Here is a 55,399-nt window from a genome sequence, read left to right as displayed (position 1 = left end):
CACCGCCGAGAAAGCGACGGCGACTGGTGTCTACAGGGTGATCGTCGTCAGGGGCGGGGGTGTTGCCGGGGTCTTTGTCGTCGTTCATGCCGAATTCCTTTTTGCCCAGATTGTTGCAATATGTTTCGGCGGGACGCTAGCAGCGGGATGTGACAGAAGGGTTACGGCCCTGAATATGAGCGAATTGCAAATGTGGGAGCGAGCCTGCTCGCGATGGCGTCGTTACAGTCAATATTGATTTCGACTGGAACATCGCTATCGCGAGCAGGCTCGCTCCCACAGTTGTTTTGCGGTGCTCTTGAAACGGTTAAGGCATCACCGGTGCCGTGTACGCCAGTGTCGTCCCCAGCGCCCACAGCAGGAACAGCACCAGCGGCGTGTGCACCAGCAACTGCACAAACGAGAAGCCGATCAAGTCTCGCGCCTTCAACCCGAGCACGCCCAGCAGCGGCAGCATGTAGAACGGGTTGATCAGGTTCGGCAGGGCTTCGGCGGCGTTGTAGATCTGTACGGCCCAGCCCAGGTGATAGTTCAGGTCAGTGGCCACTTGCATGACGTACGGCGCTTCGATGATCCACTTGCCACCGCCGGACGGGATGAAGAAACCAAGAATCGCGGAGTACACGCCCATCAGCAACGCATAGGTGTCGTGGGACGCGATGCTGACGAAGAACGTCGAGATGTGGTGGGCCAGGGTCTGTGCGTCGGTGCCTTTGACGGTGGTCATCAGCGCGGCGATCGAGCCATACAGTGGAAACTGGATCAGCACGCCGGTGGTGGTCGGCACCGCGCGGGCCACCGCATCGAGGAAGCTGCGCGGGCGCCAGTGCAGCAACGCGCCGAGCATGATGAACAGGAAGTTGTAAGTGTTCAGGCCCGAGATCGCGCTGATCGCAGGTTTGGTCGAAAACTCGTGGAACAACCATCCTGCCGCCAGCAGCACCAGCACAATAATCAGCAGCGGGCTGTGTTCCAGCCATTCGCCGGGGCGGGTGCGTGATTGCAGCGGTGGCAGGTTGAAACTCGGGTCGATGCCGCAGGCTTGTGCGTCACGGGCGGTGTTGGGGCCCGGTGCGGTGGCATAGGCAATGATCAGCGAGACCACGATCAGCACCAGCAACATCGCGCCGGACTGCCAGAGAAAGATCGTTTGGGTGAAGGGAATGACGCCGGTGATCGACAGAATCGATGGCGGCAGGCTGGCCGGGTTGGCCTGCAATTGCGCCGCGGAGGACGACAACCCCAAGGCCCACACGGCGCCAAGCCCCAGATAGGCTGCGGCTCCGGCGGCGCGGTAATCCATTTTCAGGTCGACACGGCGGGCGAGGGCACGTACCAGCAGACCGCCAAACACCAAGGACAACCCCCAGTTCAGCAAGGACGCGACCATGGAAATCAGCGCGACCCAGGCCACAGCCGAGCGGCCGTTTTTCGGGATGCGCGCCAAGCGGTCAATGAGTTTCACCGCGGGCGGCGAGCTGGCGACTACATAACCCCCGATCACCACGAACGCCATCTGCATGGTGAACGGGATCAGGCTCCAGAAACCGTCACCGAAAGCCATCGCCGCATCCGTGGGTTTGGCGCCCATGATCATCGTTGCCACGGCGACAATGATTACCGCCAGGGCCGCAAATACCCAGGAGTCGGGGAACCAGCGTTCGGCAAAACTTGAACAGCGCAGGGCAAAGCGGGCGGAGCGGGTATCTTCGATATCAGCGGCCACGGGACTACCTCTAATTTTTATGTTTGTTGTGGTCCGCGGGGGCTTTGAAGACACTTCAAAGGCCCGTCTGGACAGGTGCCAACAGTAAATCAATCAGTCATTTTTTGTGACGAAGTTTAGCCAGTCTGAGACTTTGGTCTAACGGGTTGTCCGTGGGCGCATTTGCGTAGACCATGAGCGCCTTGGTTTTTGCCTGTGCCAGAGTTCTTTTCATGACTGCCAACACCGATGCGCGCCCGGCGCCGTTTTCCCGCTCGGACTACAAGACCCTCGGCCTTGCGGCTCTTGGCGGCGCGCTGGAAATCTATGACTTCATCATTTTCGTGTTTTTCGCGCTGACTCTCAGCCAGCTGTTTTTCCCGCCGCAAATGCCTGAGTGGCTGCGTTTGCTGCAAAGCTTCGGCATCTTCGTCACCGGCTATCTGGCGCGTCCGTTGGGTGGAATCCTGATGGCGCATTTCGCCGACCGATTGGGGCGCAAGAAGGTGTTCAGCCTGAGCATCCTGATGATGGCGCTGCCGTGCCTGCTGATCGGGATCATGCCGACCTACGCCCAGATCGGCTATTTCGCACCGTTGCTGCTGTTGGTCTTGCGGGTTCTGCAAGGCGCGGCGGTGGGTGGTGAAGTGCCGAGCGCCTGGGTGTTCGTTGCCGAGCATGCACCTGCCGGGCATCGCGGATACGCCTTGGGCTTTCTGCAGGCCGGGCTGACCTTCGGCTACTTGATCGGCGCCCTGACGGCGACCTTTCTGGCGCAGGCCTTCACTCCGGCGGAAATCCTTGATTACGCCTGGCGTTACCCGTTCCTGTTGGGCGGCGTGTTTGGTGTGATTGGTGTCTGGCTGCGTCGCTGGCTCAGTGAAACCCCGGTATTCATGGCCATGCAGGCCCAGCGCGATGCCGCGGTCGAACTGCCGCTGCGCACGGTCTTGCGTGAACATCGCCTGGCGATGTTGCCGGCGATGATCCTCACTTGCGTACTGACGTCGGCGGTGGTGGTGTTCGTGGTCATTACCCCGACCATGATGCAGAAAACCTTCGGCATGACCGCCAGCCACACCTTCGCCTTGAGTGCCTTGGGCATTGTTTTCCTGAACATCGGCTGCGTCCTCGCCGGGCTGCTGGTCGATCGCATCGGCGCCTGGCGCACCGTCATGCTCTATAGCTTGCTTCTGCCGCTGGGCATTGGTGTGCTCTATACGTGCCTGATCATCGGTGGCAACTGGATCGGCCTGGCGTACGCGATTGCCGGGCTTGGTTGCGGGGTTGTCGGGGCGGTGCCGTCGGTGATGGTCAGCCTGTTTCCGGCGCGGATCCGCGTGTCGGGAATTTCCTTCACCTACAACATTGCCTACGCGGCGTGGGCGAGTATCACACCGCTGTTGCTGATCGGTCTGATGCCATGGAGCCCGTGGATCTGCGTGATCTTCTGTGCCGTGATGGGTGCGGTGGGCGTGAGCAGTGCGGCGTATTTCGGCGCACGGATGCCACGAGTCGAGCGCTGTCCGGCCGCTGGCGCGATATGAACGAAGGGGTGGGTATCGATACCGGAACTATTTTTGTAGGACAAGACTGAAACACTCTTCAGAAAATACCCGTAAGGCCGATGGCTAGGCTGCATATCGCTTTCTATCTCTGTCCATCGGTACTTTCCCATGTTCAACAAACGCTTAAAGCAGGAGCTGTCGGCTCTTCGCGAGGAACTCTCCAGCCTTCAGCAAGTGAGGGACAGTCTGGAAAGCGAGATGCTGGTTTTGACCCTTGACCCTGATGGGCGGATTCAATCGGTCAACCAGAACTTCATCGACGAGATGCTCTACAAGAGCAGCGACCTGATCGGCCGGGACATCGAAGAAATTGTTCCGGTTCATGTGAAGTCGGACGAATTTCACCACCGCTTCAAGTTGGCGCTGACCCGCGGCGAGCACTTTGCCGGCGCCGTGCGTTTGCTGCGGGGTAATGGCCAGGAGGCGTGGCTGCGTTCGATTGCGCAACCCGTGCGGTCTTCGAACGGCAAGATCAAGCATTTCTCGATTTACGCCAGCGACCTTACCCGTACCATCGAGGCGTCCCGCGAGCATGAGAACCTGATCGGCGCGCTGGTGCGTTCCACAGCGGTGATCGAGTTCGACCTTAATGGCAACGTGCTGACGGCCAACGAGCGGTTCCTCAGCGGCATGGGTTACAGCCTGGCGCAGATCAAAGGCAAACATCACCGCATGTTCTGCGAGCCTGAGGACTACAACAGTGCTGAGTATCAGAATTTCTGGCGCCGCCTGAACGCGGGCGAGTTCGTTGCTGAACGCTTCAAGCGTGTGGACAGCCACGGTCGTGTGGTCTGGCTGGAGGCGTCCTACAACCCGGTGCTGGACGCCAACAACAAGCTCTACAAAGTGGTGAAGTTCGCCACTGTGATAACCGATCAGGTCAATCAGGAGCAGGCGGTCGCAGAGGCCGCCAACATCGCCTACAGCACCTCCCAGCAAACCGACCAAAGCGCCCAGCGCGGCACGGCGGTGGTGACGCAGGCGGTGAATGTGATGCGCGACCTGGCCAAACACATGCAAACCGCCGGTGAAGGCATCGAAGCACTGAACGAGCAATCGCTGGTCATCGGCACCATCGTAAAAACCATCAGCGGCATTGCCGAACAGACCAACCTGCTGGCGCTCAACGCTGCCATCGAAGCCGCGCGTGCCGGTGAACAGGGACGGGGATTTGCCGTGGTCGCTGACGAAGTCCGGCAACTGGCTTCGCGCACCAGCCAGGCCACCGATGAGATCGTCGGCGTGGTGCGCCAGAACCAGGACATGGCGCGCAACGCCGTGGCCCTGATGACCGACGGCCAACTGCAGGCCGAACAGGGTCTGGCGCTGGCGGCGGAGGCGGGCACGGTGATCGTCGAGATTCAGGACGGTGCGCAGAAAGTGGTGAACGCGGTCGGACAGTTTGCCAATCAACTGGCGACTTGATGCCTGCCCTCCTGGTGGAAATCGCTACAATCGGCGTTTTCCCCAGGAGCAGCCTTCATGAGCGTTTCTCACCGCCGTCCGGTTCCCTTGTCCAAGGCCTATCGCCTGCTCAATCACGGGCCGACCGTACTGGTCAGCGCGGCGCATGATGGCCAGCGCAATATCATGGCCGCCGCCTGGGCCATGCCACTGGATTTCGAACCGCCCAAAATTGCCGTGGTGCTGGATAAATCCACCTGGACCCGGCAGCTGCTGGAAGCCTCGGGAACGTTCGTGTTGAACGTTCCCTGCGCTGCTCAGGCCGATATCGTGCAGACCGTTGGCTCGACATCGGGCCTGGAACTGAGCCAAAGCCAGGGCCAGGACAAGTTCCAGACCTATGGCCTGCAGACGTTCAACGGTGAGCTGATCGACGCCCCACTGCTTGAAGGCTGTGTCGCCTGGCTGGAATGCCGACTGCTGCCGGAGCCGGACAACCATCAGCAGTACGATCTGTTCCTGGCCGAGGTGATTGCCGCCCAAGCCGATGAGCGTGTGTTCAGCGAGGGGCATTGGAACTTCGAAGGGCACGATGCCTTGCGCACCTTGCACCACGTGGCGGGCGGGCATTTCTTGACGATCGGCGATCCGGTGGACGGCAAGACGTTGCAGGCCTAAGGGGCGGGGCCTTACAAACGAATGTGATTTTTCGGATGGCTGCGCGTCGGGCGGGTCATCAGAAAATCGTGCAACAACGACACCGATGCCGAGAACACCAGGGTCATGGCGCAATACAGGGCCGTAGTCAGCCAATGGTTCAGCGAGATCGGTGCCTCGTCCATGAACGGAGCGATCATCAGAAACCCGACGATCGCCCCAAGTCCCGTGCGCAGGAGTGTCAGGAAACTGGTGCCGACTTCCGCCGTTACCTTGTAGATCGTCTCGAACCGGTCGCGCATACGGTCGCTTTTCAATCGATGGATTTTCTTGTGGATGCACACCGCGATATAGATCGTGAGCAGGCATCCACCATGGTTAAGGATAGGGGCGCTGGCCAGTAATGACTGGAGAATGGCTTGCAGTTCGGCCTGGTTGGTCGAGTTGATCAACAGCGGCACCGCGCCAAGAATGAAGCCCACGATCAACTCGGTTTTAAAGCGTCTCAAAAACACACCAGAATCTTTGCGCGAATTGCTCTTCCAACGGTTGCTCATCAAATGTAACGCCTTGGTGGTTGTGAAAAAGTGGAGGGCGCGCAGAGGCCTTTGGCAGTGAGACCGATGGGTCAAACTGTGACGTCTGCGCTCTGTGAAACACTTTAAAACAACCGCTGAAACACTTATGTATGAAGCGTCCGAGTGTGTTGGAAGGCATTTCCTACCGTGCTGTGGTCTGCGGGTTTCACACCCATACATCGTTCTGAGCGGTGCGTTCGCCACCTTCGCGGCCGGTGTTCAACACGCCTTTAGGCTCGATCAACAGCAACTTTACTTCCTGTGTGGCAGAGGGTTTGTGCTCGACTCCCTTTGGCACCACATACATTTCGCCTGCGTTCACCAGAACGTGGCCATCGCGAAAATCGATGCGCAATTGCCCATCGAGAACGATGAAGGTTTCGTCGGTATCCAGGTGATCGTGCCAGATGAAATCCCCCAGCAGTTTCACCACTTTGAACTGGTAGTCGTTCATTTCGGCGATGACTCGCGGCGACCAGTGCGCGTCGATCCGGGTGATTTTTTCAGCGAAGTTCAGGCTGTGGTAAGCGTTCATGAAGCAGGCCTCGTGGTTGATCGTGAGCCCACGTTAACCAGCCCGTCGGCGAGCTTCTTGTACGATTGTGCGTGGCTCGTGCGAGTGGTTCAGCGGCGATGCATTTTCATCCAGCGTGCGGGCGACAGGCCGTATGTCTTGCTGAATTGTCGGGTCATGTGGCTCTGATCGGTGAAGCCGGCGATCAGCGCGGCGCTGACCAGTGACTGGCCCTGGACCAGCAGCGAGCGGACCAGGTCCAGGCGACGCATGGTCAGATATCGATAAGGGCTGGTGCCGAACAACAGGCGAAAATCGCGCGACAGGCTCCAGCGGTCACGACCGCTGTGTTGTGCCAGTTCATCCAGGGTTACGGTGCGATCCAGGGCGCTGTGGATGAACGCCCGCGCGCGCTCCGCCGCCACGTAGTCGAAGCTCTGGCGCTGGGAGGAGGTCACTCCCGAAACGCTGTTCAAGGCCTGCGCCAGATCGAACAACGCGTCTTGTTCCTCCAGGGGATCGAGCGGGCAATCGAGGCTGCGCAGCAATACGTCAGTGGCGGCGAACAGGCGCGGGTCGGTCGACAAGCCGGTCTTGATAAAGGGCAGCGGCTTGCCGCCGAGGATCTGCTGAATCAGCGCTGGTTCGATGTACATCATCCGGTATTTGAACCCGGCCTCGGTGCCCGCCTCGCCATCGTGGGCTTCGTCCGGGTGCAGCACCAACGTCCCGCCCGGCAGGCTGTGGCGCCAGGCGCCGCGGTACTGGAAGCTTTGCACGCCGGCCAGGGTGCGGCCGATCACATAGGTGTCGTGGCGGTGAAGGTCGTAACCGTGGCCCGCAAAAAACGCCTCGAAACGCTGAACCCCGCCAACGTCGGGCGCGCGGTGGAACCAATCGATGGGCGGGGTGTGCCGGGTCATGGGAGTGATGTCTTGAACTCAGTTGAGAACACGGTAACCCAGTGGACCGTTGCCTGTCTGGGCGCTCGGGTTAAAGTTGTTCACCGCGCATCGGTGGCCAATGGCAGAGTGCGTATTTAACAATAACTCATCGAAACGGCACGAATTTTCAGCCTTTAACTCAGCCGCCCGGCCGTGTTATGAAACAGCACATTCACAAAGGGAGCCAGGCAATGAGCAAGCTGCGGGTAGGAGTTATTTTTGGTGGTCGTTCGGCTGAGCATGAAGTGTCGCTGCAATCGGCGAAAAACATTGTCGATGCGCTAGACCGTTCGCGCTTCGAACCGGTGCTGATCGGTATCGACAAACAAGGCCACTGGCACCTCAACGACCCTTCGAACTTCCTGCTCAACCAGGAAAATCCGGCCCTGATCGCCCTTAATCAATCCAACCGCGAACTGGCTGTGGTGCCGGGCAAGGCCAGTCAACAGTTGGTGGAAACTTCCGGTCAGGAACTGCTGGGCCACGTCGATGTGATCTTCCCGATCGTGCACGGCACGCTGGGGGAAGACGGTTGCCTGCAAGGCTTGCTGCGAATGGCCGATCTGCCGTTTGTCGGCTCCGATGTGCTGGGCTCTGCCGTTTGTATGGACAAGGACATCAGCAAGCGCCTGCTGCGAGACGCTGGCTTGGCGGTTACACCGTTCGTGACCCTGACCCGCGCCAGTGCGGCGCGCACCAGCTTCGCCGAGGTCCAGGGCAAGCTTGGCCTGCCGCTGTTCGTCAAACCGGCGAACCAGGGATCTTCCGTGGGTGTCAGCAAGGTCAACGACGAAGCCGAGTACACGGCCGCCGTGGAACTGGCGTTGGGTTTCGATGAAAAAGTGTTGATCGAGTCCGCCGTCAGTGGCCGCGAGATTGAATGCGCAGTGCTCGGCAACGAAGACGCCATCGCCAGTGGTTGCGGCGAGATCGTAGTGCGCAGTGGCTTCTATTCCTACGACAGCAAATACATCGACGCTCAAGCGGCACAAGTGGTGGTGCCGGCGGATATCAGCAACGAGGCCAGTGAGCGCATCCGTGCCTTGGCCTTGGAAGCGTTTCACGTGCTGGGCTGTTCCGGGCTGGCGCGGGTCGACGTATTCCTGACCGATAGTGGCGAAGTGTTGATCAACGAGATCAACTCACTGCCTGGCTTCACCCGCATCAGCATGTACCCCAAGCTGTGGCAGGCCACCGGCATGACGTACAGCGAACTGGTGAGTCGCCTGATCGATCTGGCGCTGGAGAAGCACAAGGCGCGGCAGGCGTTGAAGATCACTCGTTGAGCGGCGCGCACAGTCGACTCAATATAAAAAGGCTTACCCTCCGGTAAGCCTTTTCTGCGTAGGACTCAATCCCCCAGCGCCTCCCCCTCGCGCCGAGGATCGGCCCCGCCCGCCAGCGAAGCCTTTCCCTGCGCATCCTTGACCCGAACAATCGCCTGGGTGCCGCTGGTCATGTCGATCTCGCTCACGCTGTGCCCTTTGTCCTTCAACGACTGAATCAAGCCGGCGCTGAATTGCCCTTCTTCCAGCTCCGTCGGGCCATTGCGGCTGCCGAAGTTGGGCAGGTTGATCGCCGTTTGCGGGTCGAGGTTCCAGTCGAGCAGGCCGACGGCGGATTTGGCCACGTATTCGATGATCTGCGAGCCGCCAGGGGAGCCGAGTGTGGCGAGGAATTCGCCGCTCTGGCGGTCGAAGATCAGCGTGGGTGCCATCGATGAGCGTGGGCGTTTGCCGGGCTCGACGCGGTTGGCGACCTTCTGGCCGTTCTCTTCGGGGATGAACGAAAAGTCGGTCATCTGGTTGTTGAGCATGAAGCCCTGAACCATCAGGTGCGAGCCGAATGCGGACTCCACGGTGGTGGTCATGGACACCGCACCGCCTTCGTCATCGACAGCGACAACTTGCGAGGTGGAGATGCGCAGTGGCGAACGGTCCGGCGCGTAGGCGACCTGAATGCCCGGTGGCGTGCCGGGTTTGGCCGTGCCCATGCTGCGATCGCCGATCAAGGCTGCGCGGCTGGCCAGGTACGTCGGGTCTATCAAGCCTTTGACGGGAACCGGTACAAAGTCGCTGTCGGCCACATAGAGCGCGCGGTCGGCGTAGGCCAGACGTTCGGCTTCGGAAATCAGGTGCACGGCTTCGGGCGCAGGTTCGATGCCCGCAGGCCGGGTGGTCTTGAGCGGTTTAAGCGGCGCGAGGGCGAACTTGTGGTCGCGGGTTTCCAGCGCCTGGAGCGTGCCGAGGATCTGCGCCACGGCAATGCCGCCCGACGACGGTGGTGGCATGCCGCAAACCTGCCAGCGTTTGTAGTCGGTACACAGCGGCGCGCGCTCCTTGGCCTTGTAGCCCTGGAGATCGTTCAGCGACAGGCTGCCGGGGTTGGTGTGGCCTTGAACCTTGGCGACGATCTCCTGGGCGACCGGTCCTTTATAGAACGCATTCGGTCCCTCTTGGGCGATGCGTTTCAACACCGCGGCCAATGCCGGGTTTTTCAGTGGCGTGCCGACGGCTTTCGGGCTGCCGTCGGCATTCATGAAGTACGCCATCATGTCTGGTGAACGTCGAATCGATGTGTCTGAGGCGATCAGCTGATGCAGGCGCGGCGAAATGGCGAAACCTTGCTCCGCCAGTTTGATGGCCGGTTCGAACAGCGTTGCCCAAGGCAGGCGCCCGTGTTTTTGATGGGCCAACTCAAGCGCGCGCAACACGCCGGGTGTCCCCACCGAACGGCCACCGATCTGCGCCTGGGTGAACGGCATCGGCGTGCCGTCTGCTTGCAGGAACAGTTTCTCGGTAGCGCCGGCCGGTGCCGTTTCGCGACCGTCGTACGTGCGTACGTTTTTGCCATCCCACAACACAATCAGCGCGCCGCCACCGATCCCCGACGATTGGGGTTCCACCAGCGTCAGCACCGCTTGCATCGCAATCGCGGCATCGATCGCCGAACCACCCTGACGCAGCATCGCTCGCCCGGCTTCGGCCGCCAGCGGATTGGCCGCAGCCGCCATGTGTTTCGAGGCATGGCGGGTTTGCAGGTCGGTGCGGTAACCGGAGGCGACTTCCGGCGCGAGCGGCAAAGTCGAGGGGGAGGTCGAGGCACCGTTGCACGCGGCAAGGGTCAGTGCGGTGGCGATCAGCGAAAGGGCTGACAGCCGAAAGCGGCTCAAGTGAAAGGCTGAGAACACGTTGGGCACTCCGTCCGTGGGAAAAGATCAGAGGACTGTATCGGCCGGCAGGACGAGGTGCAAACCACGGACTACGGCAAAGACGCTTTTGTCCTTCATGAACTGATGGATTTTCTGTAGGGTCGAGGGCAACAGACTGGCCAGAAAATCAACAAGAGGCAGACATGCAGACCGAGTTTCCCACCCAGCCGAGTTACCGCACCCAACGTGAACAATTCCTCGCGGCAGCCACTGCGGCCGGCGCAACATTGACCGAATATCCGCATCCGCTCAAAGGGCCTTTTGGCGAGCCTCTGAGCACCGACGTCGCGGTATTGGGCGATCCCGGCGCCAAGCGACTGCTGATCGCCCTGAGCGGCACCCATGGCGTCGAAGGCTTCTATGGCTCGGGATGTCAGATCAAGTGGATGCAGGAGCTGGGCAAGCGTTCATTGCCCGCGGATGTCGCGGTGGTGATGATCCATCTGATCAACCCCTGGGGCACCGCGTGGCTACGCCGGGTCAACGAAGACAACATCGACCTCAACCGCAATCACCTGAACTTTACCCGACCACTGCCGGACAATCAGGCTTACTCAGCACTGCATGAAATCTATGCCGTCACTGAGCTGCGAGGCCCCGAGCGGGACCGCGCCGACGCCTTGCTCGATGAGCAGATTCGCCAACACGGCTGGCCGGCGGTGATGTCGATTGTCGAGGGCGGCCAGCACAGTCATCCCGATGGTCTGTTTTATGGCGGGCTGGCGCCGAGCTGGTCGAACCGCACGTTGCACCAAATCATGCAAAAACACATTGCCCATGCCGAGGCCGCGATGTGTTTCGACCTGCACACCGGTGCGGGCGAATACGGTCATCCAATGTTGCTGACAATCACCGAGGCGGCTTATCCAGCGCTGCCCGATGCGCAGGCCATTTACGGCCCATGGCTCTACACATTGCTGACTGGCGCTGACACCTTGAGCGAAACAGGTGTGGCGGCTACGGCGACGGGCTACACCTCGCAGGCATTGATCGATGCGTTGCCTCAGGTGCGGTTGATGCCCTTTGTGATCGAGTGCGGGACGTATCCTGGGGCAGAGGTTCATCGTCATTTGCGCGACGACCATTGGCTGCACTTGCACGGTAACCCAAGCGATGCCGTGGGGCGTGAGATCAAACTGAATCTGCTGGAGCAGTTCTATCCCGCCGATACCGACTGGCAGGCGATGGTCTGGCTGCGCACCTGGCAGATCTGGGAGAGGGCGCTATTGGCGTTGCCGGGGATTACCACCTGATGCAGTGGGGCACTTTTCTCGAGGCATAAAAAAACGGCCTACCTTTCGGTAAGCCGTTTTTAGTACTTGGTGGCTACACAGGGACTTGAACCCCGGACCCCAGCATTATGAATGCTATGCTCTAACCAACTGAGCTATGTAGCCAAGTGGCGCGCATTATTCACCGGTAATGCAGATGCGTCAAGTGTAAATCTAAAATATTTCTCTACGCTTTCAACCGCTTATCCACCTGAGCCGAAAAATCGGGTCAGGGGAGGGCGTCAACTGAGCTGAAATCTCCCGGTATTGGCACTCAAGGCCTTGCTGCCCTGGCTCAAGGTGTCGGCCGCCAGGTTCACCGCCCGCGCGCCTTCAAGCAACCGGACTGCCGCTTGATCGACCTGTTGAATGTTGCCGCTGACTTCGTCGGCGGTACTGGCTTGCTCTTCCACCGCCGTGGCGATCTGCGCCAGGGTGTCGGTAACGCCTTGCACGGCGAGAGCAATTTCCCCGAGGCGTTCGCCCAGGCCCGTCACCGATTTGGCATCGCTTTGCGCCTGAGTGCACGCCGCTTCCATCAAGCTCACCGCCTCATTCACAGTGTTACGCAGGCTGTCGACGGTGCCGGCGATTTGCGCGGTGGAAGACTGGGTTCGTTGCGACAGGCTGCGCACCTCGTCGGCCACCACGGCGAACCCACGACCTTGTTCACCCGCACGGGCCGCTTCGATGGCCGCATTGAGCGCCAACAGGTTGGTTTGCTCGGCGACACCGCGAATGGTGTCGACCACCAACTGAATCTGCTGGCCTTGTTCGCTGACCCGACCCAACGCGGCGGCCGTGTCGTTCAACCGCTGGTTGAGCTGCTGAATACTCGCGGTGGTGCGCTGGCTGTCGCGACTGCTGTCGGCGGCGATGCGCTGCGTGTGTTGCGCGCTGCCGGACGCCTGTTCACAACTCTGCGCGACCCCTTGTGAGGTAGCCGCCAATTGCGTGGCCGCGGCGGCGATCTGGCTGATCTGCAGTTGCTGCGCTTCCACTTCGCCAAGGGCGCCGCTGGAGTGATGGTTGAGGGTGCGCACCGCGTTGCTGACCTGCAAGGTTTCGTGATCGACCCCCAGCAAGCTGTTGCGCAGCTGCACCACGGCGACATTCAGGGCGGTGCTGATGGCCGCCAGCTCGTCACGTCCTTGCACCTGCACTTGCAGACTCAAGTTGCCATCGCGCAATGCTTCGGCCAACAGCGTGATGCCGCTGGCGCTGCGTCGGATTGAGGCCTGCAAGCAGATGAACAAGTACAACGCCGCCAGCAGCAGGCAACCAAAAATCGTCGCCACCAGAATGAACTGGCTGATCGCCGAGCCATGGTAGTAATCCAGACGTTGATCCAGCGATACCAGCGACTGCTGGCGCAGCGAAGCGAGGTCGGAGAGCAGGGCGTCGAGGTTGTGTTCGAAGTCGTCGGGCTTGAGGGTGATGCTGCCGCCGAAGACGCCGTCATCGAGGACTTTGAGGCTTGCGTCCAGATGCTTGAGGCTGTCGTGGTATTGCCCGGCCCAACTTTGCAAAGCGCCGGGCAGACGGGCTTCCAGGAGGCTGGCGGTTTTCACCAGCTGCTCGCGGGCATCGCCAATGCGGCTGCGCAAATCACGCAATTGCAAGCGGCTTTGCAGGGTGAACTGCCCGGAGACGACCGACGCCTGCCCGACGCTCGCCAGGCGACCGACCCGTTCGATCAGGTCCGGCGCGTGCTGCGTCGAAATTTGTGTCAGCAGGTAGGTTTCCAGCCACGGTGCCAGTGTCAGACGATTGTCCATGGCAATCTGCTCGCGCAACGCTTGCAGCGCAGTCAGGGCATTGGTGAAGCGATCGTAGCCATCGGGCCACCAACCGACGCTGCTCAGGCTTTTCGAGTCCAGGCCATTGAGAGCGTCTTGCAGTGCTTGGTAACGGGCCAAAGTTTCGCTCTCGGCACCTTCGGTTTTCAGTGCGTTACCGAGGTCCGTGGTGGCTTGGGCGACAGCGGGTTGAACAGCCTCAAATGCGGCCATCGCCGCCAGGGTTGCCGGTGTCGGCTGGCGATTGGTTTCGGTCGCACGCCAACGGGCAGCGCGATCACGCTGGGCGGCGAGCAGGTTGTCGAGCGCATCGAGGGCGAGCAGTTGATGAACCCCGGCGCGTTCGCCAGAGATCAGGTTCAGTTTGGCGCGATAGTCCTGGCCAATCATCAACAGGCTGCCCGCCAGCGGCAGAATAAACAGCAGGAACAACAGCTGAAATTTGCGTGCGAAGCCAAAACGCCCCAGTAACGCGATCCCCGGTGATAAAAAAGACATGCCCCATGACTCCTCTGAACACCACGCACCAATGGCGTGCGTCGAGGTCTTTGCGACCGCGACGTGTGCCCTTTTTAAAGGCCTCGAAAGTTCACCCTTGTCAGCTCTGTAGGCCGATTCTGTGGCGAAACTTCCCATTCTCGGTCCCCTTTGTAAGGGGCCGCGTTGAAGCGGATTAACAAGGCAAGATTCAGACCATGGCGTTGCGCTATCATTTTTTTTGCGATGGACGCCCAGGTCGTTAGCAGGCTAAGGGGATGGCGCTGCTGCACTGAAAAATGGCACATTGACGCACCTGCCCCTGTGCACCCATCCGCTGTACGGAAATTCTCATGGCTATCAGTAACGCAACGACCGGCGCGACGTCGGCATCCGCGACTCCTCAAAGCAGCCCGTTGGTCATGCGCATCATCGGCGCGGTGGCGCTGGCGCACTTGATCAACGACCTGATCCAGTCGGTGCTGCCGTCGATTTATCCAATGCTCAAGGCCAACTACGGCCTGACATTCACTCAGGTCGGCTTGATTACGCTGACCTTCCAGCTGACGGCTTCGCTGCTGCAACCCTGGGTCGGTTACCACACCGATCGCCATCCAAAACCATGGCTGCTTCCGGCCGGGACCGTTTGCACATTGATCGGGATCTTGATGATGTCGGTGGTTGGCAGCTTCCCGATGATTCTGTTGGCGGCGGGCCTGATCGGTATCGGCTCGTCGACGTTCCATCCGGAAGCCTCTCGTGTGGCACGGCTGGCGTCGGGCGGGCGATTCGGGCTGGCGCAGTCGACCTTTCAGGTCGGTGGCAATGCCGGCTCAGCCTTTGGCCCGTTGTTGGCGGCGGCGATCATCATTCCTTTCGGTCAGGGCCATGTGGCCTGGTTTGGATTGTTCGCCGTGTTTGCGCTGTTCGTGCTTTATCGGATCAGCCGCTGGTACGCCAACCACTTGAGCCTGTTCAAGCTCAAGCAAGGTCAGGCGGCGACCCACGGCTTGTCGAAGGGCAGGGTGATCAGCGCGCTGGTGGTGCTCGGGCTGCTGGTGTTCTCCAAGTATTTCTACATGGCGAGTTTCACCAGTTACTTCACGTTCTACCTGATCGAGAAGTTTGACCTGTCGGTGGCCAGTTCCCAGATGCATCTGTTCCTGTTCCTGGGCGCAGTGGCCGCGGGGACCTTCTTCGGTGGGCCGATCGGCGACAAGATCGGGCGTAAAGCGGTGATCTGGTTCTCGATCCTCGGCGTGGCGCCGTTCACATTGATCCTGCCTCACGTCGATCTGTTCTGGACCAGCATTCTCAGTGTGGTGATTGGCTTCATCCTCGCCTCGGCGTTTTCGGCGATCGTTGTGTATGCGCAGGAACTGGTGCCGGGCAATGTCGGGATGATTGCTGGCGTGTTCTTCGGGCTGATGTTCGGTTTCGGCGGGATTGGCGCGGCGCTGCTTGGGCATTTGGCAGATCTGCGCGGCATCGAATACGTGTACTACCTGTGCTCGTTCTTGCCGTTGTTTGGCGTACTGGCGATCTTCCTGCCAAGAACCAAAAAGCCCTGAACATTCACACCGTCCCCCTGTAGGAGTGAGCCTGCTCGCGATGGCGGTCTAACCTTCAGCGAAGGTGGTGACTGAGACACCGCTATCGCGAGCAGGCTCGCTCCCACAGGTGTTCGGTGGTGTGGCGGATAAATATTTCAGGCACAAAAAAGCCGCGTATAAACGCGGCTTTTTCGTGTGCGGCTGCTTCGTTCTGAAAACTTAGACGTTGAAACGGAAGTGCATCACGTCGCCGTCTTTAACGATGTAGTCCTTGCCTTCCAGGCGCCATTTACCGGCTTCTTTGGCACCGGCTTCGCCCTTGTACTGGATGAAGTCGTCGTAGGCGATGACTTCGGCGCGGATGAAGCCTTTTTCGAAGTCGGTGTGGATCACGCCAGCGGCTTGTGGCGCGGTGGCACCGACGCGGACGGTCCAGGCGCGGACTTCTTCGACACCGGCAGTGAAATAGGTCTGCAAGTGCAGCATTTCGTAGCCGGCGCGGATCACGCGGTTCAGGCCAGGTTCTTCCAGGCCCAGGGCCTCGAGGAACATGTCTTTCTCTTCACCGTCTTCGAGTTCGGCGATTTCGGCTTCGATCTTGTTGCAGACCGGAACCACCATCGCGCCTTCTTCTTCGGCGATGGCCTTGACGATGTCCAGCAGTGGGTTGTTCTCGAAACCGTCTTCAGCGACGTTGGCGATGTACATGACCGGCTTGGTGGTCAGCAGGTGGAAGCCGCGAATCACCGCCTTGTCGTCGGCACCCATGTTCTTCATCAGCGTGCGCGCTGGTTTGCCGAGGGTGAAGTGAGCGATCAATTGCTCCAGCAGGCCTTTTTGGACTACGGCGTCCTTGTCACCACCCTTGGCATTTCGGGCGACTTTCTGCAGTTGCTTCTCGCAGCTGTCGAGGTCGGCGAAGATCAGTTCCAGGTCGATGATCTCGATGTCGCGTTTCGGGTCGACGCTGTTGGAGACGTGAATCACGTTCTCGTCTTCGAAGCAGCGGACCACGTGGGCGATGGCATCGGTTTCACGGATGTTGGCGAGGAACTTGTTGCCCAGGCCTTCACCTTTCGAGGCGCCAGCTACCAGGCCCGCGATGTCGACGAACTCCATGGTGGTCGGCAGGATGCGCTTTGGATTGACGATAGCAGCCAGGGCTTCCAGGCGCGGATCCGGCATCGGCACGATACCGGTGTTCGGCTCGATGGTGCAGAAGGGGAAGTTCTCGGCCGCGATCCCGGATTTGGTCAGGGCGTTGAACAGGGTGGACTTGCCGACGTTAGGCAGGCCGACGATGCCGCAATTGAATCCCATGGTATTTCCCCGATGAGTAAGAGTCAGGCCTTCTGGCTGTGCAGGTTTTTCATCGCGCGGTTCCATTCCCCGGCGAGGATATCCGGCAGCACGCCGAGGGCAAAGTCGATGCTGGCATCGAGTTTTTCCTGTTCGGCGCGTGGCGCACGACCCAGGACGAAATTTGAAACCATACTGGCTACGCCCGGGTGGCCAATGCCAAGCCGCAAGCGGTAGAAGGTATTCTGATTGCCCAGTTGCGCAATGATGTCGCGCAACCCGTTGTGACCGCCATGTCCGCCGCCCTGTTTGAGTTTGGCAACGCCGGGAGGCAGGTCGAGTTCATCGTGCGCCACGAGGATTTCTTCAGGCTTGATGCGAAAGAAGCCTGCAAGTGCCGCGACGGACTGGCCGCTGCGGTTCATGTACGTGGTGGGAATCAACAGACGAACATCCTGACCCTGATGCGAAAAGCGTCCGGTCAGGCCGAAATATTTGCGATCGGCCACAAGGTTGACACCTTGTGCGTTCGCGATGCGCTCAACAAAAAGGGCCCCTGCGTTATGCCGGGTCTGTTCGTATTCAGCGCCTGGATTTCCCAGGCCAACGATCAGTTTGATGGCAGTCACGATAGGGGCCCTTTCCTGGAGTGGTGGATAACATTGCCGCGATCAGTGTGCGGCGAAAGTGGACGACAAGTGCTCATTTACCATTATGTAAACTTCGCGTTCTCGCCCGCTTTCTCGCTACGCTCTAGTCCGCGATGTTTCCGGTCACTCCGGCGAACAGAGTGAAATTACTCTGCTGCGCCTTCTTCGGTAGCTTCTTCTGGAGCAACACGTGGAGCGTGGACGTTGGCAACAGCCTTGTCATCACCGTGTGCCAGAGCAACAAACTCAACGCCTTTAGGGGCTTTGAGGTCGGACAAGTGAATGATCGAACCGATTTCGGCGTTAGCCAGGTCGACTTCGATGAATTCAGGCAGGTCTTTCGGCAGGCAGGTCACTTCGATTTCCGAAACAACGTGCGAAACTTCGCCGCCTTTCTTGATCGGAGCTTCTTCGCCAACGAAGTGTACAGGCACGATAGCGGTCAGTTTCTGGCCAGCTACAACGCGTACGAAGTCAGCGTGCAACACGTGGCCTTTGGCCGGGTGACGCTGCAGAGCCTTGATGATTACGTTTTGCTTGGTGCCACCAACGTTCAGCTCGATGATGTGGCTGTAAGCCGCTTCGTTTTCGAGCAGTTTGGCAACTTCTTTAGCCAGCATGCTGATGGATTCAGGGGCTTTTTCGCCACCGTAAACTACAGCTGGAACCAGGCTTGCGAGACGACGCAGGCGGCGGCTCGCACCTTTCCCCAGGTCGGAACGCACTTCAGCATTCAGAGTAAATTCGTTCATGTTGTATCTCCAAAATAACCACATTCGCCCCAGCGTTTGCGACCAGCGCTAAAGGCGATATGGGCAAAAAAGCCCCGCCCCGACAGGAATGCCGGGGCGGGGCGCTTTTCGTCAACGAGATGGTCGAGAAGGGCAGGGCCCTTAACGGAACATCGCGCTGATCGATTCTTCATTGCTGATGCGGCGAACCGCTTCGGCAACTACCGGCGCGATATCCAGTTGACGGATACGCGAGCAGGCTTGTGCAGCTGCGGACAACGGGATGGTGTTAGTCACCACCAGTTCATCCAGCATGGAATTTTCGATGTTTTCGATCGCCCGACCGGACAGCACAGGGTGTGTACAGTAGGCGAAAACCTTGGCAGCGCCATGCTCTTTCAAAGCCTTTGCCGCATGGCACAGGGTGCCGGCGGTATCGACCATGTCATCGACCAGAATACAGGTACGCCCTTCGACATCACCGATGATATGCATCACTTCAGAGTGATTGGCTTTCTCACGGCGTTTGTCGATGATCCCGAGATCCACGCCCAGGGATTTGGCAACAGCACGTGCACGCACGACGCCACCAATGTCCGGGGACACGATCATCAGGTTTTCGAAGCGCTGATCTTCAATGTCATCCACCAGAACCGGGGAGCCGTAGATGTTATCTACCGGAATATCGAAGAAACCCTGGATTTGGTCAGCATGCAGATCAACCGTGAGAACACGGTCGATGCCGACTACGGTAAGCATGTCAGCAACGACTTTCGCGCTGATAGCCACACGTGCGGAACGCGGACGGCGATCCTGACGGGCATAACCAAAGTAAGGAATAACAGCAGTGATACGAGTAGCCGAGGAGCGGCGGAAGGCATCAGCCATCACTACCAGTTCCATCAGGTTATCGTTGGTCGGAGCGCAAGTCGGCTGAATAATGAAAACATCTTTACCGCGGACGTTTTCATTGATCTCGGCTGTAATTTCGCCGTCGGAAAATTTTCCAACAGAGATGTCACCGAGAGGGATATGCAGCTGACGTACAACACGCCGAGCCAGATCGGGGTTAGCGTTCCCCGTAAAGACCATCATCTTGGACACGCGCAGTACCTGAAGGCTGAGGGTAACCTGGATGAGTATAGGAAAATGGCAGGGGCGGCTGGATTCGAACCAACGCATGGCAGGATCAAAACCTGCTGCCTTACCGCTTGGCGACGCCCCTGTATCTGTTGCAACGATTACCCAGTAATCGATTCCTTTAGAGCAGATTTTGCAGCTTGCGATGCAACATCGAAATGTTGCTTCCCTTTGCTACAAACCCTGTAAGGGTCTCTGTAAGAAGGGCCGAGACTTTATCAGCTTCAGCTTTGCTTGGGAAGCCCCCAAACACACAACTTCCAGTTCCGGTGAGTTTTGCTTCGGTAAATTTACCTAACAAATTCAAAGCGTTACGTACATCTGGATAACGCCTTGCTACCACCGGTAAGCAGTCATTTCGACTGTTTCCCTTGGGAACGGGGCGCACTTTAATGGGAGAAGAGTTACGTGTCAACAACGGATCTGAAAAAATTTCTGCTGTACTTACAGAGACTTGCGGCACAAGCACGAGATACCACGGTTCTTCGGGGTCCACAGGGGTCAGTTTCTCCCCCACGCCCTCGGCGAAAGCCGCGTGTCCACGCACGAAAACCGGGACGTCCGCGCCCAGCGTCAGGCCCAAGGCGGCCAGCCGATCCTCATCCCAACCCAGTTGCCAGAGATGGTTGAGGCCCAGCAAAGTTGTCGCGGCATTTGAACTGCCGCCACCGATGCCACCGCCCATGGGTAATATTTTTTCGATCCAGATGTCGATCCCGAGCGAACAACCGGATTGCTCCTGAAGTTTTTTTGCGGCTCGGACAATCAGGTTGCTGTCGTGAGGAACGCCATCGAATTCAGTGTGCAATCGAATCACGCCGTCATCGCGAACGGCAAAGGTGATTTCATCGCCGTAATCGAGAAACTGAAAAATCGTCTGCAGTTCGTGATAACCGTCTGCGCGGCGACCGAGGATGTGCAGCATCAGATTGAGTTTGGCCGGGGAGGGCAGGGTCAAGCGAGGAGCTGTCATGTTCACTGCCCCAGTTTGCGTGGTTGCCATTCCTTGATCACCAGCGTGACATCAAGGTCGGTGCCGTGCAGTTTGATCCGCTCGGGCAGCCAATAGCCGTTTTGTTCGGCGTAACTGAGGTACTCCACCTGCCAGCCATCTTGCTGGAGATTGGCCAGGCGGCTGTCGGCATCCAGTGTCAGCTGACTTTTGCTGTCCGGGGCCGGGAGCCCGCGAACCCACCAGGCCAGATTGGACACCGGCAGTTTCCAGCCGAGCTGTTCCTCGACCAGCGCTTCGGGTGTCGTCGCGTCATAGCGACCCTGATTGGCCACTTCCAGCGACACTTTGCCGGGGCGACCGGTCAAGCGAGCTGCGCCTCGACCCAGCGGGCCGGAAAGGCGGATGTCGTAGTAATCCTGTCGCTGCAACCAGTACAGGGTGCCGCTGCCCGAGTCCTTGGGCGCACGGATGCCGATTTTGCCGTTGATCTGCCAGCCATCGAGGCTGGTCAATTGCTGTTTGTATTGGCGCCATTGGGCCGGGTTGCCTTGACCCTGGACCGATTCGCGGGCGCCGAAGCCCGCGCAACCGGCGAGCAGGGCAATGAAGCTGAAAACGATGAGGTGGCGCAAAAACATAACTTAAAGAGTCTCTGATCCGGTCAGGCGCTTGATGGTACTGCGCAGGGCGGGGCTGTCGGGTTGTTCCTTGAGGAACTTGCCCCAGATTTGCTTGGCTTCGCGTTGCTTGCCGTTGGCCCACAGGACTTCGCCCAGGTGAGCGGCCACTTCCTGATCGGGAAAACGCTCCAGGGCCTGGCGCAGATAACGCTCGGCTTCATCGAGATTGCCCAGGCGGAAATTCACCCAGCCGAGGCTGTCGAGTACCGCCGGGTCTTCCGGATTGATCTGGTGCGCCTGTTCGATCAGGGCCTTGGCCTCGGCGTAACGCGTCGTACGGTCGGACAGGGTGTAGCCAAGGGCGTTCAACGCCATCGCATTGTCCGGATCGCGCTTGATGATCAGTCGCAGGTCTTTTTCCATCTGCGCCAGGTCATTGCGTTTTTCCGCCTGCATGGCGCGGGTGTAAAGCAGGTTCAGGTCGTCCGGGTATTTCTGCAAGGCTTGCTGCAAGACAGTCCAGGCCTTGTCGGGCTGCTTGTTGGCAGACAAGGTCTCGGCTTCGACCAGGTACAACTGAATCGCGTAATCGGGCTGCGCATCGCGCTCCGCCGCCAGGCGTCGCTGCGCTTCGGCAGTCCTGCCGTTGTTGATCAGGATGTCGGTCTGGCGTAACTGCGCCGGCAGGTAGTCATTGCCGGGGCCGACCTTGGCGTATTCGATCAGCGCGCCTTGCGGGTCATTGCGCTCTTCAGCAATACGCCCCAGGTTCAGGTGCGCGGAATCGACGTGGCTGTCCCGGGCGATCAGGTCTTCCAGGTAACCCTTGGCCTCATTCCAGGCCTTGGCTTCCAGGCAGACCAGTGCAAGGGAGTAACGCAGTTCGTCGTCTTCCGGGTATTGCTGAACCAGGCTCGAGAATTCGACCTTCGCGTCATCCATGCGGTCTTGTTCAACCAGCATGCGCGCGTAAGTCAGGCGCAGGCGCTTGTCGTCCGGGTATTTCTTGATGCTTTTTTGCAGCAGCGGCAGCGCTTCGTCGCCACGATTGAGCGATTGCAGCAGGCGCGCGCGCAGCAGGATCGGCGCAATTTCGCCTTCTTCCGGTGGATGGTTTTCCAGCAGGGCCAGTGCGCCCTTGGCGTCACCGTCCTGTTGCAGCAACAGCGCCTTGCCGAAGATCAACTGGCTGTTGTTCGGATGGCGCTGCAGCAAACGGTCAAAACTTTTCATCAGGCCATTGCGCGTGTCCTGGTCGGTATCGGCCGCGGACAGGGCAAGGAAGTCGAAATGCGTGTCGCCCTTGCCTTGCAGGACTTTCTCCATATAAGCCATGGAGTCGTCATAACGCCCGGCGCGAGCCAGTTGCACGGCAGCGGCACGTTGCGCCTCGAGATCGTTGGGGGCGTTTTTCGCCCAGATCAGCGCGGTGTCCAGAGCGGCCTGGTCGGCGCCCAGGTACTCGGCAATGCGGAAGGCCCGCTCGGAGATGCCCGGATCCTGGGTATTGATGGCCTGGGTCACGTAGTTGTCCAGCGCAATGTCGAAACGATTGCGTTGGCCAGCCAGTTCGGCGCTCAGCAGGCTGAAGATGGTTTCTTCACTGAATGAGCTGTAAACCTTGGGCTTTTCAGGGGCTGGAGTGCTGCCTTCGACCGGCGACGTACCGTCCGACGAAACGGGTGCCAAGGCCTGGCAGCCGCTGAGGAAGACAAAAGCGAGGAGCAACGCGGAAGATCTATTCATATAGGAAGAGGACGACTAACCTGCGGTCGGATCATCATGACACAAGCCTTCGGCCAAACATAACCGAGTCTCGAATGAGGCCTTTATAGAGGCGGGTCATTGGGACAATAGTCAGCGGTAGTTGTTCTGGCTCGGTCGAAGTAGGACAATTGCCGGCTTCACGTCACTATCAGCGACCTTGAATGGCCTTCCTTGCACTCGGTATTAACCATAAGACTGCTTCAGTAGACGTCCGCGAGCGCGTGGCCTTTACCCCTGAGCAGCTGGTGGAGGCCTTGCAGCAGCTCTGCCGACTCACCGACAGCCGCGAAGCTGCGATCCTCTCCACCTGCAATCGCAGCGAGCTCTATATAGAACAGGATCACCTTTCGGCTGACATCGTGTTGCGCTGGCTGGCCGATTACCATCATTTGAGCCTCGAAGAGCTGCGCGCGAGCAGTTATGTGCACGAAGATGATGCGGCAGTTCGTCACATGATGCGGGTCGCCTCCGGGCTCGATTCGCTGGTATTGGGCGAACCGCAGATTCTCGGCCAGATGAAATCGGCCTACGCCGTGGCGCGCGAGGCCGGGACCATCGGTCCGCTGCTCGGTCGTCTGTTCCAGGCCACTTTCAATGCGGCCAAGCAGGTGCGTACTGATACCGCCATTGGCGAAAACCCGGTATCCGTGGCGTTTGCCGCGGTCAGCCTGGCAAAACAGATTTTCAGTGACCTGCAACGCAGCCAGGCCTTGCTGATCGGTGCCGGCGAGACCATCACGCTGGTCGCCCGTCACCTGCATGAATTGGGTGTAAAGCGCATCGTTGTCGCCAACCGTACCCTGGAGCGCGCGAGCATTCTGGCCGAGCAGTTTGGCGCTCACGCGGTCCTGCTCTCGGATATTCCGGCCGAACTAGTGCGTAGCGACATCGTCATCAGCTCCACCGCCAGCCAGTTGCCGATCCTCGGCAAAGGCGCGGTTGAAAGCGCATTGAAACTGCGTAAACACAAACCGATCTTCATGGTAGACATCGCCGTACCGCGCGATATCGAGCCTGAAGTCGGCGAGTTGGACGACGTTTACCTCTATAGCGTCGACGATCTCCACGAAGTGGTCGCCGAAAATCTCAAGAGTCGCCAGGGCGCAGCCCAGGCGGCGGAAGAGATGGTCTCGGTGGGCGCCGAAGATTTCATGGTGCGCCTGCGCGAACTCGCGGCGGTCGATGTGCTCAAGGCTTATCGTCAACAAAGCGAGCGCATGCGCGACGAAGAATTGCAGAAGGCCCAGCGCATGCTGGCCAACGGCAGCAGCGCCGAAGACGTGCTGGTGCAAATGGCGCGGGGCTTGACCAACAAACTGATGCACGCACCGAGCGTGCAGTTGAAAAAGCTCTCTGCCGAAGGCCGCCTCGATGCATTGGCCATGGCCCAGGAACTCTTTGCCCTGAATGAGGGCTCATCGGATAGCTTTTCGGATAAGAAACCGCAATGAAAGCGTCACTGCTCAATAAGCTGGACATCCTCCAGGACCGTTTCGAGGAATTGACCGCCTTGCTTGGCGACGGCGAAGTCATTTCCGATCAGAACAAATTCCGCATGTATTCCAAGGAATACGCGGAAGTCGAGCCGATTGTCGAAACCTATAAACAGTTGCTCAAGGTGCAAGGCGACCTCGAAGGCGCCCAGGCACTGCTCAAGGACAGCGACCCGGACATGCGCGAAATGGCCGTGGAAGAAGTCCGCGAAGCCAAGGAGCAGCTGGTCGAACTCGAAGCCAGCCTGCAACGCATGCTGCTGCCCAAGGACCCGAACGACGGCCGTAACGTGTTCCTTGAAATCCGCGCCGGCACCGGCGGTGATGAAGCGGCGATTTTCTCCGGCGACCTGTTCCGCATGTATTCGCGTTACGCCGAACGTCGTGGCTGGCGAGTGGAGATCCTCTCCGAGAACATCGGCGAGCACGGCGGCTATAAAGAAGTCATCGCCCGGGTTGAAGGCGATAACGTCTACGGCAAGCTGAAATTCGAATCCGGCGCGCACCGTGTTCAACGGGTTCCTGCCACCGAATCCCAAGGGCGCATCCACACCTCGGCCTGCACCGTGGCCGTGTTGCCCGAGCCTGACGAACAGGAAGCGATCGAGATCAACCCGGCGGATTTGCGTGTCGATACTTACCGCTCTTCCGGTGCCGGCGGCCAGCACGTCAACAAGACCGACTCGGCGATCCGCATTACACACTTGCCGTCCGGTATCGTCGTTGAGTGCCAGGAAGAACGTTCCCAGCACAAGAACCGCGCCCGGGCGATGTCCTGGCTGTCGGCCAAACTCAATGACCAGCAGACCAGCGCAGCGGCCAATGCCATCGCCAGCGAGCGCAAGTTGCTGGTCGGCTCGGGCGATCGCTCCGAGCGGATCCGCACGTATAACTTTGCCCAGGGCCGGGTTACCGACCACCGGGTCAACCTGACGCTGTATTCCCTCGACGAAATCCTCGCAGGTGGCGTCGATGCGGTGATCGAACCGTTGCTGGCCGAGTTCCAGGCCGACCAACTGGCGGCGATAGGTGAGTAAATGACGATCATTGCCAGTTTGTTGCGCGCCGCCGATTTGCCCGACTCGCCCACGGCGCGCCTGGATGCCGAACTGCTGCTGGCTGCGGCGTTGGGCAAGTCCCGCAGTTTCCTGCACACCTGGCCCGAGCGCATTGTTCCGAGCGACGCAGCGCTGAAGTTTACCGAATACCTGCAACGTCGCCGTGGCGGTGAGCCGGTGGCGTACATTCTCGGCCAGCAAGGTTTCTGGAAGCTTGATCTGGAAGTCGCGCCGCACACACTGATTCCGCGCCCGGACACTGAGTTGCTGGTGGAAGCCGCGCTGGAGCTGCTGCCCGCCACGCCCGCCAAGGTCCTCGACCTCGGCACCGGCAGCGGCGCCATTGCCCTGGCCCTGGCCAGCGAACGTCCGGCCTGGCGAGTCACCGCGGTGGATCGCGTGCTCGAAGCCGTGGCCCTGGCCGAACGCAATCGCCAGCGCCTGCACCTGAACAATGCCACCGTGCTGAGCAGCCATTGGTTCAGCGTCCTGCAAGGTCAGCGGTTTCAACTGATCATCAGCAACCCGCCTTACATCGCCTCGGCCGATCCACATCTGGCTGAAGGTGACGTGCGCTTTGAGCCCGCCAGTGCCTTGGTTGCAGGTGTCGATGGGCTGGATGACCTGCGGTTGATCGTCGACCAGGCGCCGGACCATCTTGAGGCGGGTGGCTGGCTGATGCTCGAACACGGTTACGATCAAGCCACGGCCGTGCGCGATTTGCTGCTGAGTCGTGGTTTCGAAGAAGTCCACAGCCGCACCGATCTGGGCGGTCACGAACGTATCAGCCTGGGGCGCCTGCCGTGCTGAATGATCAGGAATTGTTGCGCTACAGTCGGCAAATTCTGTTGCAACACGTCGACATCGACGGTCAGTTGCGACTCAAGGAAAGCCGTGTATTGATCGTCGGTCTTGGCGGGCTTGGCTCACCGGTTGCGCTGTACCTGGCAGCGGCCGGCGTCGGCGAGCTGCATTTGGCGGACTTCGACAGCGTCGATCTGACCAACCTGCAACGTCAGATAATTCACGACACCGACAGCGTTGGCCTGAGCAAGGTCGACTCGGCGATTCGCCGACTGGCTGCGATCAATCCCGAGATTCAGTTGATCGCCCATCGCACCGCGCTCGACGAAGACTCCCTGGCCGCCGTCGTGGCTGCCGTGGATCTGGTGCTGGACTGCTCCGACAATTTCTCCACCCGCGAAGCGGTCAACGCTGCGTGTGTGGCTGCGCGCAAACCTCTGGTCAGTGGCGCGGCGATTCGGCTCGAAGGGCAATTGTCGGTGTTCGACCCGCGCCGCCCGGAAAGTCCGTGCTACCACTGTTTATACGGGCACGGCAGCGAAGCCGAATTGACGTGCAGCGAAGCCGGGGTCGTCGGGCCTTTGGTGGGGCTGGTTGGCAGCCTTCAAGCGCTGGAGGCGATGAAGCTGCTGGTCGGTTTCGGCGAGCCGCTGGTGGGTCGCCTGTTATTGATCGATGCCCTCGGTTCGCGCTTTCGTGAGCTGCGGGTCAAACGTGATCCGGGTTGCAGCGTCTGTGGTTCGACACATGCGTGAAGCGCCGATCGGCGTGTTCGACTCCGGCGTCGGTGGGCTCTCGGTGCTGGCCGAGATCCAGCGTTTGCTGCCCAATGAGTCTTTGCTGTACGTCGCCGACTGCGGGAATATTCCCTACGGCGAAAAAACCCCTGCATTCATCCAGCAACGCTGCAGCGTCATGGCCGAATTTTTTCAGCGGCAAGGCGCGAAGGCGCTGGTGCTGGCCTGCAACACCGCGACGGTTGCCGGAGTCGCGGACTTGCGGCGCGATTACCCGCAATGGCCCATCGTCGGCATGGAGCCCGCTGTCAAACCGGCCGCTGCCGCCACCCGCAGCGGAGTGGTCGGCGTGCTCGCCACCACCGGCACGTTGCAGAGTGCCAAGTTCGCCGCTTTGCTCGACCGTTTCGCCACGGATGTGCGGGTCATTACCCAGCCATGCCCGGGCCTGGTAGAGCTGATTGAAAACGGCGATCTGCACAGCGAGGCATTGCGCCAGTTGCTGGCCAGTTATGTCGGGCCGCTGCTCGGTGCCGGATGCGACACAATTATTCTCGGTTGCACGCATTACCCCTTCCTAAAGCCGTTGCTTAAGCAGATGATCCCAGAAGACATCAGCCTGATCGACACCGGCGCCGCTGTAGCGCGGCAACTTCAGCGCCTGTTGGCCGAGCGTGATTTGCTCGCTGAAGGGCCTGTTCGTGCCGCACAGTTCTGGACGAGTTCCGATCCGGAACATTTCAGAAATATCTTGCCGATCCTGTGGAATTCGTCTGGTGTTGTGCGAAGCTTTGAGCAGTAACTGAAACGTTGTGGGAACAACGAATAATTGGGGTGAACTTCTGATTAAACGTCGACTTCTATAGCGAGAAGCAACAAAAAAACCATACGACATCGTTCTCAAAAGGATGTTTCTAGTGAAGCGACTATTCTGCTTGGCCGCGATTGCGGCCGCACTGATGGGGCAAAGCATCACCGCGCAGGCGGCAGGCGTGGAGTTCGGGGTCGGGGAGACCGGTAATTCAACCATGACCTATCGGCTGGGCATGCAGTTCGACTGGGACAAGAGTTGGTTGCAAAGTGACGTTGGTCGTCTGACCGGTTACTGGAGTGGTGCCTACACCTATTGGGAAGCCGACAAGACTTCCAACAACAACAGCCTGTCTTTCTCTCCGGTGTTCGTTTACGAGTTTGCCGGCCAGACCGTCAAACCTTATGTCGAGGCGGGGATTGGTGTCGCATTTTTCTCTCATACCAAACTTGATGACAGCAGAATGGGCGAGTCTTTCCAGTTTGAAGACCGGATAGGGTTCGGCTTGCGCTTCGCGGGCGGACATGAAGTCGGGATTCGTGCGACGCACTATTCCAACGCCGGGCTTAATAGCTGGAACGACGGTGTAGAGAGTTACGCGTTGCACTACACGATGCCGTTGTAAGACTCGATGCATTAAAAATGTGGGAGCGAGCCTGCTCGCGATTGCGGTTTAACATTCGACAGAATGTTGACTGGTGAGCAGCCCTCGCGAGCAGGCTCGCTCCCACATTGGACTTCAGTGAATTCGCATCTAGCGATATGCCGTAGTGATCCCTTGGCGTTCTTCGATGCACTCCGGCGCGCCCATCTCGAATTCCCGGCAGATCAGTGGGCGTTTTTCGTAGATCGTGCACATCATGCTGTTGCGATCCAGCGCCGCACACCAGCCGTCATCCAGCCGCAGCATGACTTCCCCACCCCAATCATCGGTATCGATAAAACGTTCAGGCACGCCCGTGTCCGTGATCAGCATCACTTCGAGCTGGCAGCAGCATGCCGCGCAGGTCGAGCATGTGACGGCCGATTCGGCGATTTGCGTGTGGGGAATGGTTTTCATGGCGCGCAGTGTAAGGCAGTGGGGCGATGCTGTGTGAAAGGCCTGACGGACGCTAACTGCGCGTGTCTGACGCCAGCCGCTGGGCCATGAAATGCAGGGTGGGAAACAGCCCTGCCCAAAGCACTGCAATGCCCAGCAGCGTGGGTGCCTTACCGTAGGGGAACTGCACGCCAGCCAATTGTCCGCCGGCGTAATACGACAGCGGCCCACCCACGGCGCCCAGCAAGCTGGCGAGCCACCAAGGATTAGCACTCCATTGCAGGCAATGACGCAGCGTGGTTGCCAGTAATGCCCACAACAGCATTAGCCAAAACGGAATCAAGGGCGTGATTTCGTTGAACTCGAACACGCCCAGCCAGTGCAGTGTGCTGTCGACGGTGGTGCCCAGCAGCACAACGCTGAGGATCAATCGGCCTTCATCGGCCCAGCGACTTATCCACAGCACATGAATCAGCAGCGCCGTCAGCGCCAATAACAACCACAGACTGTCGCCACCGAGCACGCAGGCAAACCAGCCAAGTTGAAACAACAGGGCATTGGCGAAGCGTTCAAGCATCAAACCGGCCCAGCAGAGGCGCCGGCATCGCCGACGGTTTGGCCAACAACAATTGCGCGGTGCCGATGGTGCGCTCCAGAAATCCCCCTTCGCAGTAGCACAGGTAAAATTCCCACAGCCGCAAGAACGCTTCGTCGTAGCCCAACTCGCTCAGGCGACCATGGGCGCGGCGAAAATTCTCGTGCCACAGGCGCAGGGTTCGTGCGTAGTGCAGGCCGAAATCTTCCATGTGCAGCAGGTTCATGTCGGTGTCGCGACTGATGATTTCCAGCATCTTCTGCACACAGGGCAGGGCGCCGCCGGGAAAGATGTAACGCTGAATGAAGTCGACGCTGTCCTTGGCCTGCTCATACCGTTGTTCGCGAATAGTGATCGCCTGCAACAGCATCAAGCCATTACTTTTGAGCAGGTGCGCGCATTGCTTGAAATACACCGGCAAGAATCGATGTCCCACCGCTTCGATCATTTCGATCGACACCAGTTTGTCGTACTGCCCGGTGAGGTCGCGGTAATCCTTGAGCAGCAGCGTGACCTGGTCTTGCAGGCCGAGGGATTCGATGCGTTGTGCGGTAAACGCGTATTGCTCTTTTGAAAGCGTAGTGGTGGTGACCTTGCAGCCGTAACGCTGCGCCGCATAGAGCGCCATGCTGCCCCATCCGGTACCGATTTCCAGCAAGTGATCGCTCGGTTTCAGCGCGAGTTTTTGGCAGATCCGTTCCAGTTTGTTCAGCTGAGCCTGTTCCAGGCTGTCTTCGTCCGTAAGGAACTGCGCGGCTGAATACATCATGGTCGGGTCGAGAAACTGCTCAAACAGGTCGTTGCCCAGGTCGTAATGCGCCGAGATGTTCTTCTGCGAGCCCTTGCGGGTGTTGCGATTGAGCCAATGCAGGCCGAGGACGAACGGCCGGCCAAGTTTTGCCAGGCCACCTTCCAGCGCATCGAGGACCTCAAGGTTGCTGACAAAAACACGCACCACGGCGGTCAGGTCAGGCGAAGTCCAGTAGCCGTGGATAAACGCTTCGCCGGCGCCGATCGATCCGTTGCTGGCTACCAGTCCCCACGCAGCCGCGTCGAGAATATGGATTTCCCCCAGCAAATGACTGCCGGTGTTACCGAAGACCTGCCGTTCGCCGTCTTCGATGATGACCAATTGCCCGTGTTGCAGCTGCGCCAGTTGCCGCAACACACCGCGGCGCAGTAACGATCCGGTCAGGCCGTGGGTGCTGAGCAGATTGAATTTGGCCGAGGCACTAGAGCATTTCATGACGGCGATCCTTGGGCGAAATCAGGGCGGTTTTAAAGCTGCCATCGGCAGCCTGATGAGCAAAGATCGGCATACGCTTGAGCAGCAGGCGCAGGGCCTGCCAGTAAATCGCCAGACAAGTTTTCGCGGTCATCCACGGAAAACGCCGCAGGTAGCGGTGCAGGCTGCGGCGATCCAGCGGTTCGCGTTCGAGGTTGAGCGTGGCGTCGAACACTTTCAGTTCGCCCTGCCAGTCCGCCATGTGCACGCCAAGTTTTTGCGCCGCCGGGCTGAAGCTCATTCGGTATTCCAGATCCGGTGGCAAGAACGGCGAGACATGAAATGCCTTCGCCACGGCGAAATGCTGATGGAAATCGCCAATGTCCTCCGGAGCTTTGGCTGGCAGGACATAGTGATATCGCTCGCGCCACGGGGTGTTGGTGACTTCGCAGAGAATTGCCGCCAGTTGCCCGTCTGCTTCATGGCAGTAGAAAAAACTCACCGGGTTGAACGACAGGCCCCAACTGCGTGGCTGGGTCAGCAGACAGATCGAACCTTGTGGCGCGTGGCCAATGGCTTGGCTGACAAGGGTTCGCACCGCATCAATAAGAGGCGTACCGCTGCCGGTATAGGTTTTCAGGTAATCGCTCTCGCGAAACGAAAACGGTGCAAAGCGACTGCGCCCCGAGAGTGGTGACAGGCCGAGCACGGCGTCTTGCTCGCTGAGGTCCAGGTACAGCAGGCCGATCCGGTATCGGAATGCGTGAGGCTTGGGGACGAATCGTCGATGGGCAATCGAGCCGCTATAGAGGGCGCTGTTCACAACACCTCTCCAAACGATCGCGCCACGCGCAAGGCGCTGACTACGCCGTCTTCATGGAAGCCGCTGGCCCAATAGGCGCCGCAATACCAAGTGTGTTGCGCACCATCCAGTTCTTCCCAGCGGTTTTGCGCGGTGACGGCAGCCAGGCTGTATTGCGGATGGGCGAAGGTGGTTTTGGCGAGCACTTTACCCGGGCTGATGCCCGCGCTCTGATTGAGGCTGACGCAGAACGTGGTATCGCTCTGGATGCCTTGCAAGATGTTCATGTCATAGGTGACCGCCGTCCGTATGTGGCCGGGACCGCCGAGTCGGTAATTCCAGCTGGCCCAGGCCAGTTTTCGCACGGGCAGCAGACGTGTGTCGGTGTGCAGCACCACTTCGTTGTCGGCGTAGGGCAGGGCACCGAGGATGGCGTTTTCGGCATCACTGGGCTTGGCCAGCAACTTCAGGGCTTGATCGCTGTGGCACGCAAAGACCACTTTGTCGAATCGCTCGCTGCCGGCGGCGCTATGGATTACGACACCTTCTTCGTCGCGCTCGACCCGGGTCACTGGGCAGCTGAGGCGGATGTTGTCTTTGAAGCTCGCCGTCAATGGCTTGATATAGGCACTTGAGCCGCCTTCAATCACCTGCCATTGCGGGCGATTGTTGACGGACAGCAGGCCGTGATTCTTGAAGAACCGGATAAAGAATTGCAGCGGGAACCCCAGCATGTCGGCCATGGACATCGACCAGATCGCGGCCCCCATCGGCACGATGTAATGCAGGATGAATCGCTCGCCGTAGCCGTTGGCTTTCAGGTATTGGTCCAGCGTGATGTCGGCAGCGATGCGGCCTTCATCCAGGTCGCGCGAGGCTTGTTTGTTGAAGCGCAGGATGTCGCGCAGCATGCCCCAGAACCCTGGCGACAACAGGTTTCGACGTTGGGCGAACAGGCTGTTGAGGGTATTGCCGTTGTACTCCAGGCCCGAGTCCGGGTCCGTCACCGAAAAGCTCATTTGCGTCGGCTTGAACGCCACCCCGATCTGACCGAGCAGGCGAATGAAATTGGGATAGGTCCAATCGTTGAACACGATGAAACCCATGTCCACGGCATGGCGCTGGCCATCGACGCTCACGTCCTCGGTGTGCGTGTGCCCGCCGATCCTGTCGCTGGCCTCGAAGAGGGTGATCTCGTGACTGCGATTGAGCAGGTAGGCGCTGGTCAGCCCCGAGATGCCACTGCCGATAATGGCGATGTTCATGGCACATCCTGCATCGGAGGAGGGCTGCGGACCATACGCTTGCCGATTGCCAGTTTGACTCGGTTGGGCATTTTCGACAGTGGCCAGAGAACTGCCATGAACAACCCTGGAAAGGCGATTTCAAGTGGATGGTGTTTGAGTTTGGCGAAGATGTGCCGGGCGGCTTTGGCGACCGGCCAACTGAGCGGCATCGGGAAGTCGTTTTTCGCGGTCAGCGGCGTTTCGACAAACCCCGGGCTGACCACCGTGACATCAATGCCTTCCGGCGCAAGATCGATGCGCAGGGATTCGAACATGTAACGTAATCCGGCCTTCGATGCGCCATAGGCTTCGGCCCGCGGAAGCGGCAGGTACGTCACCGAACTGGCCATACCGACGAGATGCCCCGCCGTGCCCTTGCGTAGCAGCGGCAACGCGGCTTCGATGCAATAGGCGCTCGCCAGCAGGTTGGTACGCACCACGTGTTCGACAATCGAGGAGTCGAACTGCTGAACGTCGACGTATTCGCAGGTACCGGCGTTGAGAATGACTGTGTCCAGAGAGCCCCATTGCCGGGCAATTTGCTCACCGATCTCGCGCACTTCCTGGCTGTTGGTGAGGTCTCCCGGCACCACCAGCACTTGCCCGGGATAGCGCTGGGACAGGACTTTCAATACCGCTGTAGTGCGCGAACTCACGGCCAGATGAGCGCCGGTCTTCAGTATTTCTTCGGCCAGCGCGGCGCCGATGCCACTGCTGGCTCCGGTCAGCCAGTACCGCCGTAGAGGTACAAGACTCATCCCATTCTCCTTTTCAGCCAGGCAATCGCCCGACCCAATACGGGTAAATGTTCGTAAAGCAGTGCCCCAGCATCGAAATAATCCCGTTGGCTATAAACCTTGTCGCGCCAGCGCAGGTGCGAGCATCCTTCGACGCGAATCAGCCGGCCGCCCCCCAGGCGTGGATGACGGTAGCTCATGATCCAGCGCAAGTAACCCTCGCCATCGCCAATCTGGTCAAAGCCGTGAAAGTCGAAACGCAGATCACTGACGTTGGCGTAGAGCTCGCCGAAGTAGTGGCTCAGTTGCCCGAGGCCCTGCACTTCGTGCAGAGGATCGGTGAAGCGCACGTCGTCGGTGTAAAGCTCACCCAGACGTTGCAAATTGTCTTTGTTCAACTGCCCGAAATGCTGGGCAAAACGCCGCAGGAAGTCACTCATGAGCCCCACCTGCGTCTTGTCGTGATGGCAGGTTCTTGAACGCGGCCAACGCCCGCTGGCGTGAAGTGCTGAGATTGACGATCGGCGATGGATAATCCGCCACGCCAAACAGGCCGCCAAGGTTCGCCGGGTTGTGCACTTCTTTTTTATTCAGGCCGGCGAGTTCTGGCAGCCAGTGCTTGATGAACACGCCTTCGGCGTCGAATTTCTCCGACTGACTCAGCGGATTGAAAATACGGAAATAGGGCGCTGAGTCAGTCCCTGTCGAAGCACTCCACTGCCAGCCACCGTTGTTCGCCGCCAGGTCGCCGTCGATCAAGTGGCGCATGAAAAAGCGTTCGCCTTCACGCCAGTCGATCAGCAGGTTCTTGGTCAGGAACATCGCCACGACCATGCGCAAGCGATTGTGCATCCAGCCGGTCTCTAGCAGTTGGCGCATGGCAGCATCGATGATCGGCAGGCCGGTGCGGGCTTCTTGCCAGGCGGCCAGTTCCTGCGGGGCATCGCGCCAGGCCAAGGCTTCGGTTTCCGGGCGGAAGGCGCGGTGACGCGAAACCCGTGGGTAGCCCACCAGAATGTGTTTATAGAACTCACGCCACAACAGTTCATTGATCCAGGTCACCGCGCCGACCTTGCCGCTTTCGAACTCGCCCTGGTTACTGTGCAGTGCGGCATGCAAACACTGGCGGGGGGAAATCACCCCGGCGGCGAGATACGCCGAGAGTTGGCTGGTGCCGGGTTTGGCCGGGAAGTCGCGCTCGTTCTTGTAATAGTCGATCTGGGCGTCGGCGAAGGTGTCGAGGCGCCGACAGGCCTCGCGTTCACCGGCCGGCCAGAGTGCCCGCAAGCTGTCGCTCGGGGTTTCGAAACCGGTAACGTTTGACGGGACCAGATCGCTGCTGATCGCCAGCGGCGTCTGCGCAACGGGAGCTGCAACCAACCGGGGGAGCGAACGGTGGAGGCGTTCGTAACAGACCTTGCGGAACTGGCTGAACACCTGGAAATACGTGCCGGTCTTGGTCAGCACAGTGCCCGGCTTGAACAGCAATTGATCGAGGTAACTATAGAAGTCGATGCCGTTGGCCTTCAGCATTTGACTCACGGCCGCGTCACGACGACTTTCATGAACGCCGTACTCTTCGTTGACGTGCACCGCGCCGATTTTCAATTGCTGACACAGATCGAGCAGCACTTTCGTTGCGTCATCCCAGCGCGAGGCCTCGCGGATCAGCAAGGGAATGTTCAGCTCGGCCAACTCGCGGCTCAGCTCACTGAGGTTGCGCAGCCAGAAGTCCACTTTGCACGGCGCGTCATCGTGTTCCAGCCATTGCTCGGGGCTCAGCAGGTAAACCGCCACTGTCGGACCGCGCTCGGCGGCCGCCGACAGGGCGGTGTTGTCATGCAGGCGCAAGTCGCTGCGCAGCCAGATCAATTGCATGGTGGTGTCCGCACGATTCATTTAAATAAGCCCTCGCTGAACCAGGTCCTGATGGGCCGATAACGGGTCTTCGGCCAGGAACAAATCAGCAATCTCACTGGTTTTTACGGACAACTCGGCGAGGTGGATGCATACCGTTGGTCCGGCAATCATTTTTGGGCAACTGATGCCGTTCAATAGTTTTGGCAGCTGCGCAAGATTCATGGCTTTGCTGGAATACAGCAGTACACCGCGGGCTTGCAGGTGATCGACCGCCAAGGCGAGCTCCCCAGCCGGCAATGGCCAGTCGAAGACTTCCACCGGGCAATCAGCGCTGCTGACCAGCCAGGCGGTGAGCCACAGGTGAGGTTCCAGTGGCAGGTCCGATTGATTGATCAACAGCAGCGGCGCGGTGCGTAACTGGCGATTGTTATGGTAGATGCGCGCACCGAATTTGCTGCGCAGCCAGGAATAGAAAAACACGCGTTCCATCTGCGCGCCGAACTGGCCCTGCCAGCGTTGTTCCAGTTCTGCCAGTAATGGCATCAGCAGTTGTTCGCACAATGTACGGGGCGGATACAACGCCATGGCCTGGTTGACGGTGTCGTCCAGGGTGCGTTCGTTGAGGTGTGTCACTGCTTGCAACAATGTCTGGCAAAGCACCTGCCAGTCGTTCTCGACGACTTCGGAAAAGGCCTGGGGCGTATCGAGCAGTTGCTTGACCTGGCTGACGGCTACACCGCGATTGAGCCAGGTGAGAATCGTCAAAATCCGTTGCACGTGCTCGGCAGAAAACAGGCGATGACCCTTGGGCGTGCGCTGGGGCACGATCAGGCCATAACGCCGTTCCCAGGCCCGCAGTGTCACGGCGTTGACCCCGGTTTGGCGCGCCACTTCACGGATTGGCAGCCAGCCTTCGTCCAGGGCTTTCTTGAAGTCGGCGCCCAGGTCTTCGCTGGCGCTGCTGTCGAGGGGGCTTTTCATGACATTGCCATTAAATTGCGTTTCGCAGGCTGAGGTTTTCCGGGTGCGGTTGCAGGTAAACCTGCTGCGCAATGTACGGATCCGGGTGTTGGCGAAAGAAATGTTTGAGCAGGGTCAGTGGCACCACCAACGGCACGATGCCGTGGCGATACTGGCCAATGACGTGCTGCATTTCCTGTTTGTCTTCAGGGCTGATGGCTTGTTTGAGATAGCCACTGATGTGTTGCAGGACATTGGTGTGGGTGCGGCGTGTGGCGCATTTTTTCAATGCCGCCATCAACTCGCTGAAATAGCGCGGGCCCAGTTCCTGCGGATCGGTCTGCCCCATGTTGCCCAGCAGATTACCCAGGGTTTTGTATTGCACCGGGTTGTGGGCCATCAACAGGTATTTGTAACGCGAGTGAAAGTCGGTCAGGCCGCGCCTGGTCAGGCCTTCCTGCAACAGCTGCTGCCAGGCACTGTAGGCGAACACCCGGGTGAGAAAGTTTTCGCGCAACACCGGGTCGTTGAGGCGACCGTCTTCTTCCACCGGCAAGTCGGGGTGCAGGGCGCAGAACGCCTGGGCATAAATGCCGCGTCCACCGCCGTCCACCGGAGAACCGTTAGGGTGATAGACCTTGACCCGATCGAGGCCGCAGGAAGGGGATTTCTGCATGAAGATGTAGCCGCAGATATCGTCCAGTTCCGCGGCCATTTTCTGTCCGTACTCGGCGAGCGGGCGGGTAACGTTGATCTGAGGATTGACGGTGCCGACCGCCTCGGGATGGTCACCATTGCCGACCAGCCGAATCGGTTCGCGCGGTATGCCAAGGCCAATGGCGACTTCGGGGCACACCGGGACAAACTCGAAATAGTCAGTCAGGGTTCGGCTGCACAACCGTGATTCCTTGTGCCCGCCATTGAAACGCACCTCGGCCCCCATCAAGCAGGCGCTGATGGCGATTTTCGGTTTGGTCGCTGGCTGTTCGCACATTGAAAGCACCTCGAATCTAAACCTGTACAAAGTGGTGGCTCTGTACAACATGACTTCATCATAGATTCAAAGGTGTACAAGTCAAATTATTTGTATAGGTTTTCGCGTAGACGCATTTCCTGGCGTGGGCGCTATTTCCAGCCCGACAGCCAGGTGTCGCTGTCTTTGAGGGCTTGCCAGTCAAGTCGCTGATTGCGCTGGGTCAACACTGCCTGCAACTCGACGGTCAGCACGGTGCCTGCCTCATCGCGGAACAGCTCGGTCACCAGAAAGTGTTTTTCGCGCTTTTGCGGGTGGGCTGCTGTCCATTTCGACAGCAGCAATTTGCTGGGGTTAATGCGGTTCACTGCAAGTGTTCATGCAAACGGCGAGCGGCTTCCTGACCGCTGAGCCAGGCGCCTTCGACGCGCCCGGACAAGCACCAGTCGCCACACACGTACAAGCCCAGGTCGGCATCCGCCAGTGCGCCCCATTCATGACTGGTGGCGGGGCGGGCGTAGAGCCAGCGGTGGGCCAGGCTGAAGGTCGGGGCGGGCATGGAATCGTGCAACAGTTCGGCGAACGCGCCGTGCAATTGCTCGATCACCGCTTCCTTGGACAGGTCGATGTGTTGCCGGCTCCAGGCGCTTGTGGCGTGCAGCACCCAGGTGTCCATGGTGTTGTCGCGTCCCGGTTTGCTGCGGTTGCGAGCCAGCCAGTCCAGTGGGCTGTCCTGCACGAAGCAACCTTCCATTGGGGTATCCAGCGGCGTATCGAACGCCAGCGCGACCGCCCAGGTCGGTTCCATTTTGACCCCGGCGGCAGCGCCCGCCAGTTTCGAGGCGGCAGCCAGCAAAGCCGTGGCTTGAGGGGCTGGCGTTGCAATGATCACGTGGCTGAATGGACCGTGGGTAAAGCCTTCGGCGTCTTGCAGATGCCAGTGTTCTTCACCGCGATAAACCTCGGTGATCCGGCAAGCGAAATGCACTTCCAGATCGCCGAGCAAACCGCGCGTGATGGCGCTCATGCGGGGGGTGCCGACCCAGCGGGTCTGCTCATCCGGCGACAGGTTGAGCTGGCCACCATGGAAGGTATAGAGCTGCGGCGTCCATTCGGCGACCCAGCCTTTGGCTTGCCAGCGCTGGACCTCGGTGACGAAACGACGGTCGCGGGCGGTGAAATACTGGGCGCCCATATCCAGAGCACCCGCATCGCTGCGCTTGCTCGACATGCGTCCGCCACTGCCGCGGCTTTTATCAAAAAGTTGAACGACATGCCCGACGTCTGTCAGGGCTTGAGCGGCTGAGAGCCCGGCGATGCCGGTGCCGATGATTGCGATAGGTACAGTCATAGGGGCCTCGTTTACCTTTCTGTACAGACTACGCTTTGGATTAAACCTGTACAATATTGTTTTCTGGTATAACTTTTAGCGTTCTCGATCTGACAGCTTGGCCTATTGTTAAACACAGAGCCTGCCCGATACCAAAGATCCCTGCTTATAAAAATAGACTAGTGATCAGGGTAAAACGCCACGCGAGGAAGAAGTCATGCACATATTGCTGACCGGCGGTACTGGTTTGATAGGACGTCAACTCTGCCGACACTGGTTGAGTCAGGGGCATCGTCTGACTGTCATGAGTCGTACACCTGCCAAAGTTGCGAAAATTTGCGGTGCCCAGGTGCGAGGCATCACGCAGCTCCAAGAGCTCGGGCAAGAGCCCGTGGACGCAATTATCAACCTGGCGGGCGCGCCCATTGCCGACCGGCCATGGACGTCCAGACGCAAAGCCTTGCTCTGGAGCAGTCGCATCACCCTGACCGAAACCTTGCTGACCTGGCTCGAAACCCGTGAGCAAAAACCACAGGTATTGATCTCCGGTTCCGCTATTGGCTGGTATGGCGACGGTGGCGAGCGAGAGCTGACTGAAGCGTCTGCACCGGTCATCGATGATTTCGCCAGTCAGTTGTGCATTGCCTGGGAGGAAACTGCCCAGCGCGCCGAGGCCCTGGGCGTGCGAGTGGTGCTGGTTCGAACCGGGTTGGTGCTGTCTGCCGAGGGCGGCTTTTTGTCGCGCCTGTTGCTGCCGTTCAAGCTGGGACTGGGCGGGCCTCTGGGCAGTGGTCGGCAATGGATGCCATGGATTCATATCGAGGATCAAATCGCCCTGATTGATTTTCTTCTGCATCGCAATGACGCCAGCGGTCCATATAATGCTTGCGCGCCTAAACCGGTGCGCAACAGCGAGTTCGCCAAGACACTGGGCAGCGTGTTGCACCGCCCGGCGTTCATGCCGATGCCGGCCCTGGCTTTGAAAGTGTGCCTGGGCGAATTGTCATCGCTGTTGCTGGGAGGGCAGAAAGCCTTACCGGTGCGCTTGCTGGAAGCGGGATTCACTTTCCAGTTCACTGATTTGCGCGCGGCTCTGGACGATCTGTCCAGCCGCCTTTGAAATAGGACGTTGCATGACCGATCACGCATTGCTTCTGGTCAACCTGGGTTCACCTGCTTCCACATCGGTGGCGGATGTACGCAGTTACCTCAACCAATTTCTGATGGACCCGTATGTGATCGACCTGCCATGGCCGGTGCGTCGTCTACTGGTGTCGCTGATCCTGATCAAGCGTCCGGAACAATCGGCCCACGCCTATGCCTCGATCTGGTGGGAGGAGGGCTCGCCGCTGGTGGTGCTCAGCCGCCGCCTGCAGCAGGCGATGACTGCCCAGTGGACCCACGGGCCGGTGGAACTGGCAATGCGATACGGCGAGCCGTCGATCGAGTCGAAACTGATTCAGCTGGCGGCCCAGGGCCACAAAAGAATCACCCTTGCGCCGCTTTATCCACAGTTCGCCGACAGCACTGTGACCACGGTGATCGAGGAAGCCAAGCGGGTGGTGCGCGAGCATTCGCTCGACGTGCAGTTCTCGATTCTCCAGCCGTTCTACGATCAGCCGGAATATCTCGACGCATTGGTCGCCAGCGCCAAACCCTATCTGGAGCAGGACTACGATCACCTGCTGCTGAGTTTTCACGGTCTGCCGGAGCGGCACCTGACCAAGCTGGATCCGACGGGCAAGCATTGCTTCAAGAACGAGGAATGCTGCAAGAACGCTTCGCCACAGTCCTTGGCCACCTGCTATCGCGCGCAATGCCTGCGCACGGCGTCGGAGTTTGCCAAGCGCCTGGGGCTGTTGGAGGGTACGTGGTCGGTGTCTTTCCAGTCGCGTCTGGGTCGTGCGAAATGGATCGAACCCTATACCGAAGCGCGCCTCGATGAGTTGGCTGGAATGGGCGTGAAAAAAGTTCTGGTGATGTGCCCGGCGTTCGTTGCCGATTGCATCGAGACGCTGGAAGAGATTGGTGATCGCGGGCGGGAGTTATTCCGCGAAGCCGGGGGAGACGAGTTGGTGCTGGTGCCGTGCCTCAACGACGATCCGCAGTGGGCACGGGCATTGAACGCCTTGTGCGAACGAGCGCCGTTGGCGCTGTGACGATCGTTCCCACGCTCTGCGTGGGAATGCCTCTAGGGACGCTCCGCGTCCAGTGACGCGGAGCGTCACGGGCTATATTCCACATAGCGTGGGAACGATCAGTTCACTCAGAGCAAAGTCTCATTCGCCTTCTTGTGCTTCCAGCTGTCATTGCCCGGCAGCAGCAGGTTCAGCGCAATCGCCACCACCGCGCACAGCGCGATGCCTTTGAGGCCGAAGTCGTCGGGGCCAGTCCCGGTGCCGACCAGCACACCGCCAATCCCGAACACCAGGGTCACCGACACAATCACCAGATTGCGCGCTTCGCCCAGGTCGATCTTGTGGCGAATCAGGGTGTTCATCCCCACCGCGGCGATCGAGCCGAACAACAGGCACAGAATCCCGCCCATCACCGGCACCGGAATGCTTTGCAGTAGCGCGCCGAACTTGCCGATAAACGCCAGGCTGATGGCAAAGATCGCCGCCCAGGTCATGATTTTCGGATTGTAGTTCTTGGTCAGCATCACCGCGCCCGTCACTTCGGCGTACGTGGTGTTGGGTGGGCCGCCGAACAAGCCAGCCGCGGTGGTGGCAATGCCATCGCCGAGCAGCGTGCGGTGCAGGCCGGGTTTCTTCAGGTAATCGCGGCCGGTCACGCTACCGACGGCGATCACGCCACCGATGTGTTCGATGGCCGGAGCCAGTGCCACCGGAACGATGAACAGAATCGCCTGCCAGTTGAATTCCGGCGCCGTGAAGTGCGGAATGGCGAACCACGGTGCAGCGGCAATCTTCGCGGTGTCGACCACGCCGAAGTAGAACGCCATGCCAAACCCCACCAACACACCGGAGATGATTGGCACCAGGCGGAAGATGCCTTTGCCGAACACTGCGACGATCAGGGTGGTCAGCAAGGCTGGCATCGAGATCAGCATCGCTGTCTGGTAATGAATCAGCTCGGTGCCATCGCCGGCCTTGCCCATCGCCATGTTGGCTGCGATGGGGGCCATGGCCAGGCCGATGGAGATGATCACCGGACCGATCACGACCGGGGGCAGCAAGCGGTCAATAAAGCCGGTGCCTTTGATCTTCACGGCCAGGCCGAGGAAGGTGTAGACGAAACCCGCCGCCATCACGCCGCCCATGGTCGCCGCGAGGCCGAACTGGCCCTTGGCAAGAATGATCGGGGTGATGAAGGCAAAGCTCGACGCCAGGAACACCGGCACCTGACGCCCGGTGACGATCTGGAACAGGATCGTCCCCAGGCCGGCAGTGAACAGCGCCACGTTCGGGTCCAGGCCGGTAATCAGCGGCATCAACACCAGGGCGCCGAAGGCCACGAACAGCATCTGTGCGCCAGACAGCACCGTGCGCCAGAGCGGATCGTTGAACTCTTGCTGCATGCTCAAGCGTCCTTCTGCTTGGTACCGAAGATCTTGTCACCGGCATCGCCCAAGCCTGGAATGATGTAGCCGTGTTCGTTGAGTTTTTCATCAATGGAGGCGGTGTAGATCATCACGTCCGGGTGAGCCTTCTCCACTGCGGCGATGCCTTCTGGCGCGGCGACCAGCACCATGGCGCGGATGTCGCGGCAACCGGCCTTTTTCAGCAGGTCGATGGTGGCGACCATGGAGCTGCCGGTGGCGAGCATCGGGTCGATGATCATTGCCAGGCGCTCGTTGATTTCCGGGACGAGTTTTTCCAGGTAGGTGTGGGCCTGCAGGGTCTGTTCGTTGCGGGCCACGCCCACGGCGCTGACTTTGGCGCCCGGGATCAGGCTCAGTACGCCTTCGAGCATGCCGATGCCGGCACGCAGGATCGGCACCACGGTAATTTTCTTGCCGGCGATTTTCTCGACCGACACGGTGCCGCACCAGCCTTCGATGTCGTAGGCTTCCAGCGGCAGGTCTTTGGTGGCTTCATAGGTCAGCAGGGCGCCGACTTCTTGAGCGAGCTCACGGAAATTCTTGGTGCTGATGTCTGCGCGGCGCATCAGGCCTAGTTTATGACGGATCAGCGGATGGCGGATCTCTTGGATGGGCATGGGGAAAGGCTCCGGCGGCGGGCAAAAAAACCGGCCTAGATTAATCTATCCGAGGGTGTTGTCCTATAGACATTCAGTACGTTAGTCCACAAACGCTTGATCTGGCCTCGCTTGATGCGTACCTTTGCCCGCTTTTCCTGAATCCGTCCCGCCCCTCACCCCCTGGAGAGCGCCATGTCTGCTGATCTCGAGCATATCCGTCAAATCATGCGAGAGGCTGACTGCCTGTACACCGAAGCTGAAGTCGAGGCGGCCATCGCCCGCGTCGGTGCACACATTAATGAAGAACTGGCTGACAGCAATCCGGTGGTGTTCTGTGTGATGAACGGCGGCCTGATCTTCGCCGGCAAATTGCTCACCCATCTGCAATTCCCGCTGGAAGCGTCCTACCTGCACGCTACCCGCTATCGCAACGAAACCAGTGGCGGTGACCTGTTCTGGAAGGCCAAGCCGGAAGTGTCGTTCATCGACCGTGACGTGCTGATCATCGACGACATCCTCGACGAAGGTCACACCCTGGGCGCGATCATCGATTTCTGCAAACACGCCGGCGCGCGCAAAGTGCACACCGCTGTGCTGATCGACAAGGACCACGACCGCAAGGCTCGCCCGGACCTCAAAGCCGATTTCGTCGGCCTGCCGTGCATCGACCGTTATATCTTCGGTTACGGTATGGACTACAAAGGCTACTGGCGTAACGCTAACGGTATCTTCGCTGTTAAAGGGATGTAAGGAATGACCACGCCGCGTTTTCTCGATCAAACCCTGTTCACCGAATTGGCCGAGAAAGCCGCGGCCAATCCTCGCGGGCGTCAGCATCACAACTTCCACCAGATGGAAGACGCCTGCCATCGCATGGCGGTAGGTCTACAGCCGCACACCTACATCGCGCCTCATCGGCATTTGGGTGAAAACAAGGCCGAAACCTTGTTGGTCCTCAAAGGGCGGCTGGGGGTGCTGATCTTCGACGAGACCGGCGTGCTGGTGAAGAAGCAAGTCCTGCAGGCCGGTGGCGATTGTATTGGTGTGGACCTGCCGACCGGTATGTTCCATAGCCTGGTGGTGCTGGAAGCCGACAGCCTGATGTTCGAGTGCAAGGCTGGTCCCTATCGCCCGGTGGGTGAGGGTGAGCTTGCGCACTGGGCTCCGCGCGAAGGCGAGCCGGGCGTGGCCGAGTATCAGGCATGGATGCGCGCGCAGTTTGATTGAGCCATGGGCTCAATTTTCCCCTGCCAGCCAGCGTTCGCTTTTGCGACGAGCCTGTTCCAGGTTGTTCACGTAGGCCAACTGACGCTGTTCCCGATGGATGCCTGCGCGCCTGAGCTTCAGGCGTACCCTTGGAGCAGTCGCTACCAGAATCAGGCCGATGCCGTCCGTGCGGTAATCCCTCAAGATATTGTCGAAGGCCGCCAGTGCCGTCATGTCCAGCATCGGCACGGCGCTCATCTCGACGATTACCACTTTGACCTCCGGACTGAATTTGCGTAGCACTCCCAAGGCTTTTTCAGCAGCGCCGAAAAACAGCGGCCCGCGTATCGCATAGCAACGAACATGTTCCGGCATGTCCTGCAAGGCTTGATGGAAGGCGCGGGGCAGTTCGGCGGTGTCGGTGAGATCGCTCATGCGTTTGATAAATAACCCGGCGGCCAGCAGCAGGCCGACGGCGACGGCCATCACCATGTCGAACAATACCGTCAGGCTCAGGCAGGTCAGCAAGACCAGCACATCGCTGCGAGGCGCGATGCGCAACGTGTGCAGCACGTGCCGGGCCTCGCTCATGTTCCACGCCACCATGATCAGCAATGCTGCTAGCGCAGCCATCGGCAAGTAGCTGAAAAGCGGTGCGAGGACGAGTATTGCCATCAGCACCACGGCGCTATGAATAATGGCGGCCAGTGGCGAAAAGGCTCCGCTGCGCACGTTGGTGGCACTTCGGGCAATGGCCGCCGTGGCGGTAATGCCGCCGAACAACGGTGCGATCAGATTGCCCAGGCCCTGGCCCAGCAGTTCTGCGTTGGGATCGTGTTTGCTGCCGGTCATGCCATCCGCCACCACCGCACACAACAAGGATTCGATGGCACCGAGCATGGCGATAGCGAACGCCGGCGCCATTAATTGACGGATCAAGTCATAAGACAGGTGCAGAGGTCGGCCGTCGGGACCGGGCAGATTCCACGGCCAATCAAAGCTTGGCAGGAACGGCGGAATCCCGGGATGGCTGATGCCCTCGACCGTGTAGCTGAAACGCTCACCCAATGTCGCCACCGCCAGCCCTCCGTGCTCCAGCGCCAACCCCAGGAGCGCGCCGATGGTAAGCGCTACCAGATGCCCCGGAATCCTCGGCACCCACCGTGGCCAGACAATCAGAACGGCCAGGCATGTGAGGCCGACGATCCCGTCCCCTAGCCGGGCACTGGGCAACGCCAGAATCAAAACGCCCAGCTGTTCGATGTAATGTTCTGCCTGGCCGGCGGTGTTCAGGCCCAGCAAATCCTTCAATTGCAGGGTGGCAATGACAATGCCGATCCCGGCGGTAAAGCCCAGGGTGACCGGGTACGGAATGTACTGAATCAACCGCCCGGCTCGAATCAGCCCCAGGACAATGAGGATGACGCCGGCAAGCATGGTGCAAAGCAGCAGGCCGCCGAGGCCATATTGTTGGGTGATGGGCAGCAGAATGACTACGAACGCGGCGGTCGGCCCACTGACATTGAAACGCGAGCCGCCTGTCAGGGCGATCAGGGGCGCAGCGATCAGTACCGTATACAAACCTTGCTGGGGCGGTACACCTACGGCAATCGCCAGGGCCATGGCCAACGGGATGGCGATAATCCCTACCGTCACCCCGGCACTGATGTCGCCGCGTAAGCGCCTGAGGGTGTAGCCGGCGCGCCAGGTCTGACGCCAGGCCGCGAACAACGGTGGGACGGAGAACGTCATGAACACTCCCTAAAAGACGATGCACTGTTGAACGACGGCTGAAAGCTCGTCCAGCATCGCCAGCCTCGTACTGCGAAGTATTGACCTATATCGCCAATTCGCGCGGTTGATCCTCATGCTAGAGTGCTTGGCCTCGCCTTCGGAGCCCGTCATGAGCCTTTTGATCCGCAGCTGCGCCGCCCTGTTGCTGACCCTCAGCCTGCCACTGGCCGCCGCCCCGGCACCCATGCATGGGCAGTTCCTGCCCCCGGACGACCTGACCCTGCGTGATGCCGAACCTGAGCAGCAACAACTGTTGCAGGTCACCGATTATTCCGTGGTGGTAGGCAGTCAACGCCAGTCCAACCAACAGCCGATCCCGGTCACGTCCCCGGTGTTGATTCGCCTCAAGGGCAAGTCCTTGAACAAGGGCGCAACGATCAATCAGGTGCTGGTCAATTTCGACGGCGAAAGCAAAAGCCTGAAAAAGCCGATCTTCGACGATGAAAGCAAAACCCTGACGCTGTTTTACCCGATGGCGCAGTACCGGGTGGTGCTCGACTTGTTGCGCAATGACACGGTGTATTGCCAGTTCCTCAGTTACGCCAACGGCCATATCTGGGCGGATCTACACACCGGCAGTGTTCGTGCGCGTTGAGCCCTGTGCCCGGGCAGGGGTAAACTGCCCGCCCCGTGAAATGTCTGCGAGCTGGAGTCGGCAATGCGTAAAGATAAGAAACAAGTGATTGGTGACGAGATCGGCGATGAGCAGATCAAGTTGTTCCTCGATTTCGAGCCGGTCGACGCCACTTCGCCGTCCCTGCACAAACTGATCAAGGCCTACCGTGGTCTGCGCATCGACGATTTCGAGCGTTTCCTGACATTCTTCGTCGAAGCCGGTCTTGATCTGGATGGCAAGGATGAGCATGGCAATGACTTCGTGGCCCTGATCAAGGACCAGCGTAATGCGGCCGAGTACATCGAGCTGATCGCCAAGGCTCGCGGCTAAGATCAAAAGATCGCAGCCTCGTTTCACTCGACAGCTCCTACAAGAGATCGCGTATGTCTGTAGGAGCTGTCGAGTGAAACGAGGCTGCGATCTTTTCAGGCACAAAAAAACGCCCCGCTCTCATTGAGAACGGGGCGTTTTTTATGCGGCCGAATCAAGCGTAGCTTTCGGTCTCGTTACTGGCTTCAACCAGTTCCAGCGCGACGTTGTTGTGCGCGTTGATCTTGCGATACAGCGCAGCGTCGGTTTCCAGGACTTTTTCCCGTGCCGGGAAAATTTCCGCCAGTTTGGCGGCCCATTCACCGGAAGCCTTGTTCGGGAAGCATTTCTCGATCAGCTCGAGCATGATCGAAACGGTCACCGAAGCACCTGGGGATGCGCCGAGCAGGGCGGCAAGGGAGCCATCTTTCGCCGCGACCAGTTCGGTGCCGAACTGCAGAACGCCACCCTTTTTCGGGTCTTTCTTGATGATCTGCACCCGTTGGCCGGCCACTTCCAGGCGCCAGTCTTCGGCTTTCGCTTCAGGGTAGAAACGACGCAGGGAATCCAGGCGCTGCTCCATCGACTGCATCACTTCGCTGACCAGGTACTTGGTCAGGTCCATGTTGTTTTTCGCCACGGCCAGCATCGGGCCGATGTTGCCGGCGCGTACCGACATCGGCAGGTCCATGAAGGAACCGTGCTTCAGGAACTTGGTGGTGAAACCGGCGTAAGGCCCGAACAGCAGGGACTTCTTGCCATCGACCACGCGGGTGTCCAGGTGCGGCACCGACATCGGTGGCGAACCGACCGCAGCCTGACTGTAAACCTTGGCCTGGTGGTGCTTGACCACTTCCGGGTTGTCGCAGCGCAGCCACTGGCCACTGATCGGGAAGCCGCCGAAGCCTTTGCTTTCTTCGATGCCCGAGGCCTGCAACAACGGCAACGCCGCGCCGCCAGCGCCGAGGAAGACGAACTTGGCGTCGACTTCACGGGTGTTGCCGCTGTTGACGTCCTTGATGCTGACGGTCCAGCCGCCGTTGTTACGCTTGAGGCCGGTGACGCGCTTGCAATACTTGACCTGGGCATCGGGTGCGCTGGTCAGGTGCTTGAGCAGTTGATTGGTCAGGGCGCCGAAGTTGACGTCGGTGCCGTTCATGACACGGGTGGCGGCGACGACTTCGTCGGCCGGACGGCCCGGCATCATCAGCGGCATCCACTCGGCCATGGTGGCCTTGTCTTCGGTGTATTCCATGTCCGAGAAGGCGTGGTGCTTGCTCAGGGTCTTGAAGCGTTCCTTGAGGAAGGAAACGCCATCATTGCCTTGCACGAAGCTCAGGTGCGGCACCGGGCTGATGAACGACTTGCACGAACCGAACGTGCCTTTCTTCGTCAGGTAGGACCAGAACTGCTTCGAGACCTCGAACTGGGTATTGATGTGCACGGCTTTCTTGATGTCGACGCTACCGTCGGCGGCCTGCGGCGTGTAATTGAGCTCACACAGCCCGGCGTGACCGGTACCGGCGTTGTTCCACGGGTTGGAACTCTCCGCAGCACCGGAATCCATCAGCTCGACGACTTCCAGCTTGATCGCGGGGTCGAGCTCTTTGAGCAGTACGGCGAGGGTGGCACTCATGATGCCGGCCCCAACGAGTACTACGTCGACTGCTTCGTTATGCGCCATTTAACGCGTCTCCAAAATCTGCAGCACCAAATTGTCGGCATGGCTGCCAGGCGTTCCGGGGCGTGTCAGTGATGCCCCAGGTAGCGATGGTCAGTGTGCCATGTCCGAATCTTCGCAATTTTTCGCAACTTCGACGGACGCTACCGGCCGGGTTTAAAAGAGTTACATGAACTCACTTCAACGCGCCGCTGGCAATTCGACTTATGGTCGAGACGTCCGTTTGTGCAACCAAATCCGTAGAGGACAGGCTTCAGGCTCCGGTGTTCGAGGAGTACTCGGTCCTGTGTCGTTGGGCTGTTTCAGACGCTAATGGTGCATGTTCAGACGCAAAACTATTCATTTGCTCGCCACACTCTTGTGAAGTTGTGAAAACCCGTTTTTTTCACGCTCTTTTGAAGACGTGAACCTCAAAAAAGGGCTGTCCCAGCCTGGCACCGTGCCCGGATGGATTGCCGCCATGGGGTACATGACAGGCAAAACGGGCAAACAGCTCAGTGACCGAGCGTAATGACAGCTCTGCAGATTCGCGCGAAGTGGATTTTTTTGCTCAAGGAACAGCAAGCGCCCGCTTCACTCGATCTGTGTGGGCGGCTCTCTGTGGGCGGTGCGGGGTGTCAATACCGAGGCAATGACGATGCTGCGAGGCCCGATCAGGAGACGTCCTTATAATCGGGGTGAGATTGTATCTAAGAAACGCAGGGAAATGGACGTGTTTAATGACTTTTATTAGGCGTCCGGTCAGATGGACAACAGCGCCTGCACCCGAGAACGAGACTGAGGCGCCCGGACGTGGGCGCTAGGGGGCAGGGGATGGTGCAACCAGTTGAGGCGTATTTCTTCGATTTCGACCCAGTCATCGCCCATGGGCTGAAGGCTGCATTGCTTGAACGCCAGGCAGTGACCATTGTGGTCGAGCAGCGCAAAGCAGCGATGCAGTGGGCGTGGTGCGAACAGCGAGATCAGATAACGCATGGCGAATTACCTTGTGGGTGACCTGTCGAGTAGATTGCCAATGGGTCATGACGTGAACGTGTAGGGGCGGTTACAGATGTGTGACAGGAACCGCTTTGCCTCAGGTTTGTCAGAGATTTGAGCAATCATTGCGAGACGCTAGTTAGCAACGATAGCTCACCGCTATACTGCGCGCCTGTCTGTGCCTGATTCTGGAGAGAAGAGCATGTTGCAACGCCTGTTGTTCGGTTTGATCACTGTGACCAGTTTGACCCTCGTCGGCTGCGCCCACAGCCCGCAACAACTGAACCCTGAGCCTAAGCTGACGACTCAGCTGGCGCCAGTCGGCCATGGTCAGCCGGTGGTGGTGCGGGTGGTGGACGGTCGTCCGTCGCCGACCCTGGGCACGCGTGGTGGCTTGTACCCTGAGACCAGCGCGATCACCGTGCAGGGCGCGCAGATTCTGCCGAAGTTGCAGGCCCAGGCCGAAGCAGCCGTGCGTTTGCTGGGCTTCACTCCAACCTCGAACGCGATGAATGCGCCGCAGTTGACGGTGACGCTGGCTGAGCTGAAATACCAATCGCCTAAAGAAGGCATGTACGTGACCGAAGCGACTATCGCCGCGACGTTCCGCTCCGATGTCCAGAATGCCAACCGTCGTTACAGCGGTCGCTACGGCGCATCCCTGGATCAGCGTTTTGGTATGGCGCCGAATCAGGAAACCAACACCAAGCTGGTCAGTGATGTGTTGAGCGATGCGTTGACGCGCTTGTTCAAGGATCCGACGGTTGGTCAGATGCTCGGCGAGTAACCTTTCGCCAGTTTCAAAAAAGCCCGGTGCCAGTGATGGTCCCGGGCTTTTTAATGCTTGCAGGTTTTGCCGGCTTAACCCATCCCCCTGTCGGCGTGCAGCATGACGGTTTCGAGGGGCGACAGGCTGGAGGATTCAGATGACGGCGCCATGACACAGAGTAACGGTTGGTCAGAAGGTTCGTTATTTGTCGGAAAGGCGGGGCAGGCCGGCAGGCTTTCGGTAGAATCCGCGCCGCGGTCGTCGGTCCGACGCCTGACACATCTGTTTTGCCCGAGGTACGTGATGTCGTTGCATTTGATTTCGCTGTTTACCAACCATCCCGCCAAGTTGATCAACCTGTTGGCATTGCTGCTGGCCTTTCCGGGCGGCTGGTTGCTGCACGCCACGCGGCGCCGCGAACAGCGTGCGTTGGCCAGTCTCGAAGCGCAAAGTCAGCGCGGTCGCATCGACGATCCAATGCTGATGCTGGATGGCGCGACCCTGCGCATGAACCGGTTTTTCTATCGCTTCGGCTTTGCCTGCCTGGGGTTGGCGTTACTGGTGTCGTGGATCAGCACGCGCTTCTGAATCGCAAAAAGCAAAAAGATCGCAGCCTCGTTGCACTCGACAGCTCCTACAGAGGATGGCGTCCACCTTGTAGGAGCTGTCGAGTGCAACGAGGCTGCGATCTTTTGATCTTGCTTTAAAGCGGCAATCCAGCTTTCACGCGGTACTGATTCCTTACCGGTGTCGCGTACTGCAACACCAGGAACGGGCGATGTTCCTCGGGGCAAGCTTCCAGCCGGCGCTGCCATTCTTCCTGAGCCTTGGCCAGTTCATCGGCGCCAAACACTTTGGCTGCGGGCGGGACCTGCAGTTGTGGATCGGCACCCTCCCACTGCGCATAGGCGAGGTAATGCACCGGGAATAACCGGTAGCCACCGAGAATCTGTCGGTCCATTTCAATCGCCAGTTGCTTGGTGTCTTCAAACAATTCGGTGATCGGCGCCGCGAAATTCACATGGACCCGGCCCTTGTAGCCGGTGATGCCCTTGGCAATGCTCACGTCATCCTCACCCGGTGCCTTGGTGTAGCTGCCGGTGGTCGCGCGGATGTAGAGCTCGCGGGCCTTGGCCTGGTCGCACGGGTCGTATTCGTAGCTGATCGATACCGGCGTGAGGTTCAGCGAGCGAATGACCTCGCCGAACGGCTCGTCCTTGCGACTCATGTGGAACATCTTGAGGATCGCCGACTCGGTACGGTCGTCGCCATCCTTGGCCCGGCCTTCGGCCTGAGCGATCCAGATCGAGGCGCAGTCGTTGCGGATCGAGTGGTTGATGTAAGCCGACAACAGTTGATACGCCGCCATTTTCTCGCGACGACCGGTGATCGAACGGTGCACGATGAAGCTCTTGTTCAAGCGCATCAGGTCGCTGACGAAAGGCTTTTGCAGCAGGTTGTCGCCAATCGCGATGCGCGGGGTCGGCAGGCCGGCGTGGTACACGGCGTAATTGACGAAGGCCGGGTCCATCACGATGTCGCGGTGATTGGCGATGAACAGGTAGGCGCTGCCGGACTTGAATTGCTCGACGCCGGTGTACGTCACGCCATCCGTGGCGCGCTCGATGGTGTGGTCGACGTACATCTCGACCTTGTCCTGCAACGTGGCCACCGAGGTGACGCCGGCGAACTCACGGCGCAGCCGATGAGCTATAAGAGGTTTGAGCGCCCAGCCGAAAACACCGGCAAAACGCGGGAAGCGGAAGTGGATGAGGATATCTAGAAACGCCTTGTCGCCGAGCAGTCGATCCAGCACCGCAGGGACTTCGCTGTCATTGTAAGGTCGGATGGCATCGAATTCGCCCATCATGCTCTCTTGTTAGAAACGGCTAGGGTAAGTAAAGGTTTTGATCGAAAACCAACGGGGCACGGTCTGAAAAGGTAGCCAGACAAAAATAGCCCTGCAAATAGACCGGCGATTATACGCACAAGTCACCTGGGAGACCGCGATGCTGGAAACTGCGCTGTACGAATGTCCGTATTGTGGTGAAGAGGTGGAAACGACTGTGGATATTTCTGCAGGCGATCAGACCTACATCGAGGATTGTCAGGTGTGTTGCCGGCCCATCACGTTCGTGTTGCAGGTTCACGATGATGAATGGCATCTCGAGGTTTTCAGCGAAAATGAGTGAGGGGCGTCTATGCAGCGAATCTACGAGCCGGAAAACCTGATGGAAGGTGAGTTGCTGCTGGGCATGCTGGCCAGCGAGGGTATCGAGGCGCATCTGGTGGGCCGCGATTTGCTCGGCGGTACCGGCGAGTTGCCGGTTTTCGGCTTGCTGGGATTGTCGGTGGATAACGACCAGGCCGAATACGCCCGGGAGCTGATCACCGCGTACAATGCTGCGCTGCCCCTGCCCGGCGATGAGCCGGAGAGTTTTCCCGGCACGCTGGTCTGTTAGGCTGACGTTCGTTTTATCAAGAGTCGTGTTGCCCCATGTGTGGACGTTATGCCCTGTTTCGCTGGAACCCCGCCTTCGCGGCCCTGCCTGGCTTCCCCGCCGATCAGCAGGCCCAGTGGAATATTTCTCCCAACGATTCGGTGCTGATGCTGCGAGCCGGCGTCGACGGTGAGCGTGAGTTGGCCCGCGCGCGTTGGGGTTTGACGCCACCGTGGCTGACCGATCTGTCCCGTACCCCGGCCCATGCGCGGGCTGAAACCGTTGCCGAACAACCGATGTTTCGCCAGGCCTTGCGCGAGCGTCGTTGTCTGCTGCCGGCCAACGGTTTCTACGAATGGCGTGGCACCACCCGTAAGCGGCCCTATTGGCTGACGCCGGGGGAGGGCTCGGCGCTGTTCTTCGCGGCGATATGGGAAGCCTATCCGGTGCAGGAGCAGGTGTGGCTGAGCACGGCGGTGATCACGCAACCGGCGGCCAGTCAGCGTCGGCCGTTGATTCTGGACGCGGCGGGGCAGGAGGCATGGCTCGATCCTGAGACGCCATTGCATGCGTTGCAGGCATTGCTTGCCAGCGAACCTGCGGCGTTGCGCGAGCGGGTGCTGGCAAACCTGGTGAATGATCCGAAGCTCAATGGGCCGGAGTGTCTGACCCCGGGCTAACCTCGATATGATCATTCCCACGCTCTGCGTGGGAATGAATCCCGTGACGCTCTGCGTCACAGTGGACGCGGAGCGTCCATGGCTGCATTCCCACGCAGAGCGTGGGAACGATCGATAAGCCTCAAACCTTGAACTGATTGATCAACCGCCGCTGCTGTTCGGCCAGCTTGGTCAGATCGGCACTTGCCGCGCTCGACTCATCCGCGCCACCCGCCACTTCATTGGCCACTTGCCCGATATTGATCACGTTGCGGTTGATGTCATCCGCCACTGCGCTCTGTTCCTCGGCCGCACTCGCAATCTGCGTGTTCATGTCATTGATCACCGACACCGCCTGAGTAATCGTCTCCAGTGCCTCAGCCGCTTTCGCCGCATGCTGCACGCTTTCGTCGGTGCGGTTCTGACTGTCCTCCATGACCCGCACCACATCGCGCGTGCCTTGTTGCAGCTGCTGGATCATGGTCTGGATTTCTTCAGTGGCCTTCTGGGTTTTCTGCGCCAGGTTGCGCACTTCATCAGCCACTACCGCAAAACCTCGACCCTGTTCACCGGCCCGTGCCGCTTCGATGGCTGCGTTCAAGGCCAGCAGGTTGGTCTGCTCGGCAATCCCGCGAATGGCGGTCAGGATCGCGTTGATGTTCTCGCTGTCCTTAGCCAGGGTTTGCACCACGCCAACGGCCTTGCCGATTTCCACCGCCAGCACGCCAATGGAGTTCGAGGTGTCCCGAACGATTTGCATGCCTTGCGCCGCTGCCTTGTCGGCATGACTGGCGGCTTGCGCGGCCTGGGTCGCGTTGCGTGCAACGTCTTGGGCGGTAGCGGTCATTTCATGCACCGCCGTCGCCACCTGATCGATCTCGGCCATTTGCTTCTGCACGCCGATGTTGGCGCGGATGGCAATGTCGGCAGTGTGTTCAGACGAATCGCTGACGCTCTGCACCGAGGTCACCACTTGCGTGATCATCGCCTGCAACTTGGCCAGGAAGGTGTTGAAGCCCTTGGCGATCGAGCCCAATTCATCGGCGCGATCACTGGTCAGGCGGCGCGTCAGGTCGCCTTCGCCCTTGGCGATATCGTCGAGCATCGCCACCATTTGCTTGAGCGGACGGGCAATGCCGTGGCCCACCAGCCAGATCACCAGCAAGCCGATACCGGCGATCAGCAGGCCTACCATGGCCATGCCAAAGGTGTCGGACTTGCGCTGGGTGTCCAGGTCACCCTGAAGTTTTTGCAGGTCCGCCATCACTGCATTCAGCGGCAGTTGCAACATCAGGGTCCAGCGCGCATCGGTCTGGCCAATGCCGAACGGTAAGTACAACTCGATCCGGCCCTGGGCCTTGTCGACGGTGTAGGTCACTTCGCCGCGCTTGAGATTGGCCATGTTGGCGATCTGCTGGCTGTCGAGGATGTCGCTGACTTTCTCGCCGAATTTGCTCGGGTCCTTGGTGTAGGCAACGATCCGTCCGTTGCCGCCAATCAGTGCCATCACCCCTGAGCCGCCGTACAGCTTCTGGTTGGCGCCCAGCAGCATTTCCTGAATGAAGTTCACCGACAGGTCGGCGCCGACAATGCCCTGGAACGCGCCATTGAGCATGATCGGTTCAATGAAGGAGGCGAGCATGACGATCTTGTCGCCGACTTTGTAGGGCGCCGGATCGATTACGCAGGGCTTTTTGGTTTCTTTGGAGCACAGGTAGTACTCGCTGGCGCGAACGCCGGTGGACAGGGTTTTCTGGTCGTCGACGTCCACCAGTTTGTCCAGGCCCAAGCTGCCGTCTTCGTTGCGGAACCACCATGGCAGGAAGCGTCCGTTGCTGGCGTCGATCCCCACCACCTTGGTGTCGACGTAGGCAGCGTCGTTGTGGTCGAGCGCGTTTTTTTCCCAGCCGACGTAGGTGCCGAGGATTTTCGGGTTTTTGGCGACGTTTTCCTTGATCAGGCTGATCAGCTGCTCACGGCTCAGGCTCAATTGCGGCTGGCCATCGGCGCCGGGTGTGCCGATCAATGTATTGACCCGCACCAGGCCTCCGGCAATCAGCAGCGGCGCTTCGAGTTCGCGCTGAATCTGGCTGACCTGGGTTTGTGCCAGGGACGTCAGGCGCTGCTCGATGACTTGTTCGAATTGCGCCTGGGTCCGCTCCTGCACCATGTCTTGCGTCCGGGCGCCGGAAAACAGGGCGTAGAGCACCAGCGCGGCCACTACGCTAA

The 55,399-nt window shown here is 59.4% G+C and carries 56 protein-coding genes, 2 tRNA genes and 2 pseudogenes (1 of these 60 cut by a window edge); 24 read left to right on the top strand and 36 right to left on the bottom strand.

From position 1 onward, the window contains the following. Both K5K95_RS03910 and K5K95_RS03905 read right to left on the bottom strand, forming a co-directional pair. Positions 1 to 88 carry the start of an acid phosphatase gene (locus K5K95_RS03910; protein ID WP_222588447.1) on the bottom strand. Its footprint begins 1,613 nt before the window's first position, so only the first 88 of its 1,701 coding nucleotides appear in the window; its start codon is at positions 86 to 88; its stop codon lies beyond the left edge, outside the window. Positions 89 to 307: 219 nt separating this feature from the next. Beyond that, positions 308 to 1,726 carry a short-chain fatty acid transporter gene (locus K5K95_RS03905; RefSeq protein ID WP_222588446.1) on the bottom strand — a complete coding sequence of 473 codons (1,419 nt, stop codon included), beginning with the start codon at positions 1,724 to 1,726 and terminating at the stop codon, positions 308 to 310. 212 nt (positions 1,727 to 1,938) lie between these two features. On the opposite strand from K5K95_RS03905, the gene K5K95_RS03900 reads away from it, so the two are divergent. The 4 genes and pseudogenes from K5K95_RS03900 (at position 1,939) to K5K95_RS03890 (ending at position 5,355) form a co-directional block, all read left to right on the top strand. Next, positions 1,939 to 3,252: an MFS transporter gene (locus K5K95_RS03900; protein ID WP_222588445.1), complete on the top strand. Its 1,314-nt coding sequence runs from the start codon at positions 1,939 to 1,941 to the stop codon at positions 3,250 to 3,252. A gap of 129 nt (positions 3,253 to 3,381) precedes the next feature. Then, positions 3,382 to 4,110, top strand: a pseudogene (locus K5K95_RS33505) (PAS domain-containing protein); the annotation flags it as partial. Further along, a complete protein-coding gene (locus tag K5K95_RS33500) occupies positions 4,090 to 4,698 on the top strand; it encodes a methyl-accepting chemotaxis protein (protein ID WP_405046092.1) in 609 nt (202 codons plus the stop codon). The pseudogene K5K95_RS33505 and the gene K5K95_RS33500, both read left to right, overlap by 21 nt. A gap of 57 nt (positions 4,699 to 4,755) precedes the next feature. Then, on the top strand, positions 4,756 to 5,355 hold the full coding sequence (locus K5K95_RS03890; RefSeq protein WP_222588443.1) for a flavin reductase family protein: 600 nt from the start codon (positions 4,756 to 4,758) through the stop codon (positions 5,353 to 5,355). An 11-nt stretch (positions 5,356 to 5,366) separates the two neighbouring features. Here the strand turns inward: K5K95_RS03890 and K5K95_RS03885 are convergent, their stop codons facing one another. The 3 genes from K5K95_RS03885 to K5K95_RS03875 form a co-directional block, all read right to left on the bottom strand. Beyond that, positions 5,367 to 5,891, bottom strand: a complete 525-nt coding sequence (locus tag K5K95_RS03885; protein ID WP_222588442.1) for a hypothetical protein — start codon at positions 5,889 to 5,891, stop codon at positions 5,367 to 5,369. Between the two features lie 187 nt (positions 5,892 to 6,078). Next, on the bottom strand, positions 6,079 to 6,447 hold the full coding sequence (locus K5K95_RS03880) for a cupin domain-containing protein (protein WP_222588441.1): 369 nt from the start codon (positions 6,445 to 6,447) through the stop codon (positions 6,079 to 6,081). 89 nt (positions 6,448 to 6,536) lie between these two features. Continuing rightward, positions 6,537 to 7,349, bottom strand: a complete 813-nt coding sequence (locus K5K95_RS03875; protein ID WP_222588440.1) for an AraC family transcriptional regulator — start codon at positions 7,347 to 7,349, stop codon at positions 6,537 to 6,539. Positions 7,350 to 7,561: 212 nt separating this feature from the next. On the opposite strand from K5K95_RS03875, the gene ddlA reads away from it, so the two are divergent. Continuing rightward, positions 7,562 to 8,656: a D-alanine--D-alanine ligase gene (gene ddlA, locus K5K95_RS03870; RefSeq protein WP_222588439.1), complete on the top strand. Its 1,095-nt coding sequence runs from the start codon at positions 7,562 to 7,564 to the stop codon at positions 8,654 to 8,656. A 65-nt stretch (positions 8,657 to 8,721) separates the two neighbouring features. On the opposite strand, the gene ggt is transcribed toward ddlA, so the two are convergent. Beyond that, positions 8,722 to 10,560: a gamma-glutamyltransferase gene (gene ggt / locus K5K95_RS03865; protein WP_222588438.1), complete on the bottom strand. Its 1,839-nt coding sequence runs from the start codon at positions 10,558 to 10,560 to the stop codon at positions 8,722 to 8,724. A gap of 164 nt (positions 10,561 to 10,724) precedes the next feature. On the opposite strand from ggt, the gene K5K95_RS03860 reads away from it, so the two are divergent. Next, a complete protein-coding gene (locus K5K95_RS03860) occupies positions 10,725 to 11,834 on the top strand; it encodes a DUF2817 domain-containing protein (protein ID WP_222588437.1) in 1,110 nt (369 codons plus the stop codon). Positions 11,835 to 11,901: 67 nt separating this feature from the next. Here K5K95_RS03860 and K5K95_RS03855 read toward each other — a convergent pair. Then, a tRNA-Met gene (locus K5K95_RS03855) sits at positions 11,902 to 11,978 on the bottom strand. 116 nt (positions 11,979 to 12,094) lie between these two features. Next, the gene (locus K5K95_RS03850) at positions 12,095 to 14,149 is read right to left on the bottom strand and encodes a methyl-accepting chemotaxis protein (RefSeq protein ID WP_222588436.1); all 2,055 of its coding nucleotides are present in this window, start codon (positions 14,147 to 14,149) and stop codon (positions 12,095 to 12,097) included. A gap of 332 nt (positions 14,150 to 14,481) precedes the next feature. Between K5K95_RS03850 and K5K95_RS03845 the strand changes: the two genes are divergently transcribed. After that, a complete protein-coding gene (locus K5K95_RS03845) occupies positions 14,482 to 15,699 on the top strand; it encodes an MFS transporter (protein ID WP_222588435.1) in 1,218 nt (405 codons plus the stop codon). Positions 15,700 to 15,900: 201 nt separating this feature from the next. On the opposite strand, the gene ychF is transcribed toward K5K95_RS03845, so the two are convergent. The 8 genes from ychF to K5K95_RS03805 form a co-directional block, all read right to left on the bottom strand. Continuing rightward, positions 15,901 to 17,001, bottom strand: a complete 1,101-nt coding sequence (ychF, locus tag K5K95_RS03840; protein WP_010458288.1) for a redox-regulated ATPase YchF — start codon at positions 16,999 to 17,001, stop codon at positions 15,901 to 15,903. A 23-nt stretch (positions 17,002 to 17,024) separates the two neighbouring features. Next, on the bottom strand, positions 17,025 to 17,609 hold the full coding sequence (gene pth / locus K5K95_RS03835; RefSeq protein WP_222588434.1) for an aminoacyl-tRNA hydrolase: 585 nt from the start codon (positions 17,607 to 17,609) through the stop codon (positions 17,025 to 17,027). A gap of 167 nt (positions 17,610 to 17,776) precedes the next feature. Continuing rightward, positions 17,777 to 18,382, bottom strand: a complete 606-nt coding sequence (locus tag K5K95_RS03830; RefSeq protein WP_090180081.1) for a 50S ribosomal protein L25/general stress protein Ctc — start codon at positions 18,380 to 18,382, stop codon at positions 17,777 to 17,779. Between the two features lie 141 nt (positions 18,383 to 18,523). Next, a complete protein-coding gene (locus tag K5K95_RS03825) occupies positions 18,524 to 19,465 on the bottom strand; it encodes a ribose-phosphate pyrophosphokinase (RefSeq protein ID WP_003208392.1) in 942 nt (313 codons plus the stop codon). Positions 19,466 to 19,511: 46 nt separating this feature from the next. Then, positions 19,512 to 19,586 (bottom strand) — tRNA-Gln (locus K5K95_RS03820). A gap of 36 nt (positions 19,587 to 19,622) precedes the next feature. Beyond that, entirely contained in the window at positions 19,623 to 20,474 is an 852-nt protein-coding gene (gene ispE / locus K5K95_RS03815) for a 4-(cytidine 5'-diphospho)-2-C-methyl-D-erythritol kinase (protein WP_222590285.1), read from the bottom strand. Positions 20,475 to 20,476: 2 nt separating this feature from the next. Beyond that, positions 20,477 to 21,094 carry a lipoprotein insertase outer membrane protein LolB gene (gene lolB, locus K5K95_RS03810; protein ID WP_222588433.1) on the bottom strand — a complete coding sequence of 206 codons (618 nt, stop codon included), beginning with the start codon at positions 21,092 to 21,094 and terminating at the stop codon, positions 20,477 to 20,479. Between the two features lie 3 nt (positions 21,095 to 21,097). After that, positions 21,098 to 22,822 (bottom strand): tetratricopeptide repeat protein, encoded by a 1,725-nt coding sequence (locus tag K5K95_RS03805; RefSeq protein ID WP_222588432.1) that lies wholly within the window; start codon positions 22,820 to 22,822, stop codon positions 21,098 to 21,100. 182 nt (positions 22,823 to 23,004) lie between these two features. Here K5K95_RS03805 and hemA point away from each other — a divergent pair, with 182 nt between their 5' ends. The 6 genes from hemA (at position 23,005) to K5K95_RS03775 (ending at position 28,371) form a co-directional block, all read left to right on the top strand. Further along, positions 23,005 to 24,294, top strand: coding sequence for a glutamyl-tRNA reductase (hemA, locus tag K5K95_RS03800; RefSeq protein WP_222588431.1), 1,290 nt, complete (start codon positions 23,005 to 23,007; stop codon positions 24,292 to 24,294). Continuing rightward, positions 24,291 to 25,373: a peptide chain release factor 1 gene (gene prfA, locus K5K95_RS03795; RefSeq protein WP_208671458.1), complete on the top strand. Its 1,083-nt coding sequence runs from the start codon at positions 24,291 to 24,293 to the stop codon at positions 25,371 to 25,373. Before hemA ends, prfA begins: the two co-directional genes overlap by 4 nt. After that, positions 25,374 to 26,204 (top strand): peptide chain release factor N(5)-glutamine methyltransferase, encoded by an 831-nt coding sequence (gene prmC / locus K5K95_RS03790; RefSeq protein WP_222588430.1) that lies wholly within the window; start codon positions 25,374 to 25,376, stop codon positions 26,202 to 26,204. Beyond that, positions 26,198 to 26,953, top strand: coding sequence for a molybdopterin-synthase adenylyltransferase MoeB (locus K5K95_RS03785; protein ID WP_222588429.1), 756 nt, complete (start codon positions 26,198 to 26,200; stop codon positions 26,951 to 26,953). The genes prmC and K5K95_RS03785 overlap by 7 nt, the downstream gene beginning before the upstream one ends. Continuing rightward, on the top strand, positions 26,946 to 27,737 hold the full coding sequence (murI, locus tag K5K95_RS03780) for a glutamate racemase (protein WP_222588428.1): 792 nt from the start codon (positions 26,946 to 26,948) through the stop codon (positions 27,735 to 27,737). Before K5K95_RS03785 ends, murI begins: the two co-directional genes overlap by 8 nt. 115 nt (positions 27,738 to 27,852) lie before the next feature. Beyond that, entirely contained in the window at positions 27,853 to 28,371 is a 519-nt protein-coding gene (locus K5K95_RS03775; protein ID WP_222588427.1) for an acyloxyacyl hydrolase, read from the top strand. Positions 28,372 to 28,500: 129 nt separating this feature from the next. Here the strand turns inward: K5K95_RS03775 and K5K95_RS03770 are convergent, their stop codons facing one another. From K5K95_RS03770 to K5K95_RS03715, 12 genes are all read right to left on the bottom strand, one after another. Then, positions 28,501 to 28,806, bottom strand: a complete 306-nt coding sequence (locus K5K95_RS03770) for a YkgJ family cysteine cluster protein (protein ID WP_208671463.1) — start codon at positions 28,804 to 28,806, stop codon at positions 28,501 to 28,503. Positions 28,807 to 28,858: 52 nt separating this feature from the next. After that, entirely contained in the window at positions 28,859 to 29,362 is a 504-nt protein-coding gene (locus K5K95_RS03765; RefSeq protein ID WP_222588426.1) for a DUF2878 domain-containing protein, read from the bottom strand. Continuing rightward, positions 29,355 to 30,626, bottom strand: coding sequence for an SAM-dependent methyltransferase (locus tag K5K95_RS03760; RefSeq protein WP_222588425.1), 1,272 nt, complete (start codon positions 30,624 to 30,626; stop codon positions 29,355 to 29,357). The genes K5K95_RS03765 and K5K95_RS03760 overlap by 8 nt, the downstream gene beginning before the upstream one ends. Then, entirely contained in the window at positions 30,613 to 31,428 is an 816-nt protein-coding gene (locus K5K95_RS03755; protein WP_222588424.1) for a DUF1365 domain-containing protein, read from the bottom strand. The genes K5K95_RS03760 and K5K95_RS03755 overlap by 14 nt, the downstream gene beginning before the upstream one ends. Beyond that, positions 31,425 to 32,672 carry an NAD(P)/FAD-dependent oxidoreductase gene (locus K5K95_RS03750; protein WP_222588423.1) on the bottom strand — a complete coding sequence of 416 codons (1,248 nt, stop codon included), beginning with the start codon at positions 32,670 to 32,672 and terminating at the stop codon, positions 31,425 to 31,427. Before K5K95_RS03750 ends, K5K95_RS03755 begins: the two co-directional genes overlap by 4 nt. Beyond that, positions 32,669 to 33,451: an SDR family NAD(P)-dependent oxidoreductase gene (locus tag K5K95_RS03745; RefSeq protein ID WP_222588422.1), complete on the bottom strand. Its 783-nt coding sequence runs from the start codon at positions 33,449 to 33,451 to the stop codon at positions 32,669 to 32,671. The genes K5K95_RS03750 and K5K95_RS03745 overlap by 4 nt, the downstream gene beginning before the upstream one ends. Further along, on the bottom strand, positions 33,448 to 33,870 hold the full coding sequence (locus K5K95_RS03740; protein WP_222588421.1) for a nuclear transport factor 2 family protein: 423 nt from the start codon (positions 33,868 to 33,870) through the stop codon (positions 33,448 to 33,450). Before K5K95_RS03740 ends, K5K95_RS03745 begins: the two co-directional genes overlap by 4 nt. Next, a complete protein-coding gene (phrB, locus tag K5K95_RS03735; RefSeq protein ID WP_222590284.1) occupies positions 33,863 to 35,308 on the bottom strand; it encodes a deoxyribodipyrimidine photo-lyase in 1,446 nt (481 codons plus the stop codon). Before phrB ends, K5K95_RS03740 begins: the two co-directional genes overlap by 8 nt. Positions 35,309 to 35,329: 21 nt before the next feature. Then, entirely contained in the window at positions 35,330 to 36,271 is a 942-nt protein-coding gene (locus K5K95_RS03730; protein ID WP_222588420.1) for a MerR family transcriptional regulator, read from the bottom strand. A gap of 10 nt (positions 36,272 to 36,281) precedes the next feature. Further along, entirely contained in the window at positions 36,282 to 37,244 is a 963-nt protein-coding gene (locus K5K95_RS03725) for a YbgA family protein (protein WP_222588419.1), read from the bottom strand. Between the two features lie 131 nt (positions 37,245 to 37,375). Continuing rightward, positions 37,376 to 37,591 carry a TIGR02450 family Trp-rich protein gene (locus K5K95_RS03720; protein WP_222588418.1) on the bottom strand — a complete coding sequence of 72 codons (216 nt, stop codon included), beginning with the start codon at positions 37,589 to 37,591 and terminating at the stop codon, positions 37,376 to 37,378. Continuing rightward, positions 37,588 to 38,574, bottom strand: coding sequence for an NAD(P)/FAD-dependent oxidoreductase (locus K5K95_RS03715; RefSeq protein WP_222588417.1), 987 nt, complete (start codon positions 38,572 to 38,574; stop codon positions 37,588 to 37,590). The genes K5K95_RS03720 and K5K95_RS03715 overlap by 4 nt, the downstream gene beginning before the upstream one ends. Positions 38,575 to 38,770: 196 nt before the next feature. Here K5K95_RS03715 and K5K95_RS03710 point away from each other — a divergent pair, with 196 nt between their 5' ends. Both K5K95_RS03710 and hemH read left to right on the top strand, forming a co-directional pair. Beyond that, positions 38,771 to 39,673: a TIGR01777 family oxidoreductase gene (locus K5K95_RS03710; RefSeq protein WP_222588416.1), complete on the top strand. Its 903-nt coding sequence runs from the start codon at positions 38,771 to 38,773 to the stop codon at positions 39,671 to 39,673. A gap of 13 nt (positions 39,674 to 39,686) precedes the next feature. Further along, on the top strand, positions 39,687 to 40,712 hold the full coding sequence (gene hemH, locus K5K95_RS03705; RefSeq protein WP_222588415.1) for a ferrochelatase: 1,026 nt from the start codon (positions 39,687 to 39,689) through the stop codon (positions 40,710 to 40,712). A gap of 107 nt (positions 40,713 to 40,819) precedes the next feature. On the opposite strand, the gene K5K95_RS03700 is transcribed toward hemH, so the two are convergent. Next, the gene (locus K5K95_RS03700) at positions 40,820 to 42,094 is read right to left on the bottom strand and encodes a uracil-xanthine permease family protein (RefSeq protein WP_222588414.1); all 1,275 of its coding nucleotides are present in this window, start codon (positions 42,092 to 42,094) and stop codon (positions 40,820 to 40,822) included. Positions 42,095 to 42,096: 2 nt separating this feature from the next. Further along, positions 42,097 to 42,735: a uracil phosphoribosyltransferase gene (upp, locus tag K5K95_RS03695; RefSeq protein ID WP_222588413.1), complete on the bottom strand. Its 639-nt coding sequence runs from the start codon at positions 42,733 to 42,735 to the stop codon at positions 42,097 to 42,099. A 174-nt stretch (positions 42,736 to 42,909) separates the two neighbouring features. On the opposite strand from upp, the gene K5K95_RS03690 reads away from it, so the two are divergent. Both K5K95_RS03690 and K5K95_RS03685 read left to right on the top strand, forming a co-directional pair. Then, a complete protein-coding gene (locus tag K5K95_RS03690; RefSeq protein WP_090180149.1) occupies positions 42,910 to 43,467 on the top strand; it encodes a hypoxanthine-guanine phosphoribosyltransferase in 558 nt (185 codons plus the stop codon). Between the two features lie 3 nt (positions 43,468 to 43,470). Continuing rightward, positions 43,471 to 43,944 carry a WbuC family cupin fold metalloprotein gene (locus K5K95_RS03685; RefSeq protein WP_222588412.1) on the top strand — a complete coding sequence of 158 codons (474 nt, stop codon included), beginning with the start codon at positions 43,471 to 43,473 and terminating at the stop codon, positions 43,942 to 43,944. 9 nt (positions 43,945 to 43,953) lie between these two features. On the opposite strand, the gene dauA is transcribed toward K5K95_RS03685, so the two are convergent. Continuing rightward, entirely contained in the window at positions 43,954 to 45,675 is a 1,722-nt protein-coding gene (dauA, locus tag K5K95_RS03680) for a C4-dicarboxylic acid transporter DauA (RefSeq protein ID WP_222588411.1), read from the bottom strand. Between the two features lie 151 nt (positions 45,676 to 45,826). Here dauA and K5K95_RS03675 point away from each other — a divergent pair, with 151 nt between their 5' ends. Together K5K95_RS03675 and K5K95_RS03670 are read left to right on the top strand one after the other, a co-directional pair. Beyond that, positions 45,827 to 46,312: a hypothetical protein gene (locus tag K5K95_RS03675; protein ID WP_222588410.1), complete on the top strand. Its 486-nt coding sequence runs from the start codon at positions 45,827 to 45,829 to the stop codon at positions 46,310 to 46,312. A gap of 63 nt (positions 46,313 to 46,375) precedes the next feature. Next, positions 46,376 to 46,663, top strand: a complete 288-nt coding sequence (locus K5K95_RS03670) for a PA4642 family protein (protein WP_090180157.1) — start codon at positions 46,376 to 46,378, stop codon at positions 46,661 to 46,663. 154 nt (positions 46,664 to 46,817) lie between these two features. Here the strand turns inward: K5K95_RS03670 and mqo are convergent, their stop codons facing one another. Next, the gene (mqo, locus tag K5K95_RS03665; protein ID WP_222588409.1) at positions 46,818 to 48,326 is read right to left on the bottom strand and encodes a malate dehydrogenase (quinone); all 1,509 of its coding nucleotides are present in this window, start codon (positions 48,324 to 48,326) and stop codon (positions 46,818 to 46,820) included. 738 nt (positions 48,327 to 49,064) lie between these two features. Then, entirely contained in the window at positions 49,065 to 49,298 is a 234-nt protein-coding gene (locus K5K95_RS03660) for a hypothetical protein (RefSeq protein ID WP_222588408.1), read from the bottom strand. A gap of 205 nt (positions 49,299 to 49,503) precedes the next feature. Here K5K95_RS03660 and K5K95_RS03655 point away from each other — a divergent pair, with 205 nt between their 5' ends. Continuing rightward, positions 49,504 to 50,088, top strand: a complete 585-nt coding sequence (locus tag K5K95_RS03655) for a YajG family lipoprotein (protein WP_090180164.1) — start codon at positions 49,504 to 49,506, stop codon at positions 50,086 to 50,088. 285 nt (positions 50,089 to 50,373) lie between these two features. Next, positions 50,374 to 50,658, top strand: coding sequence for a hypothetical protein (locus K5K95_RS03650; protein WP_222588407.1), 285 nt, complete (start codon positions 50,374 to 50,376; stop codon positions 50,656 to 50,658). A gap of 115 nt (positions 50,659 to 50,773) precedes the next feature. Here K5K95_RS03650 and K5K95_RS03645 read toward each other — a convergent pair whose 3' ends face one another. Further along, entirely contained in the window at positions 50,774 to 51,940 is a 1,167-nt protein-coding gene (locus tag K5K95_RS03645; RefSeq protein WP_222588406.1) for a 1-acyl-sn-glycerol-3-phosphate acyltransferase, read from the bottom strand. 139 nt (positions 51,941 to 52,079) lie between these two features. On the opposite strand from K5K95_RS03645, the gene K5K95_RS03640 reads away from it, so the two are divergent. From K5K95_RS03640 to K5K95_RS03630, 3 genes are read left to right on the top strand one after another with little or no spacing between them, the layout of a single operon-like run. Further along, positions 52,080 to 52,262, top strand: a complete 183-nt coding sequence (locus tag K5K95_RS03640) for a CPXCG motif-containing cysteine-rich protein (protein ID WP_222588405.1) — start codon at positions 52,080 to 52,082, stop codon at positions 52,260 to 52,262. A 9-nt stretch (positions 52,263 to 52,271) separates the two neighbouring features. Next, positions 52,272 to 52,532, top strand: a complete 261-nt coding sequence (locus K5K95_RS03635; protein WP_222588404.1) for a putative signal transducing protein — start codon at positions 52,272 to 52,274, stop codon at positions 52,530 to 52,532. A gap of 35 nt (positions 52,533 to 52,567) precedes the next feature. Next, a complete protein-coding gene (locus K5K95_RS03630; protein ID WP_222588403.1) occupies positions 52,568 to 53,191 on the top strand; it encodes an SOS response-associated peptidase in 624 nt (207 codons plus the stop codon). A gap of 121 nt (positions 53,192 to 53,312) precedes the next feature. Here the strand turns inward: K5K95_RS03630 and K5K95_RS33495 are convergent, their stop codons facing one another. Continuing rightward, complete coding sequence (locus K5K95_RS33495; RefSeq protein ID WP_409999718.1) at positions 53,313 to 54,017, bottom strand: methyl-accepting chemotaxis protein; 705 nt, start codon at positions 54,015 to 54,017, stop codon at positions 53,313 to 53,315. Positions 54,018 to 54,215: 198 nt separating this feature from the next. Beyond that, a pseudogene (locus K5K95_RS33490) lies at positions 54,216 to 54,275 on the bottom strand (hypothetical protein); the annotation flags it as partial. Positions 54,276 to 55,399 lie beyond the last annotated feature (1,124 nt).

The sequence above is a fragment of the Pseudomonas sp. DR48 genome (assembly GCF_019823085.1).
In the GTDB taxonomy this organism is placed as follows: Bacteria; Pseudomonadota; Gammaproteobacteria; order Pseudomonadales; family Pseudomonadaceae; genus Aquipseudomonas.
The sequence above is the reverse complement of the archived record's forward strand: the minus strand, read 5'-3'. Positions and strand labels throughout refer to the sequence as shown.

What these genes read in the sequence shown, in the direction of transcription:
- K5K95_RS03900 (WP_222588445.1), top strand. Translation starts at nt 1,939, where the DNA reads ATGACTGCCAACACCGATGCGCGCCCGGCGCCGTTTTCCCGCTCGGAC.
- K5K95_RS03890 (WP_222588443.1), top strand. Translation starts at nt 4,756, where the DNA reads ATGAGCGTTTCTCACCGCCGTCCGGTTCCCTTGTCCAAGGCCTATCGC.
- K5K95_RS03885 (WP_222588442.1), bottom strand. Translation starts at nt 5,891, where the DNA reads ATGAGCAACCGTTGGAAGAGCAATTCGCGCAAAGATTCTGGTGTGTTT.
- K5K95_RS03880 (WP_222588441.1), bottom strand. Translation starts at nt 6,447, where the DNA reads ATGAACGCTTACCACAGCCTGAACTTCGCTGAAAAAATCACCCGGATC.
- K5K95_RS03875 (WP_222588440.1), bottom strand. Translation starts at nt 7,349, where the DNA reads ATGACCCGGCACACCCCGCCCATCGATTGGTTCCACCGCGCGCCCGAC.
- ddlA (WP_222588439.1), top strand. Translation starts at nt 7,562, where the DNA reads ATGAGCAAGCTGCGGGTAGGAGTTATTTTTGGTGGTCGTTCGGCTGAG.
- K5K95_RS03860 (WP_222588437.1), top strand. Translation starts at nt 10,725, where the DNA reads ATGCAGACCGAGTTTCCCACCCAGCCGAGTTACCGCACCCAACGTGAA.
- K5K95_RS03850 (WP_222588436.1), bottom strand. Translation starts at nt 14,149, where the DNA reads ATGTCTTTTTTATCACCGGGGATCGCGTTACTGGGGCGTTTTGGCTTC.
- K5K95_RS03845 (WP_222588435.1), top strand. Translation starts at nt 14,482, where the DNA reads ATGGCTATCAGTAACGCAACGACCGGCGCGACGTCGGCATCCGCGACT.
- ychF (WP_010458288.1), bottom strand. Translation starts at nt 17,001, where the DNA reads ATGGGATTCAATTGCGGCATCGTCGGCCTGCCTAACGTCGGCAAGTCC.
- K5K95_RS03830 (WP_090180081.1), bottom strand. Translation starts at nt 18,382, where the DNA reads ATGAACGAATTTACTCTGAATGCTGAAGTGCGTTCCGACCTGGGGAAA.
- ispE (WP_222590285.1), bottom strand. Translation starts at nt 20,474, where the DNA reads ATGACAGCTCCTCGCTTGACCCTGCCCTCCCCGGCCAAACTCAATCTG.
- lolB (WP_222588433.1), bottom strand. Translation starts at nt 21,094, where the DNA reads ATGTTTTTGCGCCACCTCATCGTTTTCAGCTTCATTGCCCTGCTCGCC.
- K5K95_RS03805 (WP_222588432.1), bottom strand. Translation starts at nt 22,822, where the DNA reads ATGAATAGATCTTCCGCGTTGCTCCTCGCTTTTGTCTTCCTCAGCGGC.
- hemA (WP_222588431.1), top strand. Translation starts at nt 23,005, where the DNA reads ATGGCCTTCCTTGCACTCGGTATTAACCATAAGACTGCTTCAGTAGAC.
- prfA (WP_208671458.1), top strand. Translation starts at nt 24,291, where the DNA reads ATGAAAGCGTCACTGCTCAATAAGCTGGACATCCTCCAGGACCGTTTC.
- prmC (WP_222588430.1), top strand. Translation starts at nt 25,374, where the DNA reads ATGACGATCATTGCCAGTTTGTTGCGCGCCGCCGATTTGCCCGACTCG.
- murI (WP_222588428.1), top strand. Translation starts at nt 26,946, where the DNA reads ATGCGTGAAGCGCCGATCGGCGTGTTCGACTCCGGCGTCGGTGGGCTC.
- K5K95_RS03770 (WP_208671463.1), bottom strand. Translation starts at nt 28,806, where the DNA reads ATGAAAACCATTCCCCACACGCAAATCGCCGAATCGGCCGTCACATGC.
- K5K95_RS03765 (WP_222588426.1), bottom strand. Translation starts at nt 29,362, where the DNA reads ATGCTTGAACGCTTCGCCAATGCCCTGTTGTTTCAACTTGGCTGGTTT.
- K5K95_RS03760 (WP_222588425.1), bottom strand. Translation starts at nt 30,626, where the DNA reads ATGAAATGCTCTAGTGCCTCGGCCAAATTCAATCTGCTCAGCACCCAC.
- K5K95_RS03750 (WP_222588423.1), bottom strand. Translation starts at nt 32,672, where the DNA reads ATGAACATCGCCATTATCGGCAGTGGCATCTCGGGGCTGACCAGCGCC.
- K5K95_RS03745 (WP_222588422.1), bottom strand. Translation starts at nt 33,451, where the DNA reads ATGAGTCTTGTACCTCTACGGCGGTACTGGCTGACCGGAGCCAGCAGT.
- K5K95_RS03740 (WP_222588421.1), bottom strand. Translation starts at nt 33,870, where the DNA reads ATGAGTGACTTCCTGCGGCGTTTTGCCCAGCATTTCGGGCAGTTGAAC.
- phrB (WP_222590284.1), bottom strand. Translation starts at nt 35,308, where the DNA reads ATGCAATTGATCTGGCTGCGCAGCGACTTGCGCCTGCATGACAACACC.
- K5K95_RS03730 (WP_222588420.1), bottom strand. Translation starts at nt 36,271, where the DNA reads ATGAAAAGCCCCCTCGACAGCAGCGCCAGCGAAGACCTGGGCGCCGAC.
- K5K95_RS03725 (WP_222588419.1), bottom strand. Translation starts at nt 37,244, where the DNA reads ATGTGCGAACAGCCAGCGACCAAACCGAAAATCGCCATCAGCGCCTGC.
- K5K95_RS03715 (WP_222588417.1), bottom strand. Translation starts at nt 38,574, where the DNA reads ATGACTGTACCTATCGCAATCATCGGCACCGGCATCGCCGGGCTCTCA.
- K5K95_RS03710 (WP_222588416.1), top strand. Translation starts at nt 38,771, where the DNA reads ATGCACATATTGCTGACCGGCGGTACTGGTTTGATAGGACGTCAACTC.
- hemH (WP_222588415.1), top strand. Translation starts at nt 39,687, where the DNA reads ATGACCGATCACGCATTGCTTCTGGTCAACCTGGGTTCACCTGCTTCC.
- K5K95_RS03700 (WP_222588414.1), bottom strand. Translation starts at nt 42,094, where the DNA reads ATGCAGCAAGAGTTCAACGATCCGCTCTGGCGCACGGTGCTGTCTGGC.
- upp (WP_222588413.1), bottom strand. Translation starts at nt 42,735, where the DNA reads ATGCCCATCCAAGAGATCCGCCATCCGCTGATCCGTCATAAACTAGGC.
- K5K95_RS03690 (WP_090180149.1), top strand. Translation starts at nt 42,910, where the DNA reads ATGTCTGCTGATCTCGAGCATATCCGTCAAATCATGCGAGAGGCTGAC.
- K5K95_RS03685 (WP_222588412.1), top strand. Translation starts at nt 43,471, where the DNA reads ATGACCACGCCGCGTTTTCTCGATCAAACCCTGTTCACCGAATTGGCC.
- dauA (WP_222588411.1), bottom strand. Translation starts at nt 45,675, where the DNA reads ATGACGTTCTCCGTCCCACCGTTGTTCGCGGCCTGGCGTCAGACCTGG.
- K5K95_RS03675 (WP_222588410.1), top strand. Translation starts at nt 45,827, where the DNA reads ATGAGCCTTTTGATCCGCAGCTGCGCCGCCCTGTTGCTGACCCTCAGC.
- K5K95_RS03670 (WP_090180157.1), top strand. Translation starts at nt 46,376, where the DNA reads ATGCGTAAAGATAAGAAACAAGTGATTGGTGACGAGATCGGCGATGAG.
- mqo (WP_222588409.1), bottom strand. Translation starts at nt 48,326, where the DNA reads ATGGCGCATAACGAAGCAGTCGACGTAGTACTCGTTGGGGCCGGCATC.
- K5K95_RS03660 (WP_222588408.1), bottom strand. Translation starts at nt 49,298, where the DNA reads ATGCGTTATCTGATCTCGCTGTTCGCACCACGCCCACTGCATCGCTGC.
- K5K95_RS03655 (WP_090180164.1), top strand. Translation starts at nt 49,504, where the DNA reads ATGTTGCAACGCCTGTTGTTCGGTTTGATCACTGTGACCAGTTTGACC.
- K5K95_RS03650 (WP_222588407.1), top strand. Translation starts at nt 50,374, where the DNA reads ATGTCGTTGCATTTGATTTCGCTGTTTACCAACCATCCCGCCAAGTTG.
- K5K95_RS03645 (WP_222588406.1), bottom strand. Translation starts at nt 51,940, where the DNA reads ATGATGGGCGAATTCGATGCCATCCGACCTTACAATGACAGCGAAGTC.
- K5K95_RS03640 (WP_222588405.1), top strand. Translation starts at nt 52,080, where the DNA reads ATGCTGGAAACTGCGCTGTACGAATGTCCGTATTGTGGTGAAGAGGTG.
- K5K95_RS03635 (WP_222588404.1), top strand. Translation starts at nt 52,272, where the DNA reads ATGCAGCGAATCTACGAGCCGGAAAACCTGATGGAAGGTGAGTTGCTG.
- K5K95_RS03630 (WP_222588403.1), top strand. Translation starts at nt 52,568, where the DNA reads ATGTGTGGACGTTATGCCCTGTTTCGCTGGAACCCCGCCTTCGCGGCC.
- K5K95_RS33495 (WP_409999718.1), bottom strand. Translation starts at nt 54,017, where the DNA reads ATGACCGCTACCGCCCAAGACGTTGCACGCAACGCGACCCAGGCCGCG.